Annotated in this window: 52 protein-coding genes and 1 tRNA gene (1 of these 53 only partly in view); 30 read left to right on the top strand and 23 right to left on the bottom strand. The window is 61.9% G+C overall.

The features are described 5' to 3' along the window. Window positions 1–342, bottom strand: the beginning of a protein-coding gene (locus PZ897_RS12340) for an extracellular solute-binding protein (RefSeq protein WP_275752691.1). The gene continues 1,464 nt to the left of window position 1, outside the view; 342 of the gene's 1,806 nt are visible here — the first part of the coding sequence; its start codon is at window positions 340–342; its stop codon lies off the left edge, out of view. Between the two features lie 315 nt (window positions 343–657). Between PZ897_RS12340 and PZ897_RS12345 the strand changes: the two genes are divergently transcribed. Then, entirely contained in the window at window positions 658–1,266 is a 609-nt protein-coding gene (locus PZ897_RS12345) for an invasion associated locus B family protein (RefSeq protein ID WP_275752597.1), read from the top strand. A 205-nt stretch (window positions 1,267–1,471) separates the two neighbouring features. Here PZ897_RS12345 and hspQ read toward each other — a convergent pair whose 3' ends face one another. Further along, on the bottom strand, window positions 1,472–1,801 hold the full coding sequence (gene hspQ / locus PZ897_RS12350; RefSeq protein ID WP_275752598.1) for a heat shock protein HspQ: 330 nt from the start codon (window positions 1,799–1,801) through the stop codon (window positions 1,472–1,474). Window positions 1,802–1,936: 135 nt separating this feature from the next. On the opposite strand from hspQ, the gene PZ897_RS12355 reads away from it, so the two are divergent. Then, window positions 1,937–2,902, top strand: a complete 966-nt coding sequence (locus tag PZ897_RS12355; RefSeq protein WP_275752599.1) for an AEC family transporter — start codon at window positions 1,937–1,939, stop codon at window positions 2,900–2,902. Here PZ897_RS12355 and PZ897_RS12360 read toward each other — a convergent pair. Then, a complete protein-coding gene (locus PZ897_RS12360) occupies window positions 2,876–4,090 on the bottom strand; it encodes a UbiH/UbiF family hydroxylase (protein WP_275752600.1) in 1,215 nt (404 codons plus the stop codon). The genes PZ897_RS12355 and PZ897_RS12360 overlap by 27 nt on opposite strands. Window positions 4,091–4,988: 898 nt before the next feature. Here PZ897_RS12360 and pcsA point away from each other — a divergent pair. From pcsA to PZ897_RS12390, 6 genes are all read left to right on the top strand, one after another. Next, entirely contained in the window at window positions 4,989–5,726 is a 738-nt protein-coding gene (gene pcsA, locus PZ897_RS12365) for a phosphatidylcholine synthase (protein ID WP_275752601.1), read from the top strand. Between the two features lie 51 nt (window positions 5,727–5,777). Further along, window positions 5,778–6,755 (top strand): quinone oxidoreductase, encoded by a 978-nt coding sequence (locus PZ897_RS12370; protein ID WP_275752602.1) that lies wholly within the window; start codon window positions 5,778–5,780, stop codon window positions 6,753–6,755. 348 nt (window positions 6,756–7,103) lie between these two features. Further along, window positions 7,104–8,648, top strand: a complete 1,545-nt coding sequence (locus PZ897_RS12375) for an ABC transporter ATP-binding protein (RefSeq protein ID WP_275752692.1) — start codon at window positions 7,104–7,106, stop codon at window positions 8,646–8,648. After that, window positions 8,638–9,723 (top strand): ABC transporter permease, encoded by a 1,086-nt coding sequence (locus PZ897_RS12380; RefSeq protein WP_275752603.1) that lies wholly within the window; start codon window positions 8,638–8,640, stop codon window positions 9,721–9,723. Before PZ897_RS12375 ends, PZ897_RS12380 begins: the two co-directional genes overlap by 11 nt. Further along, window positions 9,723–10,643 carry an ABC transporter permease gene (locus PZ897_RS12385; protein WP_275752604.1) on the top strand — a complete coding sequence of 307 codons (921 nt, stop codon included), beginning with the start codon at window positions 9,723–9,725 and terminating at the stop codon, window positions 10,641–10,643. Before PZ897_RS12380 ends, PZ897_RS12385 begins: the two co-directional genes overlap by 1 nt. 50 nt (window positions 10,644–10,693) lie before the next feature. Next, window positions 10,694–11,773 carry a BMP family ABC transporter substrate-binding protein gene (locus PZ897_RS12390; protein ID WP_275752605.1) on the top strand — a complete coding sequence of 360 codons (1,080 nt, stop codon included), beginning with the start codon at window positions 10,694–10,696 and terminating at the stop codon, window positions 11,771–11,773. 78 nt (window positions 11,774–11,851) lie between these two features. Here PZ897_RS12390 and PZ897_RS12395 read toward each other — a convergent pair whose 3' ends face one another. Both PZ897_RS12395 and PZ897_RS12400 read right to left on the bottom strand, forming a co-directional pair. Beyond that, a complete protein-coding gene (locus PZ897_RS12395) occupies window positions 11,852–12,967 on the bottom strand; it encodes an acyltransferase (protein WP_275752606.1) in 1,116 nt (371 codons plus the stop codon). A 107-nt stretch (window positions 12,968–13,074) separates the two neighbouring features. Next, window positions 13,075–14,463: an aspartate aminotransferase family protein gene (locus tag PZ897_RS12400; protein WP_275752607.1), complete on the bottom strand. Its 1,389-nt coding sequence runs from the start codon at window positions 14,461–14,463 to the stop codon at window positions 13,075–13,077. Window positions 14,464–14,712: 249 nt separating this feature from the next. On the opposite strand from PZ897_RS12400, the gene PZ897_RS12405 reads away from it, so the two are divergent. Together PZ897_RS12405 and hemA are read left to right on the top strand one after the other, a co-directional pair. Continuing rightward, entirely contained in the window at window positions 14,713–16,089 is a 1,377-nt protein-coding gene (locus PZ897_RS12405; RefSeq protein WP_275752608.1) for a glutamine synthetase family protein, read from the top strand. A 188-nt stretch (window positions 16,090–16,277) separates the two neighbouring features. Continuing rightward, window positions 16,278–17,495, top strand: a complete 1,218-nt coding sequence (gene hemA / locus PZ897_RS12410; protein WP_275752610.1) for a 5-aminolevulinate synthase — start codon at window positions 16,278–16,280, stop codon at window positions 17,493–17,495. Between the two features lie 109 nt (window positions 17,496–17,604). Here hemA and PZ897_RS12415 read toward each other — a convergent pair whose 3' ends face one another. Further along, the gene (locus tag PZ897_RS12415) at window positions 17,605–17,979 is read right to left on the bottom strand and encodes a metalloregulator ArsR/SmtB family transcription factor (RefSeq protein ID WP_275752611.1); all 375 of its coding nucleotides are present in this window, start codon (window positions 17,977–17,979) and stop codon (window positions 17,605–17,607) included. 364 nt (window positions 17,980–18,343) lie between these two features. On the opposite strand from PZ897_RS12415, the gene PZ897_RS12420 reads away from it, so the two are divergent. The 5 genes from PZ897_RS12420 to PZ897_RS12440 all read left to right on the top strand — a co-directional run bounded on the left by PZ897_RS12420 (window position 18,344) and on the right by PZ897_RS12440 (window position 29,503). Then, the gene (locus PZ897_RS12420; RefSeq protein WP_275752612.1) at window positions 18,344–23,797 is read left to right on the top strand and encodes an alpha-2-macroglobulin family protein; all 5,454 of its coding nucleotides are present in this window, start codon (window positions 18,344–18,346) and stop codon (window positions 23,795–23,797) included. Then, complete coding sequence (pbpC, locus tag PZ897_RS12425) at window positions 23,794–25,908, top strand: penicillin-binding protein 1C (RefSeq protein WP_275752613.1); 2,115 nt, start codon at window positions 23,794–23,796, stop codon at window positions 25,906–25,908. Before PZ897_RS12420 ends, pbpC begins: the two co-directional genes overlap by 4 nt. Before the next feature lie 319 nt (window positions 25,909–26,227). After that, on the top strand, window positions 26,228–27,742 hold the full coding sequence (locus tag PZ897_RS12430) for an aldehyde dehydrogenase (NADP(+)) (protein ID WP_275752615.1): 1,515 nt from the start codon (window positions 26,228–26,230) through the stop codon (window positions 27,740–27,742). Window positions 27,743–27,877: 135 nt separating this feature from the next. Beyond that, entirely contained in the window at window positions 27,878–28,495 is a 618-nt protein-coding gene (locus tag PZ897_RS12435; RefSeq protein ID WP_275752616.1) for a glutathione S-transferase, read from the top strand. Between the two features lie 405 nt (window positions 28,496–28,900). Further along, on the top strand, window positions 28,901–29,503 hold the full coding sequence (locus PZ897_RS12440) for a hypothetical protein (protein ID WP_275752617.1): 603 nt from the start codon (window positions 28,901–28,903) through the stop codon (window positions 29,501–29,503). A gap of 109 nt (window positions 29,504–29,612) precedes the next feature. Here the strand turns inward: PZ897_RS12440 and PZ897_RS12445 are convergent, their stop codons facing one another. The 8 genes from PZ897_RS12445 to PZ897_RS12480 all read right to left on the bottom strand — a co-directional run bounded on the left by PZ897_RS12445 (window position 29,613) and on the right by PZ897_RS12480 (window position 34,799). Further along, window positions 29,613–30,278: a helix-turn-helix transcriptional regulator gene (locus PZ897_RS12445; RefSeq protein WP_275752618.1), complete on the bottom strand. Its 666-nt coding sequence runs from the start codon at window positions 30,276–30,278 to the stop codon at window positions 29,613–29,615. A 305-nt stretch (window positions 30,279–30,583) separates the two neighbouring features. Beyond that, the gene (locus PZ897_RS12450; RefSeq protein ID WP_275752619.1) at window positions 30,584–31,471 is read right to left on the bottom strand and encodes a patatin-like phospholipase family protein; all 888 of its coding nucleotides are present in this window, start codon (window positions 31,469–31,471) and stop codon (window positions 30,584–30,586) included. Then, a complete protein-coding gene (locus tag PZ897_RS12455; protein ID WP_275752620.1) occupies window positions 31,468–31,677 on the bottom strand; it encodes a hypothetical protein in 210 nt (69 codons plus the stop codon). Before PZ897_RS12455 ends, PZ897_RS12450 begins: the two co-directional genes overlap by 4 nt. 59 nt (window positions 31,678–31,736) lie before the next feature. Further along, window positions 31,737–32,450: an RNA polymerase sigma factor gene (locus PZ897_RS12460; protein ID WP_275752621.1), complete on the bottom strand. Its 714-nt coding sequence runs from the start codon at window positions 32,448–32,450 to the stop codon at window positions 31,737–31,739. A 133-nt stretch (window positions 32,451–32,583) separates the two neighbouring features. Further along, the gene (locus PZ897_RS12465) at window positions 32,584–33,303 is read right to left on the bottom strand and encodes a GTP cyclohydrolase I (RefSeq protein WP_275752623.1); all 720 of its coding nucleotides are present in this window, start codon (window positions 33,301–33,303) and stop codon (window positions 32,584–32,586) included. A 75-nt stretch (window positions 33,304–33,378) separates the two neighbouring features. Continuing rightward, window positions 33,379–33,798 carry a DUF2231 domain-containing protein gene (locus tag PZ897_RS12470; RefSeq protein WP_275752624.1) on the bottom strand — a complete coding sequence of 140 codons (420 nt, stop codon included), beginning with the start codon at window positions 33,796–33,798 and terminating at the stop codon, window positions 33,379–33,381. A gap of 4 nt (window positions 33,799–33,802) precedes the next feature. Continuing rightward, entirely contained in the window at window positions 33,803–34,141 is a 339-nt protein-coding gene (locus PZ897_RS12475; RefSeq protein WP_275752625.1) for a hypothetical protein, read from the bottom strand. 568 nt (window positions 34,142–34,709) lie between these two features. After that, window positions 34,710–34,799: transfer RNA gene (locus PZ897_RS12480), tRNA-Ser, on the bottom strand. 269 nt (window positions 34,800–35,068) lie between these two features. Between PZ897_RS12480 and PZ897_RS12485 the strand changes: the two genes are divergently transcribed. The 9 genes from PZ897_RS12485 to PZ897_RS12525 all read left to right on the top strand — a co-directional run bounded on the left by PZ897_RS12485 (window position 35,069) and on the right by PZ897_RS12525 (window position 43,568). Beyond that, complete coding sequence (locus tag PZ897_RS12485) at window positions 35,069–35,464, top strand: hypothetical protein (protein WP_275752626.1); 396 nt, start codon at window positions 35,069–35,071, stop codon at window positions 35,462–35,464. A gap of 189 nt (window positions 35,465–35,653) precedes the next feature. Continuing rightward, window positions 35,654–36,664: a septal ring lytic transglycosylase RlpA family protein gene (locus PZ897_RS12490; RefSeq protein ID WP_275752627.1), complete on the top strand. Its 1,011-nt coding sequence runs from the start codon at window positions 35,654–35,656 to the stop codon at window positions 36,662–36,664. A gap of 153 nt (window positions 36,665–36,817) precedes the next feature. Then, complete coding sequence (locus PZ897_RS12495) at window positions 36,818–37,975, top strand: D-alanyl-D-alanine carboxypeptidase family protein (protein WP_275752628.1); 1,158 nt, start codon at window positions 36,818–36,820, stop codon at window positions 37,973–37,975. Window positions 37,976–38,099: 124 nt separating this feature from the next. Next, window positions 38,100–38,780 (top strand): dTMP kinase, encoded by a 681-nt coding sequence (gene tmk / locus PZ897_RS12500; RefSeq protein ID WP_275752629.1) that lies wholly within the window; start codon window positions 38,100–38,102, stop codon window positions 38,778–38,780. Continuing rightward, window positions 38,777–39,796 (top strand): DNA polymerase III subunit delta', encoded by a 1,020-nt coding sequence (locus tag PZ897_RS12505; RefSeq protein ID WP_275752630.1) that lies wholly within the window; start codon window positions 38,777–38,779, stop codon window positions 39,794–39,796. The genes tmk and PZ897_RS12505 overlap by 4 nt, the downstream gene beginning before the upstream one ends. 103 nt (window positions 39,797–39,899) lie before the next feature. Further along, window positions 39,900–41,444 carry a methionine--tRNA ligase gene (metG, locus tag PZ897_RS12510; protein ID WP_275752631.1) on the top strand — a complete coding sequence of 515 codons (1,545 nt, stop codon included), beginning with the start codon at window positions 39,900–39,902 and terminating at the stop codon, window positions 41,442–41,444. 5 nt (window positions 41,445–41,449) lie between these two features. Then, window positions 41,450–42,232, top strand: coding sequence for a TatD family hydrolase (locus PZ897_RS12515; RefSeq protein WP_275752632.1), 783 nt, complete (start codon window positions 41,450–41,452; stop codon window positions 42,230–42,232). Then, a complete protein-coding gene (locus PZ897_RS12520) occupies window positions 42,205–43,047 on the top strand; it encodes an MBL fold metallo-hydrolase (RefSeq protein WP_275752633.1) in 843 nt (280 codons plus the stop codon). Before PZ897_RS12515 ends, PZ897_RS12520 begins: the two co-directional genes overlap by 28 nt. A gap of 2 nt (window positions 43,048–43,049) precedes the next feature. Then, window positions 43,050–43,568, top strand: coding sequence for a YbaK/EbsC family protein (locus PZ897_RS12525; RefSeq protein ID WP_275752634.1), 519 nt, complete (start codon window positions 43,050–43,052; stop codon window positions 43,566–43,568). A gap of 28 nt (window positions 43,569–43,596) precedes the next feature. Here the strand turns inward: PZ897_RS12525 and PZ897_RS12530 are convergent, their stop codons facing one another. Together PZ897_RS12530 and PZ897_RS12535 are read right to left on the bottom strand one after the other, a co-directional pair. Further along, window positions 43,597–44,685: a CaiB/BaiF CoA-transferase family protein gene (locus PZ897_RS12530; protein WP_275752635.1), complete on the bottom strand. Its 1,089-nt coding sequence runs from the start codon at window positions 44,683–44,685 to the stop codon at window positions 43,597–43,599. Window positions 44,686–44,973: 288 nt separating this feature from the next. Further along, on the bottom strand, window positions 44,974–45,909 hold the full coding sequence (locus PZ897_RS12535; protein ID WP_275752636.1) for a hypothetical protein: 936 nt from the start codon (window positions 45,907–45,909) through the stop codon (window positions 44,974–44,976). A 241-nt stretch (window positions 45,910–46,150) separates the two neighbouring features. Between PZ897_RS12535 and PZ897_RS12540 the strand changes: the two genes are divergently transcribed. Beyond that, on the top strand, window positions 46,151–47,638 hold the full coding sequence (locus PZ897_RS12540) for a carboxypeptidase M32 (protein WP_275752637.1): 1,488 nt from the start codon (window positions 46,151–46,153) through the stop codon (window positions 47,636–47,638). A gap of 31 nt (window positions 47,639–47,669) precedes the next feature. Here PZ897_RS12540 and PZ897_RS12545 read toward each other — a convergent pair whose 3' ends face one another. Further along, window positions 47,670–48,584, bottom strand: a complete 915-nt coding sequence (locus tag PZ897_RS12545; protein ID WP_275752638.1) for a DMT family transporter — start codon at window positions 48,582–48,584, stop codon at window positions 47,670–47,672. Between the two features lie 101 nt (window positions 48,585–48,685). After that, window positions 48,686–49,138, bottom strand: a complete 453-nt coding sequence (locus tag PZ897_RS12550) for a MarR family transcriptional regulator (RefSeq protein WP_275752639.1) — start codon at window positions 49,136–49,138, stop codon at window positions 48,686–48,688. A gap of 220 nt (window positions 49,139–49,358) precedes the next feature. Between PZ897_RS12550 and PZ897_RS12555 the strand changes: the two genes are divergently transcribed. The 4 genes from PZ897_RS12555 (at window position 49,359) to tmpT (ending at window position 51,596) form a co-directional block, all read left to right on the top strand. Continuing rightward, a complete protein-coding gene (locus PZ897_RS12555; protein WP_275752640.1) occupies window positions 49,359–49,796 on the top strand; it encodes a YqaA family protein in 438 nt (145 codons plus the stop codon). A gap of 66 nt (window positions 49,797–49,862) precedes the next feature. Further along, on the top strand, window positions 49,863–50,231 hold the full coding sequence (locus PZ897_RS12560; protein ID WP_275752641.1) for a CidA/LrgA family protein: 369 nt from the start codon (window positions 49,863–49,865) through the stop codon (window positions 50,229–50,231). After that, on the top strand, window positions 50,224–50,940 hold the full coding sequence (locus PZ897_RS12565) for an LrgB family protein (RefSeq protein ID WP_275752642.1): 717 nt from the start codon (window positions 50,224–50,226) through the stop codon (window positions 50,938–50,940). Before PZ897_RS12560 ends, PZ897_RS12565 begins: the two co-directional genes overlap by 8 nt. 11 nt (window positions 50,941–50,951) lie before the next feature. Then, window positions 50,952–51,596: a thiopurine S-methyltransferase gene (tmpT, locus tag PZ897_RS12570; protein WP_275752643.1), complete on the top strand. Its 645-nt coding sequence runs from the start codon at window positions 50,952–50,954 to the stop codon at window positions 51,594–51,596. Here the strand turns inward: tmpT and PZ897_RS12575 are convergent. Genes PZ897_RS12575 through cysG form a run of 5 tightly spaced genes read right to left on the bottom strand, consistent with a single transcriptional unit; the run spans window position 51,574 to window position 55,892 of the window. Continuing rightward, window positions 51,574–51,909 (bottom strand): 2Fe-2S iron-sulfur cluster-binding protein, encoded by a 336-nt coding sequence (locus PZ897_RS12575; protein WP_275752644.1) that lies wholly within the window; start codon window positions 51,907–51,909, stop codon window positions 51,574–51,576. The genes tmpT and PZ897_RS12575 overlap by 23 nt on opposite strands. Window positions 51,910–51,925: 16 nt before the next feature. Next, entirely contained in the window at window positions 51,926–52,417 is a 492-nt protein-coding gene (locus PZ897_RS12580) for a DUF934 domain-containing protein (RefSeq protein WP_275752645.1), read from the bottom strand. Window positions 52,418–52,431: 14 nt separating this feature from the next. Next, window positions 52,432–54,102, bottom strand: coding sequence for a nitrite/sulfite reductase (locus tag PZ897_RS12585; protein WP_275752646.1), 1,671 nt, complete (start codon window positions 54,100–54,102; stop codon window positions 52,432–52,434). Window positions 54,103–54,112: 10 nt separating this feature from the next. Further along, on the bottom strand, window positions 54,113–54,436 hold the full coding sequence (locus tag PZ897_RS12590) for a DUF2849 domain-containing protein (protein WP_275752694.1): 324 nt from the start codon (window positions 54,434–54,436) through the stop codon (window positions 54,113–54,115). Between the two features lie 10 nt (window positions 54,437–54,446). Continuing rightward, window positions 54,447–55,892 (bottom strand): siroheme synthase CysG, encoded by a 1,446-nt coding sequence (gene cysG, locus PZ897_RS12595; protein ID WP_275752647.1) that lies wholly within the window; start codon window positions 55,890–55,892, stop codon window positions 54,447–54,449. A gap of 178 nt (window positions 55,893–56,070) precedes the next feature. Between cysG and PZ897_RS12600 the strand changes: the two genes are divergently transcribed. Next, the gene (locus tag PZ897_RS12600; RefSeq protein WP_275752696.1) at window positions 56,071–56,673 is read left to right on the top strand and encodes a nucleoside deaminase; all 603 of its coding nucleotides are present in this window, start codon (window positions 56,071–56,073) and stop codon (window positions 56,671–56,673) included. Window positions 56,674–56,852: the final 179 nt, after the last annotated feature.

The following is a 56,852-nucleotide window of genomic DNA, read 5'->3' on the forward strand; positions in this document are numbered from 1 at the left end:
CTCGTCCCACTCGACTGTTTTTGCGAGCAATCCGTACAGCGTGAACGGTTCATCCTGGGAGCGCTGCATCAGCGTCTCGTAGATCAGATTGCCAAACTGCGGGTCGACAACTCCGCGAGCCGTGGTACGCATGCTTCTGACGATGAACGGCCGGACGCTGTCGAAGGTGCCGACCACGCCATAGGTCACCTTGCCGCCCTTGGGAGCGTCCGGGTTGACATAGGGCAGGTGGCTGAAATCGGCCGGCAGCGCAGGATCGCCGTGCATGGCGATCGCATGGACCGGTTCGGCGGATGCCTGGACCATTGCGCTGCACTGGGCTCCAGCTATCAGGGCAAGCATTGCCAGCAATCGTTTCATTGGTGATCCTTCCGGGCTGATATCCGGTCAACAAGGTTTCCCAGGCCGCCGATTCCCGGCCAGACGATATACGCGCCCCGCCTGTCGGACCACCTTGGAAGCACAAAATGAAGGTTTTTTTGGGCTCACCCCGGCCCTCGGGCTGGATATTGGCGCCTTACCGCGCTAACAGGAAGCCGAGAAAGCCTTGCTGTCGCCGCATTTTCGATTGAGAAGGCGCGATAGAAATATGAGGGCGCGGAATCCGCGCAAACTGCACGCTGCCCCGGGGCCGCATTTCAGGAGTATCGAAAGCAAATGAACGCCACAACAAAGACCGTTATCGCGGCTATCATGTCAGCCGGCGTCGCCACCGCATTTGCGCCTGCAACAGCGCTGGCCCAGGGCGCCAATCAGGGTTGGTACAAGACCTGCACCAAGCAGGAAGACAATGATGTGTGTGTTGTGCAGAACATCGTCACCGCGCCGACAGGCCAGCTTCTGACGGCGGTCGGGTTGATCAAGGTCAGCGGCAAGGTCAACCGGCAGATCCTGCAGGTCACGGTTCCGACAGCCCGCTTGATCCAGCCCGGCGTCGGGCTGCAGGTGGATGGCGGCAAGACCGAGCGGGTGGAGTATGCCATCTGCATGCCCGAAACCTGCGTGGCCGAAATCCTTCTCACAGATGCCATGGTCGCCTCTTACAAAAAGGGCGGCGAACTGGTTCTGACCTCGGTCAATTACCAGCGCACTCCGAACCCGCTGAAGATTTCCCTGGAAGGTTTCACCCAGGCCTGGGATGGCGATCCGATTGCCCAGTCCGAACTTCAGGAGCGTCAGCGCCTGCTGCAGGAAGAAATGTCCAAGAAGGCCGAAGAAGCCCGCAAGAAGCTTGAAGAAGCCCAGGCGGCTGCCAAAAAGAACTGATTGCTGCAAAGCGTCGATCACAAGGCCCGGGTGCATTGCTGCATCCGGGCCTTTTTTGGATTCTGCCGGCTCGTTCATGCCTGTCGCGTTCAAACGGATTCATTTGGACGATAACGGACATGCCTTGATTCAAGGAGAAACAGCGTCCTCTTTGCGCGTCCAACGGGATGCGCGGCGCTGGTGCGAGGCCCGGCTCACTGCGGGGTCAATGACTGATACGGTGCTTGATGCTGTAGACGCCGTCCATCTGCGGGCCGAAGAGTTCGGCGACCTGTGCGTGGCGCATCGGACGATCGCTGTCGTCGGTGAGCAAATTCTGTTCGGACACATAAGCCACGTATTCGGTGTCGTCGTTTTCCGCCAGAAGGTGATAGAACGGCTGATCCTTGAGGGGACGGATATGCTCGGGGATGGCGTTCCACCATTCCTCGGTGTTGGCAAAGACCGGATCGACATCGTAAATCACACCCCGGAACGGAAATATCCGGTGTTTGACGATCTGCCCGATCTGAAATTTTGCGTGTTTGAGCGTCATGTCTTTCTTCCTTTGACCTTCAAGATGGGAAGTTTGACGGGAAGTTCAACTGTTTGGTCTTGACGCCGTAGCGCGGGGAACCTACCCCCTGCACAGGCTGACGCATGATCTTCCCAGCTCTCGCAGGTGTCAAGAATGGCTCAAATAACTGGTCTGGTGCTGCCGTTTTTTGGTCTGATCCTGCTCGGTTACATTGCTGCCCGCATCACAAAACAGCCCCATGAGGCGATGGGATGGCTGAACACCTTCATCATCTATGTTTCTCTGCCGGCACTGTTTTTCAAATTGCTGTCGCGCACACCGATCGAGCAACTGGCGCGCTGGGATTATGTGCTGACCAGCATGGGGGTGACCTATACGGTGTTTGCGCTGGTCTTTGCCGCAAGCATTCTGCTGCGGCGCGCCCTGATCGCCGAGGCCACGGTGCAGGGACTTGCCGGCGCCTATGGCAATATCGGCTATATGGGGCCGGGCATTGCCATTCTGGCATTTGGCGAGCCCGCGGCGGTTCCGGTTGCGCTGATCTTCTGCTTTGAGAACATCATGCATTTCACCATCGCGCCGATGATGATGGCGCTGGCCGGTGACGATCATCGCAGCCCCGCCGACCTGGCGCTCGGGGTGATGCGCAAGATCGCCTTTCACCCGTTCATTCTCGCAACCGCTGTGGGGGTTGCGGCAGCATGGCTACAATTCGTGCCGCCGGTGCCGGTGGCGCGGCTGATCGATTATCTGGCGCAGGCGGCTGCGCCCTGTGCATTGTTTGCGATGGGGGTGACGCTGGCGCTCAGACCGCTCAAGCGGGTGCCGGTGGAGCTGGGCTTCATCGTCCCGATGAAGCTGATTGCCCATCCGGTGCTGATGTATGTCGGGCTGAGCGCAGTCGGAGATTTCGAACCGGTCTGGGTCTATACCGCGGTTTTGCTTGCCTCGCTGCCGACAGCCACCAATGTGTTTGTCATCGCCCAGCAATATTCAACCTGGGTCGAGCGTGCATCGGCCACCGTGCTTGTGACGACCGTCTCCAGCGTGGCCACAGTGTCGACACTGCTGTGGCTGATTACCAGCGGCACGTTACCGCCCGATCTGTTTCCCGGCTGATCCGCATACCTGTCGGTTGACGATCTTGCGCCAGCCGGGCGTCATGCCTTCGCGCATTGCCAGCAGCTTGAGCGGCGGCACCGCCGACAATGCGGCAAGCCCGCCGGCGCGCAGTGCCTGCATGGGAAGCGAAGAACTCAGAAGCGCCCGGTTGAGCAGGTCCACCCCCGCCGTGCGGGTGGTGACATCAAGCCGGCGCTGGCGGTTGAAATCGCGCACGGCCTCTGGCGCCTGCTGCGGCCCTCCCGCATCGCGGATCGATCCGATTGCCTGCATGATATCGCGCAGTCCGAGATTGAGGCCTTGCGCCCCGATGGGGGGGAAGGCGTGGCCGGTTTCGCCCACCAGCAGTGTCCGGCCCCTGCCAAAGCTCTCGGCAATCAGGCTTGACAGCGGCCAGGCTTGCACGGCGCCTTCAACCTCGACAGCGCCGAGAATCGAGTGCATGCGGGTTTCAACCGCGGCGTTAAGCGCCTCGCGGGACAGGGCTAGGATGGCATCGACGTCTTCGGGTTTGACGGACCAGATAAGACTGGAGCGGTTGCCCGGCAGCGGCACCTGCGTGAACGGCCCCTGTTCGGTGTGAAATTCCGTCGAGGTACCGGCATGGCCGAGCCGGTGGCTGAAATTCATCACCAGAGCGGATTGCGGGTAGGACCATGTCTTGATGGTGATGCCGATGGCATCGCGCAATTTCGAGCCGCGGCCATCGGCAGCCAGCGCCGCGAGCGCCGTGACTTGGGGGCCGTCGGCAAGTCTCAGATTGACCCGCTCTGCGGTCTGATCCGCATCCACCAAAGGGCTTCCGAAACGATCAATCCGGGCGGATTGACTGATCTCGGCCTGCAGCACATCGAACAGAGGCTGGTTCGGAATGTTGTAGCCAAAGGCATCAAGGTCGATTTCGCTGGAATGAAACGACACCGGGGGCGCGCGCAGCAGCCGCTTGGTGCCGTCGAGAATACGCATCGTGCGCAACGGCGCCGAAGCTGGCTTGACGGCCTCCCAGACACCCAAATGCGCCAGCAGATCGATGGATTCGGACAGCAATGCCGTGGTCCGGCCATCCTGACGCGGCGGCGGCGGCGCGATGAAGGCCACACTCCAGCCTTCGGAAGCTGCAGAAAGGGCTGCCACCGAACCGGCGAGACCGCCACCCACGACGGCGATGTCATAGTGATCATGCATGTGCTCAGGCTTTCCCCGCTTGGCAGTTGGCTCTTTGCGAAGTCCTCCCATACATCGCCTGACCGGCGAATTCCATGGGATCATTTGGCGCATCGTCGCACTGCGCAAACACCGGCCCGCTCGACGAAGGGGGATCAACTGCACCGCTGGGCGCAGATGAGCACAAAACCTGGTCCCTCGGAACCTTTGTGGCAGGCGCCGGGGATGGGGCGGCTCATCTCGGACGGTGCCGGGTGGTTCTCATCCCGATGACCGGGTCGATGGCCCGGAAAAACGGCCCGCATGGCAAGCCGGGGTGTCGTGGGAGTCTCGGCGTGAGTTCCGGTTCGCGGTCGGGCAGGGGATCGGGAACCTGGACTGCGGCTGGGGAGTAATGTCGATCGGGCTTGCGGTCGACAGCGGTAATGTGGTCTGGATGGCGGCGCTGATCCTGTTAACATTCATGGAGAAAACCGGTGTGGGGCGGGTGACAATGAAGCCCGGCGGGGCAATAGTGAGGCTCTTGATGGGCAGCGCTGCTTCGGTGCACGCAGACACAAGGGGAGGTTCCAGGAGATGACGGTCATGGCAGGTGCGGAGCGGGCATTAAGATGCGAAACGGTGGTGCCCTGCGCCTGCACTGCGGTCTGCTCTTGCCACATCTCGCGCGGCCCGAATCCGTGGGCTGCCGGCAAGTGCCGGCCCTGGGCGGACTTCCCCGTCGACTGCGGCTCTGACGGCGCCATTGCGATGGCCGATCGGCAGCGCCGGATCGCACCGGGCATCATCGTCGCCGGAGCGGCACGGTCGAGGCTGCGCGCCGCAGGCCGGAGCCGGAATTTTGCCAGCCCTGCGGCTGAGACCTGCATCCGCAACCTGGGCGGTCCGAACTGAGCAAGCGCTGGGAGGCGTCGGCAGCATGAAACTTCCTTTTAATTACCGCCGCGTGCCCTACGCGGAGATACGGGCTTTTTCCGTCCATATCCTCACCGCCAGCGGCTCCTTCATGGCGTTTCTGGCACTGGTGGCGGCGGCGGAGAGCCGGTTCGTTGATCTGTGGTGGTGGCTGGCCGTGGCCATGCTGATCGACGGCATTGACGGGCCGATCGCCCGCAAGCTCAAGGTCAAGGAGGTGCTGCCGAACTGGTCCGGCGTGATGCTCGACAATGTGATCGACTATGTCACCTATGTGCTGATTCCGGCCTTTGCGCTGTATCAGAGCGGCATGATCGGCGAGCCCTTGTCATTCGTCGCAGCGGGACTGATCGTGGTGTCGAGCGCGATCTATTATGCCGACATGGGAATGAAGACCGACGAGAACTTCTTCTCCGGTTTTCCCGTGGCCTGGAACATGCTCGTGTTTACGCTGTTCGTGACCGATCCATCCGAGACGGTCGCCTTCCTGATCGTGCTGGCAGCGGTCATCATGACATTCCTGCCGATCAATTTCCTCCACCCGGTCCGTGTCGAGCGGCTTCGGCCACTCAATCTGACGATTTTCAGCATATGGTCTGTGCTGTCTGGCTATGCGCTGCTGCTGCATTTCCAAAGTCCGGACTGGCTGATGTGGTCGGTGATGCTGACCGGCGGCTATCTGTTCGTGATCGGCGGGATCATGCAACTGTTCCCCCGTCTGGGGGCACGAAGGTCCGTCTAGCGATCTGGCCGATACAACCGCTTTTCGAAGCCGTTCTTACTGGAGATTACCATGACGAAAGCAATTCTCGTGTCCAAGCACGGCGGCCCCGAGGTTCTCGAATGGCACGATCATACAGTCGGCTCACCGGGACAGGGAGAAGTGCGCATCCGCCACGAAGCGGTCGGTCTGAATTTCATCGATGTCTATTTCCGCACCGGACTTTATCCCGCGCCCCATGGATTGCCGCTGGTGCCGGGCAATGAAGCCGCCGGCATCGTCACCCAGGTCGGCGAGGGTGTGACGCTGTTTCAAGAAGGTGATCGTGTCGCCTATGCCGGCCCGATCGGCGCCTATGCGCAGGAGCGGCTGATCGCGGCGGAGAAAATCGTCAAGGTGCCCGATGGCATCGCACTTGATACGGCTGCCGGCATGATGCTCAAGGGCATGACCGCCGAATATCTGCTCCGCCGCACCTATGCGGTAAAGCCCGGCGACACAATTCTCTACCATGCGGCGGCAGGTGGGGTGGGGCTGATCATCGGTCAATGGGCCAAGGCCCTTGGGGCCACCCTCATCGGGACGGTCGGGTCGGAAGAAAAGGCCACGCTCGCCAAAGCCCACGGCTATGACCACGTCATCAACTACCGGACAGAGGATTTCGTCGCGCAGGTCAAGGAGATCACCGGCGGCAAAGGAGCCGATGTGGTCTATGATTCCGTCGGCAAGGACACGTTTCCGGGCTCGCTTGATTGCCTCAAGCCACGCGGGATGTGGGCAAGCTTCGGCCAGTCATCGGGACCGATCGAAGCGTTCAACATCGGCTTGCTGGCGCAGAAGGGGTCGTTGTTTGCGACGCGACCGACATTGTTCACCTATATCGCCAGCCGCGCCGATCTGGAGGCGTCGGCCGGAGCCCTGTTCGAGGTGGTCGCCAGCGGCAAGGTGAAAATTGAAATCAACCAGCGCTATCCGCTCGCCGAAGCGGCGCGCGCGCATGCCGATCTGGAGGGCCGCAAGACCACAGGCACGACGGTGTTGCAGCCGTAACGGTCACCGGCATGACCGGCTGGCCCATTTCTGCCCTCGCATTCCGAATGCAGTCTCAAGTTTATTTTGAGAAAGCACCTCGCTCTTCGTCATTCCGCGAGAAATTCATGGCACAGACGCTGAAATTGTTTGTTATTTTCAAACGTGGACCACTTGTGCAGCGCACGCTTATTGCGTTTGGTGTGCGTGGCAACGGCAGATTCGGTTTACCCCGGGCCTCTTGAGTTTCGGAGCCAAATGGTAAAGCTTGTTGGGTGTGCTCTGTATAAGAATGCCTGACAATCAGAAGGCACGAGAGTCATGAGTTCAGGGGGTGACGTGAAAGACCAGGAAACCAAAACACCGCTTTTGGAAACAAGAGGGCTGACGAAGATTTTCGGAAGCCTGCGGGCTTGCGACGGCATCGACCTCGCCATAGCGCCCGGCGAGGTTCATGCGCTGCTTGGCGAAAACGGAGCTGGAAAGTCCACGCTGGTCAAGATGCTGTTCGGGGTGCTCGATCCCAGCGGCGGTCAGATCCTCTGGAAGGGAAAACCGGTCAGCATCGGCAGTCCGGGTCAGGCGCGGGCCACCGGAATTGGCATGGTATTCCAGCACTTTTCGCTGTTTGAGGCGCTGACGGTTGCGGAAAACATCGCGCTGGCGCTGGATGGCAATGTTCCGATCGACCGGATCTCGGAGGAGGCGCGGCGGCTGTCGCTCGAATACGGCCTGCCGCTTGATCCTTCCGCCCATGTTGCGGACCTGTCGGTCGGCGAACGGCAGCGCATCGAGATCGTGCGTGCCTTGCTGCAGAATCCGGAACTGATCATCCTGGACGAGCCCACCTCCGTGCTGACGCCTCAGGAAGCCGACAAGCTGTTCGAGACCCTGGCCAAGTTGAAGGCGGAAGGGCGTTCTGTGCTCTATATCAGCCACCGGCTGGAGGAGGTCCAGCGGATTTGCGACCGGGCCACGGTCCTGCGTCACGGCAAGGTCACCGGCGCCTGCGACCCGCGGCAGGAAACGCCCTCGTCGCTGGCGCGCATGATGGTCGGCGGCGAAGTGGCTCAAATCTCCGGCGCCGGTCTTGGCAAGCCGGGCAAGCTGCTGATTGAGGTCAAGGATCTGAGCGCGCCGGCGCGGTCGCCCTTTGCGGTGACGTTGAGCGGGATCAACCTGTCCGTCCAGGCGGGCGAAGTGGTTGCCATTGCGGGCGTTGCCGGCAACGGCCAGAGCGAATTGTTCGACGTTCTCTCGGGCGAGGACCTGGTCAGTGATGCCGAGGCGATCCGGATCAGCGGCCAGGCGGTCGGGCGCAAGGGCATCACCGAACGGCGGCTGATGGGATGCGGCTTCGTGCCGGAAGAGCGCCACGGCCATGCTGCTGTCACCGAAATGCCGCTGACGGCCAATCTTGTGCTCTCACGCCACACCTCCGATCGCTCGGCCTTTCTGTCGGGCGGCCCTATGGGTCTGATCAACACCGAGGCGGTGGCCATGGCCGCCAAACGCATTTGCGGGGTGATGGATGTCCGCAAGTCCGGCGATGACCCGGCGGCAGGCTCCTTGTCCGGGGGCAATCTGCAAAAATTCATTGTCGGGCGCGAACTGGATCGTCAGCCGATCGTGCTGGTGGTCAATCAACCGACCTGGGGTGTTGACGCCGGCGCTGCAAGCCGCATCCGGCAGGCTCTGATCGATCTGGCAAAAAGCGGCTCGGCGGTGGTTGTGATCAGCCAGGATCTCGATGAAGTCTTTGAAATTGCGAGCCGCATTGCCGTCATCAATGAAGGACGGCTGTCTGCTCCTCAACCTGCGGCGTCGATGACCCGCGAACGGATAGGTCTGCTGATGGGTGGCTTCCACGATGGAACCGGCGAAGCTGATGCGGAGGCTCTCCATGCGCATTGAACTGAAAAAGCGCGACAGCCTGTCCTCGCTGTTTTCGATTCTGTCTCCCTTTATCGCGCTGGGATTGACCCTGATTGCAGGCGTCATCCTGTTTCTGTTTCTGGGCAAGGATCCGGTGAAGGCGCTTTACAGCTTCTTCATCGAGCCTCTGACTGAAGTCTGGTCGCTGCATGAACTGGCGATCAAGGCGGCACCGCTGATCCTGATCGCTGTCGGCCTTTCGGTCTGCTACCGCTCCAACAACTGGAACATCGGCGCCGAAGGCCAATTCATCATCGGCGCCCTGGTTGGTTCTGTTCTGCCGGTGGTATTTCATGGCTGGGAATCGCCGCTGGTGCTGCCGCTGATGCTGATCTTTGCCATGATCGGCGGGGCAGCCTATGCGGCAATCCCCGCTTTTCTCAAGGCGAGACTGAACACAAACGAGATCCTGACCAGCCTGATGCTGGTCTATGTGGCGCAATTGCTGCTCGACTGGACCGTTCGCGGGCCGTGGCGCAATCCGGAAGGCTTCAACTTTCCCGAAACCCGCAATTTCGGCGACTACGCCGTGCTGCCGCGGATCATCGAGACCGGCAAGGCCCATTGGGGGTTTGGTTTTGCGCTGATCGCGGCGCTGGTGCTGTGGTTCGTCATGCGCCGCACACTCAAGGGATTTGAAATAACCGTGCTGGGTCAGTCGGCGCGGGCAGGGCGGTTTGCCGGCTTCTCCGACAAGAAGATGGTGTATTTCGCGTTTCTGCTGTCAGGCGCACTGGCAGGGCTTGCGGGCATCTCGGAAGTGTCCGGGGCCATTGGCCAATTGCGACCGGTGATTTCGCCCGGCTACGGCTTCACTGCCATCATCGTGGCGTTTCTCGGCCGGCTCAATCCGCTCGGCATCGTCGCCGCGGGCCTGATCCTGGCGCTGACCTATCTCGGCGGCGAGGCGGCACAGATCTCGATCGGCATCACCGACAAGGTGACGCGCCTGTTCCAGGGCCTGCTGTTGTTCTTCGTACTGGGCTGCGACACGCTGATCCACTACCGTATCCGGCTGGTGCTCGGAACCGCGCATAAAGGGAGTGCCGCCTGATGGACATGACCCAGGCAATCATCCTGACGATCATGACCGCCGCAACCCCGCTGCTGCTGGCAGCAATCGGGGAACTGGTGGTGGAACGGTCCGGCGTGCTCAATCTCGGGGTCGAAGGCATGATGGTGATGGGCGCCGTCACAGCCTTCGCGGTGGCCCAGTTGACGGGATCAGCGGGACTGGGCGCCATTGCCGGTCTGCTCGCGGGCATGGTGTTTTCCGTCCTGTTCGGATTCCTGACCTTGACACTGGTCGCCAATCAGGTGGCCACCGGGCTCGCACTGACGATCCTCGGGCTCGGATTGTCAGGCATGATCGGTGAATCCTTCATCGGGCTTCCCGGGCTGAAGCTCGCCACGATCGAGATTCCGCTGCTGTCTGACATCCCGTTCTTTGGCCGGCTGCTGTTCGACCAGGATCCGATTTTCTACACCTCGATTGTCGCGGTTGTCGGGGTCAACTGGTTCCTGTTCAAGAGCCGCGCCGGACTTCGCCTGCGCGCCATCGGGGACAGTCATTCCTCGGCGCATGCATTGGGCGTCAAGGTCGTGCGTGCGCGCTATCTCGCAGTCATGTTCGGCGGCGCCTGTGCTGGTCTGGCCGGCGCGCATCTGTCGATCGTCTACACCCCGCAATGGGTTGAGAACATGACCGCCGGCCGCGGCTGGATCGCGCTGGCTCTTGTGGTGTTTGCCTCCTGGCGGCCGAGCAGGGCGCTGGCCGGCGCCTACCTGTTCGGCGCAGTCTCGATCGGACAGTTGCACGCGCAGGCATTGGGGCTTGGAATTTCGTCCCAGTTCCTGTCAGCTCTTCCCTACCTCGCCACCATTGCGGTACTGGTAATCATATCGTTGAATCGCAGGATGACGCTCATCAACACGCCGGCTTCGCTCGGCAAATCCTTTGTGCCGGAAAGGTAGGCAAATTTCCCCGGCATAATGTCAACAACCAACCAGACAGGGTGAACCCAATGAAAAAGACTTTTTTCCTCCTTGCCGCGGCCACAGCGCTCGCTGGCATCGCCGTTCCGGCCAGTGCCCAGGGCATGGACAAGGTCAAGGCCTGCTTTATCTATGTCGGCCCGGTCGGCGATTTCGGCTGGTCCTATCAGCACGATCAGGGCCGCCAGTATGTGGTTGAGCAGCTCGGCGACAAGATCGAGACAGCCTATCTCGAGAGCGTGCCGGAAGGTGCAGACGCCGAACGTGCCATCGAGCGCTTCGCCCGCTCAGGCTGCAACATCATCTTCACCACCTCCTTCGGTTACATGGATCAGACCAACAAGGTCGCCAAGGACTTTCCGGATGTGAAGTTTGAACACGCCACCGGCTACAAGCGTGAGCACCCGAATGTCGCCACCTATGATTCCCGCTTTTACGAAGGCCGTTATGTCCTCGGCCAGATCGCGGCAAAAATGTCCAAGGTCGGCACCGCGGGCTACATCGGCTCCTTCCCGATCCCGGAAGTGATCCAGGGCATCAACTCGTTCATGCTCGGCGCGCAGTCGATCGATCCGGATTTCAAGGTCAAGGTGATCTGGTCCAACACCTGGTTCGATCCAGGCAAGGAAGCCGACGCAGCCAAGGCCCTGCTGGACCAGGGTGCGGATATCCTCACCCAGCACACCGATTCCACAGCGCCGATGCAGGTTGCCGCCGAGCGGGGCGCCCTGGCTTTCGGCCAGGCCTCCAACATGTACAATTTCGGCAAGGAAACCCAGCTGACGGCCATCGTCGATGAATGGGGCCCTTACTATCTCGAGCGGATTTCCGCAGTGCTTGATGGAACCTGGGAGCAGAGCGCGACCTGGGGCGGCATGGCAGATGGTCACGTTGTCATGGCCGACTACACCAACATGCCCGATGACGTCAAAGCGATGGCTGAGGAAACCGAAGCCAGCATCACGTCGGGTGAGTTCCACCCGTTCACGGGTCCGATCACCAAGCAGGACGGCAGCGAATGGCTGGCCGAGGGCGAAGTCGCCGATGATGGCGCGCTTTCCGGCATGAACTTCTACGTCAAGGGCATCGACGACCAGCTTCAGCAATAGGCCGGATCTTTCCGAAGTCCTGAATCAAAGGCGGGGGCGGCTACATGGGCCGCCCCTTCTTGTTGCCCCCCAACCGCCTTATTCGGCCGGCGCGGGATGACGCGACAGGGTTCGCGGCAGAAAGCGCGCGGCCGGCGTCAACAGGATTCCAATCAGCGCGCGCCCGACGGGCTCGACCCTGGTGTAGATCCACCAGGCCACCCCAAGCGACAGGATCACAGCCAGCGCCAAGGCGCTCCATTTTCCGATTGTCGGTGCCGTGGCGTTGATCAGGATGTAGCCGGCGTTCTGATGGACCAGATAGAGCGGGTAGCTGATGCCGCCGAGCGCCAGAATCCAGCTTCCGGCCCTGATATGGCGACCGAACACGGCGGCCAGCAGAAACAGAGCCACGATGGCAGCATTTGCCAACGCCACCATTTCCACGCTGGAGGCTTCGCCAAGCCTGGCTATGACATCAAGCCGCTGCACTTCCGCGGCATGGAAGGTCATGATCAGCGCACATCCGGCGACACACAGCCGTAGTCTGCTCGGCCCCAGTGACGAGATCCGCCAAACCATCGCGCCCAGGGCGAAATAGCTGCCATATTCGGTCAGCAACAGGAGCTCGACCGGCCGCGAGCCGACGACCAGATTATTGACGAAGACGAGCCCCATCCAGATCGCAGCCACAGTATCGGTGTGGCGCGGGAGAACGCCGGAAAACAAACCGATCGCAACCCAGCCATAAAAGATCAATTCAAGCACGATCGACCAATAGGCACCGTCCATGAACGATGCGCCGAACATCGGCGCCAGCATGGTCAGATTTGCAACCCACTGGAACAGGTCGGTGGCAAAAGGCGGCTGGGCCCACCAGGCCATGGTCAGGAACGTGATCGTCATGGCGACGAGATGCGCCGGATAAAGCCGCGCCAGACGGCTGATCGAGAACCCGTACCAGTCGCGCCCGGTTGCCGACCAGATGATCACGAAGCCGGAAATCATGAAAAACAGATTGACCCCGAGATAGCCCATCGAAACGGCATTGCCCGCTGCGCCAAATCCCTGTTCCAGATACCCGCCCTCCCGGGCGCCGCGGTACAGGAAATGATAGATGACCAGCATCAGGGCAGCGGAAAACCGCAGCAAATCAAGCAACCCGTTGCGGTGACGGCTTTGCTGTGACCGGTGTGCCGATAGCGTGTTGCGCATCTTGATCTCCTTTGCAGGTGCAGGGAGGTTAGCGCAAATTGGGAAACCGGGGCTGATAACCCGGTGTTAAGCTTAAGCGTAAAGGTTAAATCCGGTCGGCAACCGGGTCAGGCCAGCCGCTGCCTGCGGATATCCTCCCACGCGTCATCGAGCGTTTTTCTGGCGGTGGCCACGAGGTGATCGACCTCCTCTTCGGTGATGCTCAGCGGCGGCGAAATGATCAGCGAATCGCGCACCGCGCGCATCACCAGTCCGTTGCGCAAGGAATGATCCCGCGTGATGATGCCGGCATTGCCGACATTGTCGAACCGTTTCATCAGCTTGTTTTCGTCAGGAACCAGTTCCAGCGCTCCGAACAGGCCGATCATCCGGGCTTCGCCCACAAGCGGATGATCCTCCAGCGCCTTCCAGCGCTTCTGAAAGTAGGGTCCGATATGGTCGCGGACGCGCGCGATCAGGCCTTCGCGCTTGATGATGGCGAGATTTGTCAGGGCAGCGGCGCAGCAGGCCGGATGGCCGGAATAGGTGTAGCCGTGGAAGAATTCGACGCCCTTGCGGTGCAGGACTTCAGCAATTTCATCAGATACCAGCACGCCGCCCATGGGCAGATAGCCCGACGTCAGGCCCTTGGCGATCGTCATCAGATCGGGCTTCAGGTCGTAGTAACCCGAGCCGAACCATTCGCCTGTGCGGCCGAAACCGCAGATCACTTCGTCGGAAATGAACAGGATGTCGCGGCGTTCGAGGATGCGCTTGACCTCCGGCCAGTAGGTGGAGGGCGGAACAATGACGCCGCCCGCACCCTGGATCGGCTCGGCGATGAAGGCGGCGACATTTTCCTCGCCGATTGTCTCGATGGCGCGGTCGAGCTCGCGGGCTGCCCAAAGCCCGAACTCGTCCTCGCTCATGCCGGTCATCATGCCCTCGCCGAACCAGTAGGGCTGGTCGATGTGATGGATGTCCGGGATCGGCAGTCCGCCCTGGCTGTGCATGGGGCCCATGCCGCCGAGCGAGGCGCCGGCCAGGGTGGAGCCGTGATAGGCATTCTTGCGGCTGATCACCACTTTCTTGGCCGGCTGACCCTGTAGCGCCCAGTAGGTGCGCACGAGGCGCAGGATGGTGTCGTTGGCTTCCGAGCCCGAGCCCGCATACATGACCATGTTGATGTTGTCAGGCGCCAGATCTGCCAGCACGCTCGACAGTTCGATCACCGGCGGATGCGTGGTCTTGAAAAACGTGTTGTAATAGGACAACTCGCTCATCTGGGCACGGACAGCCTCGACAATCTCCTGGCGGCCATGACCGACATTGACACACCAGAGTCCCGCCATGCCATCGAGCATGCGGTTGCCGTCGGTGTCCCACAGCCAGACCCCGTCGGCGCGCGTAATCACCCGTCTTTCGTCAATCTCCAGAGCGCCATGATCGGTGAAGGGGTGAAGATGGTGCTTGTGATCGGAAACCTTGAGATCATGGGAAGACACGTTGGCGCGCATTGCATTGTTCCTGGCTGGTTTTCACGGGGGCCAAGACGAATTCGATTTGACCTTCATCGGAGTGTGTGCACAAATTTTTCCGGCAAACAACCGCCGCAAAGGCCGACTGATGCAGCCCGCGCTCACGGCGACCAGCCCGAGTGACAACGTGCATCTTTCGGCTCAACGGCCTATAACGTCCGTTCTGCATTCGGTGAATGCGGCACTGACTTGTGGCAACTTGAAGTCCTGAAGGGACATGGTGACATCATGCGCGAGAGCGCCAGTTCGGAAACACACGACGAGATCCTTCCCACCAATGACGAAGCAGAGCGGTTCCTGGCCGATAATCCGGACATTGAATCGGTCGATTTTCTCATTCCCGACATCAATGGCGTGATGCGCGGCAAATGGGGCCCGACCGAGGCCCTGGGCAAGGCCGGCTACCCCGGCATCAACATGCCGCTGTCGATCTTCGGACTCGACATCTGGGGCCGGGAAGTGGAAGCCACCGGCATTCATATCGAGACCGGCGACACGGACGGCTATTGCCGTGCCATACCGGGCCGCATCAACCGGGCGCCATGGGCGCCCCGCCCATCCGCCCAGGTTCTGATGTCGATGTACACGGAAACCGGCGAACCGTGCGAATACGATCCGCGCAATGTGCTTCAGCGCCTGCTGGATCGGTTCACCGCCAAGGGCTTGCGCCCGGTGACGGCGTTCGAACTGGAGTTCTACCTCGTCGATCCGGCGGTCTTCCAGCGTTCGGGACGCATGGGCAAGGACCTTGGACCCGGTCCGGATCAACAGCAGATGTACTCGCTGTCGGAATTGCGCGGACAAAGCGATCTGTTCGCCGAGATTCGGGCGGCGGCGGTGGCTCAGGGATTGCCGATCGACACCATCATCAAGGAGGCAGCCCCCGGTCAGTTCGAGGTCAACCTCAAGCATCGTGACGACGCCATGGCCGCAGCCGACGATACGGTGCTGTTGCGCCGGCTGATTTCGGAAACCGCGCACAAGCATGGGCTTCGCGCGACATTCATGGCAAAGCCGTTTCTGGAATGGCCGGGCAACGGCATGCATGTTCACGCCAGCATTCTTGATTCGGAGGGAAACAACATCTTTTCCGGAGAAGAGGGCGATCTGCGGCTTCAGCATGCCGCCGCCGGCATGTTGCAGACACTTAAGGACACCTTGCTGCTCTATATTCCGGGCTTCAACGGCTACCGGCGCCTGCAGCCTGGTTCCTATGCCCCAACCCGCATCGCCTGGGGTCGCAACAACCGCTCGGTCGTGGTCCGGGTGCCGGCATCGGATGACAAGGCGCGCCGGCTGGAGCACCGCATGTCGGGTGCCGACGCCAACCCCTATTTTGTTCTCGCCGGTGTCTTGGGCGGCATGCTCGAGGGACTTGAACACGGCAAGTTGCCGCCGCCGCCGGTTGAGGGCAATGCCTACAAGGTTTCGCTGCCGCAACTGTCGGATGATATGGACGATGCCATCGAGGACTTCGAGAAATCGGACTTTATCGGCCGTCTGTTCGGGGCGGACTTGCAGCGGATTTTCGCGGAAATCAAGCGCGAGGAGCTGATGGCATTCGACAACGAGATTACGCCGTTGGAAAGGTCGACCTATCTGTAAAGCCTGACTTGCGATCATGTGCGTCCGGCCTTTTTCCTTGCGGAATTGCCGGGCGCGCAATTTGACACAGGACAAGGCGCCGCATGGCGCGACTGTGCGACCATTTGACTGCCTCCCGGAGTTCGGTTTCTGGGTTGACGACAGCCTTGATGTTTCGCATGTTGGAAGGGACACATAGGACTAATACCATGGATTTTGAAGCGTTTTTTGAGGAAAAGCTCGGCGGTCTGCACGAGGCGGGAAACTACCGGGTATTTGCCGAAATCGAGCGCCATGCCGGCGGGTTTCCGCGGGCAACACGGCATCGCGCCGATGGCTCGACGCAGGACGTAACTGTTTGGTGTTCCAACGATTATCTTGGCATGGGGCAGAATCCCATCGTCACGGAAGCGATGAACGAAGCAATCGAACGCTGCGGCGCGGGAGCTGGCGGAACGCGCAACATTTCTGGCACAACGCATTATCATGTGCGGCTGGAGAGCGAACTCGCTGACCTGCATGGCAAGGAAGACGCTCTGATCTTCACCTCGGGTTATGTCTCCAACTGGGCATCTCTGGGGACGCTGGCTGGCAAGATTCCGGGCATGATCGTCTATTCCGACGCGCTCAATCACGCCTCGATGATTGAGGGAATTCGCCATGCGCGCTGCGAGAAGCGCATTTTCAAGCACAATGACCCGGAAGATCTGCGCCGCCTGATGGCGCTCGATGATCCGGCTGCGCCGAAGATGGTGGCGTTTGAAAGCGTCTATTCGATGGATGGCGACGTGGCGCCGATCGCTAAGCTTTGCGATGTGGCCGACGAATTCGGCGCGATGACCTATCTTGATGAAGTTCATGCCGTTGGCATGTACGGACCTCGCGGCGGCGGCATTGCCGAGCGCGAGGGCATCATGCACCGGCTAAGCGTGATCGAAGGCACGCTTGGCAAGGCCTTCGGAGTCATGGGTGGCTACATCACCGGAACCCGCGCGCTGTGCGATTTTGTCCGCAGCTTTGCCTCCGGTTTCATTTTCACTACGGCTTTGCCGCCGGCGCTTGCTGCGGGCGCCGCCGCCTCGATCCGCCATCTCAAGGCCAGCCAGCTGGAACGCCGCCGGCATCAGGATGCCGTCGCCAAGGTGCGCCGGGCGCTGGATTCGCATGGGATTCCGCACATGCCCAATCCGAGCCACATTGTTCCGGTGCTGGTCGGCAACGCGTCAAAGTGCAAATGGATTTCTGACGTGCTGATGGACAACCACGGCATCTATGTCCAGCCGATCAACTACCCGACTGTGCCGGTGAAGACCGAACGGCTGCGGATCACGCCGACGCCGATGCACACCGATGCGGACATCGAACATCTTGCGGGCGCTTTGAGCGAGCTGTGGTCACAATGCGCACTGGCGCGGGCCGTCGCATAGGGCGTTCCCTCTGTCACAGCAGACACTATGAGCAATCAGACATCAACCCGATCAGGCCAACCTGGTCGGGTTGATGTCTTTTCGGGATGGAATTGCGCGCAAATCCCGGTCAGTCCGGAACCATTTGATCGGCAGCATCGGCCTGTTCGCGCACCGGCGCGCAAAACAACGAGTAAAGCGTGCCGATCACCGACGAGACTTCCTGATTGAGGATCGAGTAGTAGATCATCCGGCCTTCGCGCCGGGTGTCGACAAGGCCATCGAGACGCAGCCGGGCCAGTTGCTGCGACACGGCAGCCTGGGGCATGGCCAGGATTTCCTCCAGTTCGGACACCGATTTCTCGCCTTCCGAAAGAATGCACAGAATCACCAGCCGCGTTTCATGGCTCAGCGACTTGAGCAAGTCACTTGCCTTGCGCGCCTGAACCAGCAGCAGGTTCATCTCCTCCGGGTTCATGTCAGCTTTGATCTGGGGCAATGTCATTGTAATCGATGCTCGATGCAGTGTTATCAATATAAGAGACGAAACCGTACACAGCGGGCCGGATCTCGACAGCCGGTCCAAAAGTCGCCCGCCCGGACGCAAGCCCTTCTGTCAGAGCGATGCCGCACAACCCGGATGCTTTTCCTACCTGATGAGAGCGGTGTTTTGCAATAATGTCATCGACATTACTGCCGGTGTCACCTCAATTCGCCTTTCTAAGCTGAAAACTCCTTGCTCGCAACCACTGCCCGGCTCTACTCTTGGGTTGAAATTCTGAAGCCCGAGAGCGTGCATGCGCATCCGCCGGCGTTCCCGAGGCATAGATTTTTGTTTTGCCCATTTCGGAAAGGGCGCGGGAGGTTCCATGTCTGCACTCAATCGGGTTGTGTCGTTCATCTGCATTCTGATTCTTGCGGTGCCAGCGTTGGCTCAGGACGGCAGCCGCCGCATCGAAACGACGGACAATGCGGACTACTTCGGCTTCGATCTTCGAACCGTTCAGAACCTCGGGCTTGACGAGTGCAAGGCCGAGTGTCTCGGGGACAGGCAATGCCGTGCCTTCACCTACAATGTCAAAGCCGGATGGTGCTTTCTCAAGTCGGATTACAATGCGATCAACCCTTTTCAGGGCGCTGTGGCGGGCAGGGTGGTCGTCGGCGGAGAACCTGATCTCGGCGCCGCACCAGACCTTGCCTTCGTACCCGCGTCTCTGCTCGATGAAGCCCGTAACTATCGCGAGCGGCTGCTTGGACGCACGTCTGCCGAAAACAGTTTCGGTGTAAACACGCTTGTGCGTCTGGCAGAAGCCTCGATGGCCGTGGGCGACATGGAAGCCGCGATCCGCAATTTTGGCGCCGCTGCCGCGGCCGCGCCGGATCAAAGTTCTGTCTGGGCCGAGCTGTCGCGCGCGGCACGCGCCTTCACGCCGGCCGATACCACTTCGCAGCGAAGCTTTCGCTCGGTCGCGGTTTCCGCCGCCATCATCGCCCATCAGACCTCGCGAACCCAGGTCACGCGCGCGGACGCTCTGGCCGTGCTGGCCGAAGCGCTGCAGGGTGTCCAGAACTGGCGGCCGGCGCTGTCAGCCTACCGGGCAAGCCTTGCCCTGCGCGAGGTTCCGGCGCTGCGCATGGCCTATGACGCTTTGCGCGACACCCATGGCTTTCGCGTGGTGGACAATTCCATCGACGCCGACAGCGAGACGCCGCGGGTGTGCGTCCAGTTTTCAGAGGAACTGGTCAAGGGCCTGGATTATTCCGGCTTTGTCTCCATTGACGGCGCCACTGACATTGCCATCGAAACCGATGACCGCCAGATCTGTGTCAACGGGCTCAACCATGGCCAGCGCTACCGCCTGGTGTTGCGCCAGGGTCTGCCGTCATCGGTCGACGAGGTGCTGGAGGCGCCGGTGCAGTTGTCGCTCTACGTGCGCGACCGGACGCCTGCGGCCCGATTCAGCGGCTCCAGTTTCGTCCTTCCGGCCAAATCCCGCCTCGGTCTTCCGCTGATCACCATCAATACACCCTCGGCTGACCTGAAACTCTACCGTGTCGGTGATCGGGCGTTGTCCCAGATCATCACCCGCTCGGATTTTCTCCGGCAACTCGACAGCTACTCGCTTGATCAACTCTCGCAGGATGTTGGCGAAGCCGTGTGGGAAGGCGCCATCGATGTGGTCAACGAGCCCAACCGCGAAGTGACCACCAGCATTCCCATCGACACCGTGCTGCCGCACCGAGAGCCCGGCGTGTATGTGATGACTGCGCGACCGCTTGGCGACAAGGCCGAGAACTGGGAGGCGCAGGCGACGCAATGGTTCGTCATTTCCGACATCGGGCTGAGCACCTTCGCCGGCGAGGACGGCTTGTCGGTGTTCCTGCGATCGCTCGAGTCCGCCCAGCCGTTGGGTTCGGTCTCGCTGACGCTGCTTGCCCGCAACAATGAGATTCTCGGCCAGTCAGTCACGGATGCCGATGGCCGTGCGACGTTCCAGCCGGGCCTCATTCGCGGGCAGGCGGGGCTTGCGCCCGCCGCCCTTCTGGCCACCGGGCCCGATGGCGATTTTGTCTTCCTCGACCTGACCCGCGGCGGCTTTGACCTGTCGGATCGGGGTGTTGCCGGCAGGCCGTCATCCGGCGGTGTCGATGTCATGGCCTGGACCGAGCGCGGCATCTACCGCGCCGGTGAAACCGTGCACCTGTCGGCGCTGGCCCGTGACGGCAAGGCCGCGGCCCTGACCGATCTGCCGCTGACCCTGATCCTGCAGCGGCCCGATGGGGTCGAGGACCGGCGCATCGTCTCCGATGGCGCGGCGCTGGGCGGGCATGCTTTGGCGCTGGCGCTTCCCGACAATGCCATGCACGGGGCCTGGCGCGCGGCGCTGCACACAGATCCGAAGCGGCCGTCGATCGCGGAAGTGTCCTTCCTGGTCGAGGACTTTCAGCCCGACCGCATGGAAATCGAGCTTGATGCGGGAAATGCGACCGTAAGTCCGGACGCACCGGCCGAGATTGAAGTCACCGGGCGCTATCTCTATGGCGCACCAGCCGGCGGGCTGGTCACCGAAGGGGAAATCCTGCTCAGCCGCACACGGGCGCTGGCAGCGTTTCCCGGCTATGAGTTCGGCCTGGCCGACGAAGAGTTCGAGAATGCGCGCATTGCGCTTGAGGATCTTGAGCCGCTTGATGCCGCCGGCAAGGCAATCGTCACGGTCGATGTGGGCGCCTTGCCCGAAACCACGCAGTTTGTGTCGGCTCATGTGACCATCCGTGCTGCCGAAGGCGGCGGCCGGGCGGTGGAGCGGTCCGTGGATCTCAAGGTGGCGACACAGGGTCCGCGCATCGGCGTCAATCCGCAGTTTGAAGACGGCCAGGTGGCGGAAAGCAGCGAGGCCGGTTTCCGGGTCATCGCCATCGATGCAGAGGGCCAGCGCATCGCCATGCCCGCTGCCTCATGGTCGCTGGTCAAGGTCGAACGCAATTACCAGTGGTACCGCCAGGGAAATTCCTGGAACTATGAAGTGGTTGATTTCACCACCGAAGTTGCAGACGGACGGATCGATATCGGCTCTGATACGCCCGCCAGCATCGCCGCAAATGTCGAGTGGGGGCGCTACCGCCTCGACATCATTGGCGACGATGGCGCCGAAACCAGCGTGCTGTTTGACGCCGGCTGGCATGTCGAAGCCAAGTCGATCGAGACGCCGGACGGTCTGGAGATCGCGTTCGACAAGGACCGCTACAAGGTGGGCGAGATCGCACGGCTGCGGATTTCTCCGCGCTTTGCCGGTCAGGCCCTGATCACGGTCGGCTCGGAACGGCTGATCGAAACCCTAACGGCACCTGTCGGCGAAGCTGGCGCCACGCTGGAGCTGCCGGTGACCGAGGACTGGGGCGCGGGGGCCTATGTGACGGCGACGCTCTACCGGCCCGGCGACGCGCAGTCGCGCATGCCGATGCGGGCGATTGGGGTCAAATGGCTCGCGGTTAATCCGCAGGCCCGGCAGATCTCCGTCTCGCTCGATCTGCCTGATCAGGCCCGGCCGCGCACCGCCTTCACGGTCCCGGTCCGCCTTGCCGGTTTGAGCGCAGGCGATACGGCTTATCTCACCGTGTCGGCGGTCGATGTCGGCATTCTCAACCTGACCCGCCACACCGTGGCAGATCCGGAAGCCTGGTATTTCGGCCAGCGGGCACTGGGTCTTGAAATCCGCGATATCTACGGCCGGCTGATCGACGGATCGGCTGGCGTGAGCGGGCGCATCCGTTCGGGCGGCGATGGCGCCATGATGCGGTCGGAAGGCAGCCCGCCACGCGAACAACTGGTGGCGTTTTTCGAAGGTCCGGTCGAGGTCTCGGCGGACGGCACGGCAAGCGTCACATTCGACATGCCGCAGTTCAACGGCACGGTGCGGGTCAATGTGGTGGCCTGGAGTGGCGGCGCGCTGGGCCATGCCAGCAAGGACGTGATCATTCGCGATCCGGTTGTCATCACCGCCAGTCTGCCGCAGTTTCTGGCTCCGGGGGACCGGTCGCAGATCCTGATTGACCTGGCCAATACCGACGGCCCCGCCGGAGACTATGCGGTTGAGGTGTTCACAGCGTCGGGCCGCGTCAACAGCGGCAACGGCTTGCGCCAGACGGTCAATCTGCAGGCCGGCGCCCGAAGCAGTCTGGTGCTGCCACTTGAAGGGCTCAGAAACGGCGCAGACACCCTCACGGTGGCGCTCACCGGTCCCGATGGCTTGGCACTGGACCGTGAAGAGATCCTCACCGTGCGGCCGGCGGCCATGCCGGTGACGACCAGGCGCATCATCAGCCTGGCCGGCAACGGAGGCACCTTGCGGATCGATGGCGAGTTGCTGGCCGACAGCCTGCTCGACGGCGCCTCGGTCACCGTCGGTGTTACCCGCCATGCAGCCTTCGATGTGGCCTCACTGCTGATGGCGCTCGACCGCTACCCCTATGGATGCGCCGAGCAGACGACGAGCCGGGCGCTGCCGCTTCTGTATCTGAGCGAGCTTGGCGAGTCCGGCAGCGGCGAAGACGCGACCACGGTGCGCAAGCGGATTGACGACGCCATCACCCGTCTTGTGGCCTATCAATCGGCATCGGGCAGTTTCGGACTGTGGGGCCCGGGTTCAGGCGACCTCTGGCTCGACGCCTATGTCACCGATTTTCTGACCCGTGCCGCCGAGAAGGGGTTTTCGGTTCCGCCGGTGGCGAGCCGCCTGGCCCTCGACAATCTGCAGAACACCCTGGCCTACACCACCGATGTGAGCGCCGAGGGCAGCGGCATTGCCTATGCGCTCTACGTGCTGGCACGCAACCGCAAGGCCGCGGCAACAGACCTGCGATACTATTCCGACAGTCAGATCAACGCGTTCGCCCAACCGCTGGCGCGCGCGCAGATCGGCGCGGCGCTTTCGCTCTATGGCGATCCGCAGCGGGCAGCGCAGAGTTTCCGGTCCGCCTATGAACACGCCCTGTCGACGGCAAGCCTGATCGGCGGGCGGGAAGACTACGGCTCGGCGCTGCGCGATGGCGCGGCGATGCTGGCGCTTGCGGCTGAATCAACACCGACGCCAGGCATCGTGCCGGAGTTGATCCGGTTCGTCAGTTCGGCCAAGACCGCACGGCAATCCACCAGCACCCAGGAAGACGCATGGATGGTGCTCGCCGCTCGGGCCATCACGGCCGGCAATCGCTCGATATCGGTCAATGTCAACGGCCGGAGCTTCGCCGGCGCCTATGATGCACGTCTGAGCGGCGAGGAGATTGCCGCCAATCCGCTGACCATCGTCAATCAGGGGGATGATCCCGTGGACGCGGTGGTGACAACGATTGCCGCGCCGGTACAGCCGCTCAGTGCCGGCGGGGCAGGGTTCTCTATCACCCGCAGCTACTACACGCTTGAGGGGGAACCGGCGTCGATCTCTACGGTCCGGCAGAACGAACGCTATCTCGTGGTGTTGCAGATGCGCGAGGCCAATGCCTGGACGTCGCGGGTGGTTGTCACAGATCTGTTGCCGGCAGGTTTCGTCATCGACAATCCACAGCTTGTCGGCAGCGCCGAACTCGGCAATTTCGCCTGGCTGGGCGAGGTTTCGGCCAGCCATGCCGAATTCCGCTCCGACCGGTTCATGGCAGCGTTCGAGCGTGGCGGCACATCGAACCGGGATTTCGTGGCCGCCTATGTGGTGCGCGCCGTCACGCCGGGGGTCTACGCCCACCCGGCAGCGGTGGTTGAAGACATGTACCGCCCTGAACTGGCGGCTCGCACGGCGACGGGTGTTCTGGAGGTTCTGGGCGCCCCATGAGCGCGCCGCGCCGCATCCGCGCCTTGTCTCTGGCGGCTGGCGGTCTGGTTGCCCTTGTGGGCTTGGCCGGACTGGCACTGTTTGCGCTGGATCGCGCCGACCGTGCTTTTCCACCGCCGCTGGCGGCGGCTTCGGAGCTGTCGCGCGAGGTGGTGGACCGCAATGGGGAGCTGTTGCGCGCCTACACCACACACACCGGTGTCTGGCGGTTGCCGGTCAGGCTGGAAGCGGTTGATCCGGATTACATCCGCATGCTGGTTGCCTATGAGGACCGCCGGTTCCGCTCCCACTGGGGGGTGGATCCCTGGGCGCTGGCGCGGGCTGCCGTGCAATTGCTGCGCAATGGCGGACGCATTGTCTCCGGCGGCTCGACCATCACCATGCAGGTCGCGCGGCTGATCGAGCCGCGGAGCCAACGCTCTGTCACAGCCAAGTTGCGGCAAATGGCGCGGGCGCTGCAAATCGAGCGACGGCTGGGCAAGGACGAGATCCTGACGCTCTACCTGACATTGGCGCCTTATGGCGGAAACCTCGAAGGGGTGCGGGCGGCAAGCCTTGCCTGGTTCGGCAAGGAGCCGAAAAAGCTCACGCTTTCGCAATCAGCCTTGCTGGTGGCGCTGCCGCAATCGCCCGAAAGCCGGCGCCCGGACCGGCAGCATGCGCAGGCGCGCGCAGCCCGCAACCGGGTGCTTGCCCGCATGGGCGAGGCCGAGCTGATCCCGGCAAGCGAGATCGATCGCGCCTCGGCGGCACCGGTTCCCCATCATCGGCTGGCCTTGCCCGATCTGGCAGCGCACACGGCAGATGCCGCGGTTTCGGACGATTCCGGTCCGCAAATGATTGCGCTGACACTGGACGGCGGCATCCAGCAGCGGCTGGAATCGTTGGCCACGGAAACTGCGGCGCGGCTTGGCCCGCGGCAGTCCTTGGCCATGGTGCTGGCGGATGGCAGAACCGGTGATATTCTCGCCAGTGTCGGCTCGACCGGTCACCTCGATGCCGCGCGCGCCGGCGCCATCGACATGACCCGTGCGGTGCGCTCGCCCGGCTCGGCTCTCAAGCCGTTCATCTATGGCCTGGCCTTCGAAGACGCCATCATCGCGCCCGAAACCCTGATCGATGACACGCCTGCGGATTTTGCCGGCTACCGGCCACGCAATTTCGACCGCGGCTACATGGGTGAGGTAAGTGTCCGCCTGGCGCTGCAGTATTCGCTCAACGTCCCGGCAGTGCGGCTGCTCGAGGCGGTCGGGCCGCAGCGGCTGCTGGCGCGTCTGCGGCGGGGCGGGGCTGAACTGCAACTGCCGCCCGGTGGCGCACCCGGCCTGGCCATTGGTCTCGGCGGGGCCGGGTTAAGCCTGCGTGACCTGGTTCAGCTCTACACGGCCTTTGCCGGCCGCGGCACCGCACAGCGGTTGCGCGACGGGTCGGACCGGAGCGAAGCAAGACCGCTGGAGCACCCGGTGATGACAGCAGAGGCCGGCTGGCGCGTGACCGACATCCTGTCCGGCGTGGCAGCCCCGCAGGGCGCGCCGCGCATGGCCATCGCCTACAAGACCGGCACGTCCTACGGCTACCGCGATGCCTGGGCGATTGGCTTTGACGGCCGTCATGTGCTCGGCGTCTGGGTCGGGCGTCCCGATGCAGCCCCGGTTCCGGGCCTGTCGGGACTCGAGACCGCCGCGCCGCTGCTGTTTGAGGCCTTTGCCCGCTCGGGGCTGGACCGGGTCGAATTTGCCCCGCCGCCAGCAGGTCTGATGCAGCGGCCGCAGGGTGGATTGCCCTATGCCTTGCGCAAATACAGAAGCCGCGATGAGGCCCCCAGCATGGTTGCAGCCGATGGATCGATGCCGCCGCAAATTGTCTACCCGCCGCAAGGGGCGCGTGTGGCGCTCGGCGCGCGCGGCGCAGGCCCGCTGATGCCGCTGGTGATCAAGCTTCAGGGCGGGTCGGCCCCCTACCGGCTGATCGCCAATGGCCAAGCCCTGCCCAAGCCGGTCCGCAGGCGGGTCTTGAACTGGATTCCGGACAGCGCCGGTGCATCAACCCTGACGGTCATGGATTCGGCCGGACGGGCAGCGAGCGTCAGCGTGTTCATCGACGGCAATTGAACCCGTGCCGATCATTTTTGCAGGCCATTGAACTGGCAATTTTTGACCGATTGCGCCCGTCGCCAACGCCCGGCTGACGGGAGAATGCATCAGCGTCAAACCGATTATCTCGTCAGCAGTGTGGACTTCGCGCGGCAAAAATGGTTTTTCAAAGAGGGCGGAGGTACCCTCAGCGGTTTCATTCGTCATTCATTCAAGCCGATGTCAAAGCGCGCCTGACGTCGCCATAGGCGGCTCGCCAGTGACCTCGATGCCATCGCCTGGAATGGGTCAAACAGACAGGCTCCTGGCTTGTTGGAACTTCAGATAGCAAAATGGGATGCCAGACATGATGACCGGAAAGCACCTGATCGCAGGCGAGTGGATTGCTGGAGCCAGCACATTTACATCCGAACCAGCGCATGGCCCTGCAAGCGATTATGCGCAAGGCAGCAGAACCCACGTAGATGCCGCCGCGGAAAAGGCAGAGCAGGCATTCTGGAGCTATGGCTATTCCAGTGCCGAAACACGGGCTGGTTTTCTCACCGCAATCGCCGACGAGATCGAAGCGCGAGGCGCGGCGTTGACCGACATTGGCTGCCGCGAAACCGGCCTGCCCGAAGCACGCCTGAATGGCGAGCGCGGGCGCACGACCGGTCAGCTTCGCCTGTTTGCCAGCCACATTCTCGATGGCGCCTATCTCGACCGTCGTCATGATGTTGCCCTTCCCGATCGTTCCCCGATGCCGCGTCCCGACATCAAGATGGTGGCACGTCCGGTCGGTCCGGTTGCCGTTTTCGGCGCATCCAACTTTCCCCTGGCATTCTCGACCGCCGGTGGCGATACCGCGTCAGCATTGGCGGCAGGGTGCCCGGTGGTGGTCAAGGGCCATCCGGCTCACCCCGGCACCGCCGAGATCGTGGCCCAGGCAATTGAGGCGGCAATCAAGAGCTGCGGTGTCCACCCGGGTGTGTTTTCGCTGATCCAGTCCAACAGCCGCGATGCCGGTGAGGCGCTGGTGACCCATCCGCTGATCCAGGCCGTCGGTTTTACCGGCTCGCTGGGCGCGGGCAGGGCGCTGTTCAACCTGTGCGCCGCCCGCCCCACACCGATCCCGTTTTACGGCGAGCTTGGCTCCATCAACCCGGTGTTTCTGCTGCCACATGCGCTGAGCGCGCGCGGCTCGCAGATCGCCCAGGGCTGGGCGGCGTCGCTGACCATGGGGGCTGGCCAGTTCTGCACCAATCCCGGTGTTGTCGTGGCCTTGAAGGGCGATGATGCCGAAGGCTTTGCAAAGGTTGCCAGCGAAGCCTTGGCGGGTGTCGCTGCACAGACCATGCTGACAGACGGCATTGCGGCCTCCTACCGGTCGGGCAGGGAAGCCGTCGCCGCATCCGCCGGGGTAGACGAACTCCTGGCCGCATCGTGTGAAGGCCGCAATGCCGCGCCCTATCTCTACAGGGTTTCTGCCAAGGACTGGCTCGACAGCCGGGTGCTTGCCGAAGAGGTGTTCGGCCCGCTGGGCATCATCGTCGAGGCTCAGGATTTTGACGAGATGAAAGCCGTGGCGCTCAATCTCCATGGTCAGTTGACCTGCACCCTGCAGATGGAAGACGCCGATCTCGCGCAGGCCACGCAACTGATGCCGATCCTTGAGCGAAAGGCCGGCCGAATCCTCGCCAACGGCTTCCCCACCGGAGTCGAAGTCAGCGAAGCGATGGTGCATGGCGGACCCTATCCGGCTTCGACCAATTTCGGCGCAACCTCGGTCGGCACCTTGGCGATTCGCAGGTTCCTCCGCCCGGTGTCTTACCAGAACATGCCCGACGCGCTGCTGCCGCTCGAACTGCGCTAGGCAAGGCGCATAAAGCATCGCGCGCTGCTGGACCAGCGCGCGATGCCGGGCTTGCCGGGGCCGGGGGCCTGGGCCTGGGGCATGACTCTTCAAGCCATTTGAAAACCGGTCCCGGTTTGATACAAGCTACGGCTGATGACACCTGTTCTTTATTCCTTCCGCCGCTGCCCCTACGCCATGCGCGCCCGTCTGGCGATCCTGTCTGCCGGTCTGACGGTGGAGCTGCGCGAGGTGGTGCTGCGCGACAAGCCTGCGGCCTTCCTGCAGGCCTCTCCCAGTGCAACGGTTCCATGTCTGGTCACCTCCGACGCGGTGATCGACGAAAGCCTCGATGTGATGATCTGGGCCTTGCGGCAGCGCGATCGCGAAGGCTGGCTGACAATGCCTGATGCAGGCTTTGACTGGATTGCCCAGGCCGACGGGCCGTTCAAGCATGCGCTCGACCGCACCAAATATGCCAACCGCTATCCAGACTCCGAGGCAAGCGGGCAGCGCCAGATCGCGGCCGATTTCCTTGCCGCACTCGACGGCCAGATCGAGACCTGGATTTTCGACCGGCCGAGCCTGGCGGATTTCGCCATTTTGCCATTCGTGCGCCAGTTCGCCTTCATCGACAAGGACTGGTTTGACGCCCAACCCTGGCCGAAGCTGCAGGCCTGGCTGTGCCGATTTCTGGAATCGGAGCGGTTTGCCGATATCATGGCGAAATACCCGCAATGGCATGACGGTGATGCACCAACGCTGTTTCCCTGAGCGTTGACATTGACTGAGCGGCCTCCTTCCCTGGCGAACCGAAGCATCGTCGTGTGTTCACCGGCGACATGATCAAGACCGCAAGAGCCGCCAATTCAGGGTAAGAATGGCGGGCCGCAGTCCTTTCACATCTATAGGCTTGTTCCGACAGCGCCGGCATGATGGACGCGGGCTGCACCGGCAGGGGCAACAAGGCATGGTAAAACTACCCTGACCAACTGGCGCCTTTGTTAGAACACCTCATTCATATTCGAGTTGTTGAATTCAGTATTTCATCTTCACACCGCTAATCTCATCTCCAACAGGGAGATGAGCCGGAGATGAACCAAGCGAAGAAGTGAGGCACCGTTCATGATGGTACACGCGCCCGTACAGGCCACAGCCCGGTACATTGATAACTTTCAGATGCAACGCGATATTGAGGCGCAGAGACAAGCCGAACTCGGATCGAACCAGGGCCCGAGCTTTTTTCTTGCACACGGTCTGGAACGGCCTCGCAGCAGGCCGGATGGCGCGGCAAACAGGACGCCGCTGGTTGTGCCGAAGCTGGAGGTTGCGCGCCGGTCGGAGCAAAAGCTGTCGGCGGCGGCGGGCAGGGCGGCGGAGACCATTGCCAAGGTGTTGATACCGCACGGTCTCCAGGTCTACCGCGGCGACAGGGCCGTTACCCGAGCAATTGCACAGAACAATCTTGTCCATTTGTGCGAAACGACGGTCTGCTACATCCCCTATATCACCTCGACGGGCAATGGACGCCTCGTGGTCAAGATGACCAACTTCGCAAGCGGCATTGCCGTGGCAACCAGGGATGGCATTCATTATCGCGACGTGATGCCGATGCTGAACACGGCCATGGAGCGCAACATGTTTCGGATTCTCGGTGTTCACACCGACAGCGACGGTAGAGTTGTCGGCATCGATCCAAAATTTACCGCCAATGGCATCGCCTGGAGCGTCGAAAATCTGAAAGCCTTAACCGACGCCTGCAAGCGGAAGGTCGCATGTTAGAAACCGGCCCGAACGAAAGGCCGCTCGGATCTGCTTTCGGCCAATAGGGGAGGGAGCCAGCGGCCCTTGCAACACTCCCGGGTGCTTCCGGCACATCGTGAGGGGTGGATCATTGGGTTTCCCGCCGGTCAACCTGTGTCCCAACCAGCTTTGCGACCAGGTGGACGAGATTTCTCGCCCCAAAACGGGTTTTCATCCTGTCGATACGATGTTCGATCGTCCTCGGAGACAGATCGAGCATGTCTGCGATTTCTTTCGCCGTCTGGCCTTCGATCAAGAGCTGAATGATACTCTCATCCGTCAGATCAGATGCCATCTCCTGATGGGAAGGAATCGCAAAGCGGCCCTCCGCGAGGCTGACACACCACTGTGGCGTGCCTTCAGTCTTCTGCGGGAGAATTAGGCGTTCATAGCCGACGCGAACACCGACGAAGCGGATTTTCACCATGTCAATGGTGGGGCGCTTGGAGTGGAGAGCGCGCTGCATGCCGGGAATAATCGCCTGATCGACAAACGCGCGGTCCAGGTCGCGCAGAACCGCGTTCGGCAATTCGGCAAGCATCGTCTCCAGGATCTTGCTCTTGTAGCCGAAATTCTTGATGCGCAAAAAATACCAGTCATACGGGTCGTTTTTGTTGGTCTCCACAACCGACAATGCCATTTTGACGCTAAGGCTTCCGATAATCTGGTCGTACAACTCATCCGGCGTTGCCAAGGCGTCGGCCTTTACCCAATGATCGATGAGCTGGTGACAGAGTGAATTGAACAAAGCCATGGCTGACTCACAAAATAATAATGATAACAGCACATCAGTAGCGAGCAGCAAGTTAACTATTGATGCATTTTCCAGGCGACTGTTCAGAAAATATACATTTTGCAACACTATCAGGTGGCATCCGGCACCCGTCCCAGCGTTCGATCCGGTGGTGCATCGGTCAGGCGATAGTCTTGTATGACGCAGCTTATGCGGGTATTTCTGAGCAGGTCTGCAGATGAACCTTATGGTGCCAAAGCTGTACGCTGCGATCCTGCCGTTTGTTCTGCCGGTGAGAGGTGAGTGCAGGGTCTCATCCTGCCGTGCTAGGCGCGCTCCTGGTCCTGACCCCCATGATGGTGATGAACCGCGAGTTCACACGCGCGCGCGGGACGGTTCAGACCACCTTTTCTGACCCACGCAATGGTGCCGCGATAGGCCCGCTCGATCAGCGCGCGCGACGCGGTGAAATCATAGGGGGAGACTGCAAGCGGGCAGAGTGTCGGCGCCAGGTAGACGCTCACGTCGGGTGGCATCGTCTCGATCTCGTGCATCAGTTGCCGGGCCACCAGCAGCGTCACCGCATGCAACATGCTGGCAATGGCGCCTTGCGGCGGTTTTTGCAGCGCACAGGCATAGCCGGTGGGCAGAACGACGATCCGGCGCGCGCCCAGCCCGGCCGCCACTCGCAAAGGCGTATTCGCCGCAATGGCGCCATCGATGAGCGGACGCCCGGCAATGACAACAGGAGGAAAGATACCGGGCACCGCCGAACTTGCGAGGATCGCCTCGACGACCGGTCCCTGCGAAAGCCTGACGCCAAAACCCTGGTGATCGGTTGACATGATATGCAGGGGCAGGCGGGCCTGTTCGATCCGATCAAAGGCAAGGTGAGCCTCGATCAGATGCCGAAGATTGGAAGGATCGACGATGCCGTTCGATCGCCCCAGCCCACCAATCAGCGTCGACAGCGAGAAGGGAAAAATGTCCGCCCGGCGCAGGCCGCACCAGATGTCAGCCAGTCGCCGCACGCCGGCGATATCGGGATCCCCGGCAAAATAGGCGGCATTGAGCGCCCCGACCGACGAGCCGATGACGAAGCTCGTGTCCAATCCGGCCTCGACCAGGGCCAGCAGCATCCCGACCTGGACGGCGCCGAGGCTGCCGCCACCGGCCAGCACCAGGGCGGTAGGTGCTTGAGGCGCCGCCCTCATGCCGGCCCGGCGCGTCTCTGCGCCTCCTTCTGCGCCGCAAGTCCGGGTTCAATGGCGGCGACCCCGGGATCTTCGCCGGCGATCAGCGCGCGAAGCACGGTGGACCGGCTTCTCTGCCCGCGCAGCATCCGCCCACACCCGGAGCCAGGGAGCGCACTCACCCTGTCGGGATCGGCCGCCTTGTCGCGGGCGAGCGGTATGGCCATGGCCTTTCTCCTCATGCCCTGTTCCGTGAGGGAGTGGACATGTTCACTCTCATGCGCCGTTATGCCTGCGTGCACAGACCTTCCGCCCGGGCGCGCGCCATGACCCCCTCGACAATGCGATCGCAGCGCTCGCCCGCAAAGCTGAAGGCCTCGCCGAGGGCAAAATCCACCTCCTGCGCCAGGCCTTCGCGCAAGAGGGCCCGGGCCCGAAAATACCGCGTCCGCACGGTGGCTGCGGGAATGTCCAGGATGTCCGCCACTTCATCGACGCTCAACTCCTCGACCGCGCGCAGGATGAAGACACTGCGGAATATATCGGGCAGCCGGTCGATGCGCGCCTCGATGAGGGCGCGAACCTGCAACCGTTCGACGGATTGCTCCGGACCGCGATCCGACGGTTCGGTGAGCGCCGTCAGCGTGTGGTCATCGGATGACATCATGGCGGCCTCCAGGGGAATGATCTGGGCTTTCTTTCGACGCAGCCGACCCAGCGCCACGTTCACGGCGATCCGGACCAGCCAGGTCGACAGCTTGCTCTGGGCGCGAAAACTCGAGAGCGCGCGCCAGGCCTGCATCCAGGCTTCTTGAGCCACGTCTTCGGCTTCCTCGTCGCTGCGGACGATGCCTCGCGCCGTGCGAAACAGCAGCTGGTTGTGCCGGCGCATGATCGTCTCGAAAGCAACCCCGTCGCCTTGCGCAGCACGCTGCGCCAATTCCGCACCCGGGACATCTGCCGCGTAGAGTTCCGGAGCCTTGTAGTTGACATTCTGCATTTATACCTCCTGTCGTTCGAGCCGTGCGATCGGCGCCGGCGCCGGCGCTGGCGTCTTGCCTCCAACAGCCGGATCCTCGGCTGTGAAATGCGCAAGCGGGCTGTCAAGGCCGCTGCTTGATCCCTCTGCCGCATCATGGATGCCCTCGAGTGCGCAATTCAAGAAATTCACGTCGCAAGGAAGCGGTCTCCTGGAAGGCCCCGCGCATGATCGAGCTGGTCATCACCGGCTGGTCGTCCTTGATGCCGCGCCAATGCATGCAGGAATGATCCGCCTCCATCACCACCGCCAGCCCATCGGGCCGGATTCGGCGTTCCAGCTCATCAGCCAACATGATCACCGCCTCCTCCTGGATTTGCGGTCGACTCATGATCCAGTCGCACAGACGGGCAAATTTTGACAGGCCGATCAGCTCCGCCTCGGCGTTCGGCAGGACGCCGATCCACACCCGGCCCATGATCGGGCAGAGATGATGCGAACAGGCGCTGCGCACCGTGACCGGCCCAACGATCATCAATTCATTGAGCCGCGAGACGTTGGGGAAACTCGTGATCGATGGTGCTGGACGATAGCGCCCGGCAAACACCTCGTCGATGAACATCTTTGCCACGCGGCTGGCTGTCCCGGCGGTGTTGTGATCATTGTTTGTGTCGATCACCAGCGCATCGAGCACCGCGCGCATCCGGCTCTCGACTTCCAGACGCAGTTCATCCAGCTCGCTTTCCTCGATGAAGCCGGCAATGTTGTCATTGGCCCGGAACGCCTGGCCGGCTTGCCGCAGCCGTGCCCGGATCCGGTTCGATGCCGACGGTTGATCACAACCGCAAGCGGTTTCAGGTATGGTATTGAGCACTTCAGAATTCCTGGTTGGTGAGTGTCAGGCGGGGGTGGCCGTTTGCTGTTTGCAGCCGGTGGTGGCAGGCCCGCCTCATTCAGCTCGGTCCGAACCGACGCCATAGCCATAAACCAGCCGTCCGCCGAACCATCCACCGACGCCCAGGGCGATGATTCCGACCCCATCGAGCAGGAGCGAGACCGTATCGGGCGCGAGCGGCTGCAGATGGTCCAGCCGCAAGAGCAGCCGCACCGCAAAGGCCATGAATGCAGTCAGCATCGCGCCCATGTGCAGCCAGGCAACCGTCATCGGGGCGCCCTCGGGCACGCGCGGCAATTCGACCATGCCGGCCAGCATGGCAGGGACTGCCATCGCGCAACCGGTGGCGAGCAGTCCGCCTGACCAGCTCCAGGCCGCCTCTCCGAACCAGAGGCCAGTGAAATCGGCGACCACGGCAAGCGACCAGCAGGCCACCGGAAAATGCACGACTGCAGGATGCAACGGGTGCCGCATGGCCTCAGACCACTTGGAACAGCAGGGTCACGAACCCGATCACAGCCGCGCCCGCATGGATCACGACGGCAGCTTTGGGCGGCAGGCGTTTGCGCAGGTGAAACGAAGCAAGGAAAAACCCGCCCAGGGCGGCCACAAGCAGGATCACAAAGCCGACCAGGACAGTCTGCGACGCGGCGCCTTGCACCAATGCCGCGATCAGCAGGATCAGGCCGAGCGCGCCAAGCCCGGCGTGCAGGAGTGAAACGGCCCAGGGCGCCAGCTTGTCGCGCAGCACATGTGCGGCGAGATAAAGCCCTCCGAGTGCTGCAAATGCGAAGACAACAACAGCGTAGATGATCATATCGGTTTCCTTCCGGTTTGTGGCTGGTATCCGCGAGCCCGGGCACGCGTATGTGCCCCTGATCGCTTTGCTTCACCCGCCAATCTGACCATTCGATGCCGTGAGGGTGCATTGCGTTCCCACGAGCGGACAAAACCTTTTGAATTAGACCTGGAACAGGATCCCGCCTCAGTCGCCGGCGCGGACCGCGCAGACCGCGCAGATCCCTGTCGACCGGTCATGCCAAGAATCTGGCGCGGCAAAGCGGCGGCGCCGGCTTGCCCCTTGCCGGGGCCGGCGCTCTTTGCAAGCTTCCGGAGGGAGGGAGCCCGGGACCGGTAGGGGTGGGGCTGGGCGCCGGGTCGGGCCTGCACCACCACACCGCGGGCACAGAGACCATCTGGTCAGGAGAGCGCCATGCGAACACCTGCCCGGCGCAGCCGAACACCGTGCGACCCCGACGCAACACCTGCCGCGCCTGCGGGATTGCCAGAAAGGTGTGCGGTCGGAAATGTCTCTATCCCGGTTTAATGCCCGGGATCAGGCCAGCGACAAACTTCGCTGCTAAAATATTGAAAATATTGCCGTTTGGCGGAGGGGGTGGGATTCGAACCCACGGTACGGTCTCCCGCACGCCGGTTTTCAAGACCGGTGCCTTAAACCGCTCGGCCACCCCTCCGGGCAATCTGGATCATCCTCGCTTGCACCCGGGCGCCCCATTCGGGGCAGGTGCGGATCGTGATCATTGCGGCTGGCGCGCTTTTAGCGCTGCCGCGCGCCTGCCGTCAACTGGTTTCGAGAACGTCGTACGGGGGCAGCTTTGCCTGTGTCAGCGGGATGGCCCTGACCCGGCGCATCGCCGCTGCACACTCAATCCGGATTGCCAATGAACCATTTGCCAGCCGCAACCGTAGAAGCAAGCATATGTCACACAGAGGGAGGCCGACAATGGTCATCAAACACTCACCCCTTGGCCCTGTCGCAGCGTTGGCCCTGCTGGCGGCTTCCTTTCCGGCCGCGGCAGAACAATTGTCCGGCTCAGCGCTCATACATTTCGTATCCGGCAAGCGGGTCTATCTCGCGACACCGTTCGGCGGCGAGTTCCCGCTCAATTACAAAGCATCGGGCGTGGTGACAGGCGATGGATCGGCGCTGGGTCTCGGCAGGTTTCTCGCCCCCAGGGAAACCGGCAAGTGGTGGGTGCAGGACGAAAACCTGTGTCAGCAATGGCCGACCTGGTATGACGGGCAGCCAAGCTGCTTCCAGATCACCAGGACCGGGGACCGGTCGCTCGACTGGGTGCGGGACGATGGCCGCACAGGCAAGGCGCGCATCGAAGGCTGACATTTTACGAAAATTTTACCATGATGGCGACATTGCTCCTCGCGATCAGGGCAGCATCGCAATTTTGCCATCTTGCGCGGCGAATTAAACCTTAGATAAAGACATCAGACGCATTGATCGAAGGGGACGGCTTTGCAGGGGACTGACTGCCAGGCCATATTGGCGACCGCCAGAGTATCGGATAGCGGTGTGGGACACAGAATTTCCTATCGAAACGGGGCAGGGCTGCGAACCGCCGTCTGCCTGGCATTGCTTGCCGTCCTGTCAGTGGGACTCGGCGGCTGTTCCTCGACGTCGAAATCGAAGGGCAAGTCGGCCGGTTCGCACATCAACACCAAAACCAAATTTTCGGTGGCGGAATATGGTGTGGCGGCAAGTCCGCGTTTGACCACGGCCAAACGCCCCAAGAAGGGTGGCGGCCGGTCGTTTGTCGGCAAGCCCTATCGGGTTCGGGGCAAGTGGTACACACCCAAGGAAGACCCCGACTATGACCGCGCCGGCCTTGCGTCCTGGTATGGTCCGAATTTTCATGGTCGGCTGACCGCCAATGGCGAGATCTACGATCAGTTTCATCTTTCAGCCGCGCACCCGACCTTTCCCTTGCCCAGCTATGCCAAGGTCACCAACAAGAAGAACGGCAACTCGGTGATTGTCCGGGTCAACGACCGTGGCCCCTTTGCCCATGGCCGCATCATCGATGTTTCAAGCAAGGCAGCCGAGCTTCTGGCCATGAAGAATGACGGCGTGGCGGCCGTGCGCGTCGAATATGTCGGCCGCGCGCCGGTCGAGGGCGATGACACGCGCTATCTTGTCGCCAGTTACCGGCCCGGCGGCTCGAGCGCGCCTGCGGAAGGCGTGATCGCTTCGGGCGTGATGATGGCGATGAACGCGGTTGACTCCGCACTGCCTGGCGTCGGCTCGAGCACCATGGCGCCGCCGGCAGCGCTCGGTCATGTTGCTCCGCCGGCGTTGCAGGCGGGGGCGACCACCTTGGCGGCGTTGCCGACCGAGGTTCCGGCCGGGTTTGTCCTGCCGTCGATCGGCCCGGTGCTGCCGGAGCGGCCTTCCTTCGGCGTCCCCGTGGCCGCAAATGCCGGCTCCGGGATGCGTGATCTCGGAATGGCGTTCTGGGGCGGTCGGGTCATCAGCAGCGCGGCTCCGTTTGAAGCCATCCTTGCCGGGAGCAGCGACCAGCGGTAAACGCCGCGCGCCGTGCAGACGGGCGGGTGTCGCTCCACCGGGCGGACGCTTCGCCATTGGTTGCAGGCGCACTTGTCTCAAACCATTGATTCGACACGGCAGGATTGCTAGGCTGGATTGTATTCCGGTTTTCTTTGTTGATGGATGGCTCCAATGTCCCGGTCGGTCCTCGCCCGCCTGCTTTCCCTGTTGGTTCTGTTGATCAGCGTCTCGGCTTCGCCGTCCAGTGCGCAATTGTTCGAAACCCGGGCAAAACAGGCCTATCTTGTCGATGCGGACACCGGCACGGTGCTGTTCGCCAAGGATGAAAACGAGCTGGTGCCGCCGGCGTCGCTGGCCAAATTGATGACCATGGAAGTGGTGTTCAACGCCATCCGCTCCGGTCGGCTGACCCTTGACGATACATTCCAGGTGTCGGAAAACGCCTGGCGCACAGGCGGTGCGATTTCGCGCACGTCAACCATGTTTGCCGAGCTCAAATCCTCGATCCGTCTCGAGGACCTGATCAAGGGCGTCATCGTGCAGTCGGCCAATGACGGCTGTATCATCATTGCCGAGGGCATGGCGGGCTCGGAAGAGAACTTCGCCCGGCTGATGACCGAGCGCGCCCGCGAAATCGGCTTGACCCAATCTGTCTTCGGCAATTCCAGCGGGTTGCCGCATCCCGATTCCAGGGTGTCGATGAAGGATCTGGTGGTTCTGGCGCGGCACATCGAATCGACCTATCCGGAATTTTACCGCTATTACGCGATGAAGGAATTTTCCTGGAACGACATCAACCAGCGCAACCGCAACCCGTTGTTGAACATGGACATCGGCGTCGATGGGCTGAAAACCGGCTTCACCGAGGAATCGGGGTACGGCATCGTGTCCTCGATCAAGCGCGACGGCAGGCGGCTGTTCCTGGCCATGAGCGGCATGACAAGCGAGCGCGAGCGCGCCGAGGAAGCGCGCAAGATGCTGGAATGGGGCATCCGCGCTTTCGAAAAGAAGGCCCTGTTCGGCAAGGATGAAACCATCGGCGAGGTCAGCGTCTACGGCGGCAAGGCTGACGCCATCGTCAAGGCCAAGTCCCAGGTCGATATCTTGCTGCCGATCACCAATCCGGACCGGCTGTCAGCGCGAATCAGCTATCGCTGGCCGCTGCGCGCGCCGATCGAGGCCGGGGTTCAGGTCGGCGTTCTCAAGGTCTATATCGGCCAGACATTGTCGCAGGAGACGCCGCTTTTCGTCATGGAAGCCGTGGACAAAGGCCCATTGCACATCCAGGCGCTCGATGCGCTGCTTGAACTGGCGCAATTTTGGCTTTAACCGCACCTCCCGGCGTTCAATTTCTGCCCGAATTGCTCTACACAGATATATCCCGGGTCCCCCGGAGACATTCACCAACAGCTCCAAGCCTATCTTGCGCTTGCTGGGACCGGGAAAACAGGACGTGACGATCAAAAAAGGGCGTTTCATCACATTCGAAGGCGGCGAGGGAGCCGGCAAGTCAACGCAGATCCATCGGCTGGCCAATGTCTTGCGGCGGCGCGGTCATGATGTGCTGGTAACGCGCGAGCCGGGTGGTTCGCTCGGCGCCGAAGCCGTCCGGCATGTGCTGCTTTCGGGTGCGGCAGAGGAGTTCGGTGTGCGGATGGAGGCGATGCTGTTTGCTGCCGCTCGAAGCGACCATATCGAGGAGGTGATCCGTCCTGCGATTGCTGAAGGCACCATCGTGCTGTGCGACCGGTTCATGGATTCAAGTCGGGTTTATCAGGGCATGACCGGCAATCTGGAGCCGCATTTCATGCGCAATCTCGAACGGATCGCGATCAATGGCATGATGCCAGACCTCACGCTGGTCCTTGATCTTCCTGCGGAAATCGGGATGCAGCGGGCCAGGGCGCGCCAGCAAAAGGACGCGGTTCCCGACCGCTTCGAAAAGGAGGAGCTGTCCACCCATGAGAAGCGGCGCGAAGCCTTCCTGGATCTGACGCGGGACGAGCCCGACCGGTGCAAGCGGATCGACGCCACGCAAAGCGAGGACACGGTGGCGCTGGCCATTCTGGTCGCGGTCGAACCGCTGCTGGACGACAGCGACGCCGCGGAGCCGGCCCAGAGCCGAAACCCATGACGGGGGAACAGCCAGGCCTGCTGGAAGGGGCAATTCCACCCGAACGCAACAGCGTGCTGTATGGTCATGATCACGCACAGGCGTTTCTGGCCAAAGCCTACAGCTCGGGGCGGATGCATCATGCCATCCTGATTGAAGGCCCGGAGGGAATTGGCAAGGCCACGCTGGCCTACCGCTTCGCCCACCATGTGTTGAGCCACCCCGAGCCGTCGTCTGCGCCCGACCAGATCGCCGATCCGGATTGGGACGGCCTCGTCGGACGCCAGATGTCGGGCGGTGCCTCGCACAATGTGCTGCATCTGACCCGTCCGGTGGACGCCAAGACCGGCAAGGCCAAATCCGTCATCACGGTTGACGAAGTGCGCCGGGCCGGAAAGTTTTTCAGCCAGACATCGGGCACCGGAAACTGGCGGATTGCAATCATCGACCCGGCCGATGATCTCAACCGCAATGCCGCCAATGCGATTCTCAAGATTCTCGAGGAGCCGCCGAAGCGGTCGCTGTTTCTGGTGCTGTCGCACACTCCGGGACGGCTGTTGCCGACAATCCGGTCGCGCTGCCTGTCGCTCAGGCTGCAGCCGCTCGCGGCTTCCGATCTCGACCGGGCGCTGACGCATCTGGGGGCAGCGCCGGGTGAAGCCGATGCCATCATCCGGCTCAGCGAAGGCAGCGTCGCGCGCGCCTTGCTGCTGCGCAATTATGGCGGAGCGGATATTGCCGAGGCTTTTGTCGATATACTCCAGCGCGGCAGTCTCACCAATCGCGAGCCGATCTACAAACTCGCCGAAACGCTTGCCGCACGCGACCGCGATGTGGCATACGCGTTTTTTGTTGAATTCGCCGTCGACCGCGTGCAGCAGATGGCGCGGGAGGCCGGCGCAGCCGGTGATCTCGTGGAGGCCGACAGGCTGGCGCAGTTGTCGACCGCGCTGACGGCGCATTTCGCCGCTGCGGCATCTTTCAATCTGGATCGCAAGCAGACCGTGTTGCATACCTTCAGTCTGATCTTCGGGTAGACCGGGCTTCGGGCATGGCATCGCGCGCAATTATCGCTTATGACGGCGGCGGAGAGGGATACCGGGCTGGACCCGGGTCAAGACAGGGCAAGCAAAGGCTATCATGAGCACCGAGCGTTATTTCATCACCACCCCGATCTTCTATCCCAACGGCGTGCCGCATATCGGTCACGCCTACACGGCGATTGCCACCGATGTGATGGCACGGTTCCAGCGGCTGGACGGCAAGGATGTGTTTTTCCTGTCGGGCACCGACGAGCACGGCCAGAAGATGCAGCAGACCGCCGAAGGGGAGGGCATCAAGCCGATAGAGCTTGCGGACAAGAACTCGGCTGTCTTCCGCGACATGCTGGTGCAGCTCAATTGTTCCAATGATGATTTCATCCGCACCACCGAGGAGCGGCACAAGACCTCGGTGCAGGAATTGTGGAAGCGGATGGAAGCCAATGGCGATATTTATCTGGGCAATTACGGCGGCTGGTACTCGGTTCGCCAGGAAGCCTATTTTGACGAGGCTGAAACCACGGTCGGTGAGGATGGCGTGCGCCGCGAACCGCTGGGCTCGCCGGTCGAATGGGTCGAGGAAGAAAGCTATTATTTCCGCCTGTCGGCCTATGCCGACAAGCTGCTGCAGCTTTACGAGACAACCCCCGATTTCGTCGCTCCGGCCGAGCGGCGCAACGAAGTGGCGAGCTTCGTCAAGTCCGGTCTGAGGGACCTGTCGATTTCGCGCACGACATTTGACTGGGGGGTGCCGGTCCCCGGCAATGAAAAGCATGTGATGTATGTCTGGGTCGACGCGCTGACCAACTACATCACCGCTTGCGGCTTTCCCGACGAGTCGACTGACAAATGGAACTATTGGCCTGCCGTCCACATGATCGGCAAGGACATTGTGCGCTTTCACGCCGTCTACTGGCCGGCCTTCCTGATGTCGGCTGGCCTTGAACTGCCTGCCAAAGTGTTCGCCCACGGCTTCCTTCTGGTCAAGGGCGAGAAAATGTCGAAGTCCATCGGCAATGTGGTCGACCCCTTCGCCTTGATCGATGCCTACGGGCTTGATCAGGTGCGCTATTTCTTCATGCGCGAAGTGCCGTTCGGTCAGGATGGCAGCTATAGTCCTGAAACAATCGCCACCCGGATCAACTCCGACCTGGCAAACGGCATTGGCAATCTCGCCAGCCGCTCCTTGTCGATGATCAACAAGAATTGCGATGGCAAGATGCCTGCCTGCGGGCCCTTGAGCGATGAAGACAGGGCGCTTTTGACCACCATCGACACGGTGATCCAGAGCGTTCGCGCCGATATGGCGGAGTTTCAGATCCACAAGGCGCTGGCCTCTGTCATCGATGTTGTGGCCGACAGCGACCGGTATTTCGCCAGCCAGGAGCCCTGGGCGCTGAAAAAGACGGATCCGGCGCGAATGGAAACCGTGCTGTATGTGACGGCGGAAACCGTGCGCCAGATTTCGATCCTGCTGCTGCCGTTCATGCCCGAATCGGCAAATCGATTGCTCGATCTGGTCTGTGCGCCGGCCGACAGGCGCAATTTTGCAGCCCTGGGCGAGGCCGGACGCTTGCAGGCCGGCACACCCATCGACAAGCCGGCGCCGATCTTCCCGCGCTATGTCGCGCCCGAGGAGGACTGAGCTGAATGCTGATCGACACCCATTGCCATCTCGACTTTGCCGATTTCGACGCTGACCGCGACGAACTGGTCGAGCGTGCCCACACATCGGGCGTCCGGCAGATGGTGACGATTTCAACGCGTGTGCGCAAGCTTGACCGGTTGCTGGCTTTGACTGACCGCTATCCGGGCGTGTTCTGTTCTGTGGGAACCCATCCCAACAATGCCGCTGAAGAGCTCGATGTGAGTGCGGATGATCTGGTGGCTCTGGCCGAAGCCAACGCCAAGGTGGTGGCCATCGGCGAAGCCGGACTGGATTATTTTTACGACACGCAAAAGCCCGCTGACCAGAAGACCGGATTTGTCCGCCATATCGAGGCTGCGCGGCGAACGCAACTGCCGCTGATCATTCACAGCCGCAGCGCTGACGCGGACATGGCCTCTATCCTGACCGAGGAAACAGGGAAGGGGGCCTTCCCTTTCATTTTGCATTGCTTTTCATCGGGCCAGGCACTGGCTGATACAGGTGTTGAACTCGGCGGCTATGTCTCCTTCACCGGCATTCTGACGTTCCCGAAATCGACCGAACTGCGCGACATCGCCAGGACTGTGCCGATGGACCGCTTGCTGGTCGAGACCGACGCACCCTATCTGGCGCCCAAGCGCTGGCGCGGCAAGCGCAATGAACCCTCTTATGTCGTCAACACCGCGGAGGTTCTGGCGGAGGTCAAGGGCGTCTCCTTTGCGGAGATGTCGCGGATCACCACCGAGAATGCCTTTCGATGCTTCAAAAAGATGCCGCGGCTGTGACGGGTTCGGTCCACCGTCAGTTTACGATGCTCGGCTGCGCTTCCTCGCCTGGCGTACCGCGGGTCAATGGCGACTGGGGGGCGTGCGACCCGGACAATCCGAAGAACCGGCGAACCCGCGCTGCATTCCTGATCCGGCAATATGGTGCTGATGGCGGTGAAACGACAATCGTCATCGACACCGGACCGGATTTCCGTGAGCAGATGCTGGCCAGCCGGGTGCGCACCATCGACGCCGTCCTTTACACCCATGCCCATGCCGACCACGTGCACGGCATAGACGATCTGCGCGGCTTTGCCTTGTCGCAACGCAAGCGGATTCCGATCCATGCCGATCCGGAAACCATGGCGCGGATTCGCGCCGGCTTCGGCTATTGTCTGGAAACGCCGTCGGGCAGCGAGTATCCGCCGATCACCGAACCGATCCTGATCAATTCGTTCGATCAGATGATCAGGATTACCGGCGCGGGCGGACCGGTCGACATCCAGCCACTCGACCAGATGCATGGCTCGATCCGCTCGCTTGGCTTCCGGATCGGCAATCTGGCCTATTGCTGCGATGTCAGCGATTTTCCGCGCGCCACCGTGTCCAGGCTTCAGGATCTCGATGTGCTGATCATCGACTCGCTCCAGTACAAGCCGCACCCGAGCCACCTGTCTGTAGATCAGGCTTTGTGGTGGATCGAAAAGCTGAACCCGAAACGCGCCATTCTGACCCACATGCATGTGCCGCTTGATTACGATACCGTGCTGGCGGAAACTCCCGACCGGGTTGAGCCCGGTTATGATGGTTTGACAATCAACTTTGAGCTTTAGCAATGACAGACACTGCAACGGAAATGACGGCGGATCAGATCGCGCCGGGATCGAGTATGGCCCGCGTGGCGCAGGCGGCAACTGACGCCGGTCTCAAGATCCGCATTCTCAAAATGGCACAATCGACCCGCACGGCGGAGGAAGCCGCCGAGGCGGCCGGCTGCGATGTCAGCCAGATCGTCAAGTCACTGGTGTTCGAAAACAGCCAAACCCAGAAGCTCACTCTGTTGTTGGTTTCTGGGGCTCACAATGCCGATATGGAATATCTCTCAGAGCGTTACGGGCTTTCCTTTGCCCGCTGCGAGGCCCGCCGGGTGCGTGAGGAGACCGGTTTTGCCATCGGTGGCGTGGCCCCGATCGGACACCTCGCGCCGATTGCGGTCTATATGGACCGGACGTTGCTGGAACACGGCCAGGTTTGGGCCGCTGCCGGGCGGCCTGACAGCGTGTTCAGCGTCAATCCGCAGGCTTTGGCGCCAGCAATTCAGGCCGAAATTATTGATGTCCGGGCATCCGCCTGAACTCGTTCAAGCCGTTGTTCGATAAGGTTTATTCGGACTTCAGCCAATCCAGAATTGCGTCTGTGTGCTGGCCGCGCACTGGGATCGCACGCGGAGCGGCCTCTGGCTGCGTCGAAAACCGTGGCGCGGGCGCGGCCTGAAGCACACCGTCAATCGTCTGCCAGACTCCGCGTGCGGCCATGTGCGGCTCGGCTGCGGATTGCCGCGGGTCAAGGGTAGGGGCCACACAGGCGTCTGAACCCGCGAACACGGCTTCCCAATGCGATCTGGGATGTCTGGCGAAAATTCCGGCCATCAATGCGGTCTGGCGCGGCCAACTTTCCGGTTCAAACTGGGAAGCAAAATCCGGATCATCGCCAAGCCCGAGACAGGAGAGGAATTCAGCATAGAATTTCGGCTCCAGGCATTGCACCGACATGTAGCCGCCATCCGCACAGGCATAGCAGCGGCTCCAGTGCGGACCGTCCAGCAGGCTCTTGCTGCGCGCCATCGACAGACCGCCGGTCTGGGCCAGCGCCATCAGCAGGTTCATCATGTGGGCCGAGCCGTCAACGATGGCCGCATCGACCACCGTACCGCCACGCCCGGCGCGCGCCGCCAGCACGCCAGCCAGAATGCCGGCCACTAGATACAGCGCACCGCCACCGATATCGCCGACAAGCGTTGGCGGCGTAAATGGTGGCTCGCCCGCATTGCTGGCGTACCAGGCAGCGCCCGAAACGGAAATATAATTGAGATCATGACCGGCAGTCTGCGCCCGTGGTCCGGTCTGGCCCCAGCCGGTCATGCGGCCATAGACAAGATCGGGATTGACTGACTGCAGATCCACCGGCCCGAGGCCAAGCCGTTCCATCACGCCAGGCCTGAATCCTTCGATCAGGGCTTCGGAACGGCGTGCCAGCGCCTTGAGCGCCATCACGTCCTCGGTTGCTTTCAGATCAAGTTCGATCGAGCGTTTGCCCCGGTCGAGCACCGACCGGTCCGGCATGCCTGGCGCCGGTCGCGCAGTCTTGCGATGAACCACGATCACATCGGCGCCAAGATCGGCCAGCAGCATGCCCGCGAACGGTGCCGGACCCAGAGCTTCGATCTCGATGATCCGCAGACCTTGCAGCATTCCATTCCTCATGCGTTGAACCTCGATACCTTGACGGCACGAGCCACTGAAACGACAAACATCAGCTTTGTCCAGCCGTCAGCCTGATGGTAGAAGCAAACCGCGTCCTGGTCCGGCAACTCTCTTGATGTACATGCGAAATGTGCGGCAATGTTCTGAATATCATGATCTTTCATGGCTGCCGCGTGTGCGGGTTCACACTGCCTCTAGTTCCATAATCCATCTTATGCGATCTTTGCATGCAGCAACCAGAAAGGCGAAGATCCGGTGTCGGCTTGTCTGCGACGCTCAGAAAAACAGCGTCATTGACGTCGACTGTTCCTGCGGCACCTGGTCGACGAACATCTGCCACGCATGCTGGTAGGATGGCAGATAATTCAGCTCGTGCCCCTCGCCGAGTTTTTCAAGCTCGCTGTAGGCCTGTACCATCCTGTCGACGAAGCCAAATCCCGACGACAGCTTCTCCGGTTGCTTGCCGGTTTGCGCAGCAGTGCTCTCATAGAGGTATTGCGCCGCAGCGCGCTGCTCCATCCATTCAGGCGACGTCCTTTTTTCCTCAAGGCTGACCTGATCGAGCCAGAGTGCGCCCGCCCTCCCCACGGCCATGTGATCCGAAGGATCGCGTCCGTCCTTGTCAGCAAAAGCACCAGCCAACCGCGACGGCCCCTGGTAGAGACCCATGGCGAGCGATTGCTGCTGTGTCATGATCGACTGCGCAATTTCCATTTCGACTGCGGAGAACAGTCCGGACTCGTCGGTTCGTATGGCATTGAGGGCGCGCCGGTCCAGATCGCCGAATGCGGTGTACCAGTCGACCGCCTCATTGCTCTTTGGCCGGAACGGCTGACCGCTGTCTGCCATTTGCTGGTACCGCGCATCAATGGCTCTGCGAGCCAGTTCGGAAACCTCGGATTTTGCATTGCCCGACGAGAACGGTTCGGCAGATGGATCGGTGACAGCAATTGCAAGATTGGTGCTGGAATGGCCTGCCCGTACCGGCAGGAAGATTTCATAGCCATTGGGTTGGGATGAAGCAAAGCGCAACACAGGCTGCGTCACCTGGCCGATGCTGTCATAGGTGCCGTGATCGTCGACGTCGGAAATCGGACCGAGATCCTGGTAGGATTCGATCGCATAAGAAAGAAGGGTTGAGGCGGGTTCCCGGGTCAGTCCCGTTTGTCTTGCGGTTTGAATACTCGAAAGACCGACGCCTTCGATATTCATCGACTGGCTCCTTACACTGTGATTCTCAGCATTGTGCAACGGCCTTGTCCGAAGCTGTTCAGAACCTCAGGCCGACGCCAATCTGCCTTGTCGCCTGGGCTTTCACCGGTCCTGGCGCTCACCAGACTTGATCTGTCAGGCCTTTCGGCTCGCCCACATCACGGTTCTGCTGGCCCTGCCCTTGCGAGCGGTTCCCGGTTGGCTTATCCGGTAAGGCGTTTTCACCCCCCGGAGTCTTTTCATGTCCTTTGCCAAGCTAGATGCCCACTGCCGCGCCCTTGGCGCCCTGGACCACGCTCTGGCCATTCTCGGCACCGATGAAGCCACCCACATGGCGCCGGGCGGCGGCGAGAGCCGCGCCGAGGCGATGGCGTCGCTGTCGGGCATGTATCACCGTCAGGCGACCGACAAGAATGTGGCGGACTGGATTGCTGCGGCGAAGGCCGAAACGCTGTCCTCCGAACAGCAGATCGCAGTCGGCGAGTTCGAACGCAGCTACATCAACATGACCTGCCTGCCCACTGATTTTATCGAACGCAAGATGCGCACCAGCATGCGCTCCGAGCAATTGTGGCGCAAGGCGCGGCCCAAGGGCGACTGGGCGGCGTTCCAGCCGGCGCTGGAAGCCGTTGTTGCGATGATGCGCGAGGAAGCCGCGATGCGCGCCGAGGTGCTGGAGCTCGCGCCGTATGACGCGTTGATGGAGCAGTTTGATCCGGGCAACCGCACCGCTGCCATTGATCCGGTTTTCGCCGAGCTCAAGGCATTCCTGGTGGAGTTCGTGCCCGAGGCGCTCGCGGTCCAGCAGGAGCGACTGCAAACGCGTCCGCTCAAGCCGCTCTCGGGCGATTATCCTGTCGAGCGGCAGAAGGCGCTCGGCCTGGCGATGATGCAGGCCATCGGCTTTGACATGAACCATGGCAGCCTCTCGGTCTCCGACCACCCGTTCTGTGGCGGTGTGCCCAGCGATGTGCGGATGACCACGCGCTACCGCACCGACGAGTTTCTGCCCGCCTTGATGGGCATCCTGCACGAGACCGGCCACGGCCTTTACGAGCAGAATCTGCCCAAGGATTGGACTCACTGGCCGTCAGGCAAGGCGCGCGGCATGTCGATCCATGAAAGCCAGAGCCTGTTCGTCGAAAAGCAGATCGGCCGCAATCCGGCGTTCTGGCACTTTGCCCTGCCCCAGGTCGACGCGCACCTGAAGGAAAGCTGGACCATCGAGGATCTGCTGCCGCATGTGCATCAGGTCAGGCGCGGCAAGATTCGGGTCGATGCCGACGAGGTCACCTACCCGCTGCACGTGATTCTGCGCTATGAACTGGAGCAGGATCTGCTGTCCGGCCGCGTCGAGGTGAAGGATGTGCCCGATGCCTGGGACGCCAAGATGCAGGAATCGCTCGGCATTTCCACCATCGATGATCCGCAGAACGGACCGATGCAGGATGTGCACTGGCCGTCCGGATCTTTCGGCTATTTCCCCTCCTACACGCTGGGTGCGCTGATGGCGGCGCAGCAATGGGCGGCAATCCAGAAGACCAATCCGGATGTCGACGCACAGATCGCGGCGGGCGATTTTGAACTGCTCAACGCCTGGCGGCGCGACAACATCTGGGCAAAGGCATCCACCGCCTCAACGCCCGAAATTCTCAAGCAGGCGACCGGGGAAGAGCTCAACCCCGCCTATTTCATCGCCCATCTCAGAGCGCGTTACGGGAAACAGTGAGGCCCGCCCGCCAATCTCCACGCCCTGCCCCTTACAGCATGGCTTCGCCCGGAGCTGCGGCGGAAACTCTGGCCTCGGCTGCGGCCTGGCGGCGGCGGGTGCGTTCGCGCATGATCGTGTAGATGCCGGTGGCAATGATGATGCAGGCGCCTGCCAGCGTGTAAAAATCCGGGAATTCCGCAAACACCAGGATGCCGATCACGGTGGAAAACACCAGCCGCACATAACGGAACGGTGTCACAACGCCGATTTCTCCAATGCGAGTCGCCTCGGTCAGCGCCCAGTAAGCCCCCACGCCGACCACCAGTGCACCGGTCAGATAGCTGCTTTCCCGCAGTGTCGGCATTTCCGCACCGCCGGTGAAGACCAAAAGGACCGCGCCCGACAGGCCGACTGCAAAAAACCCCCAGGCCGCCAATTGCAGCGAGGAAATGGCTTTCGGCACCCGGCGGCTGGAAAGATCACGGATCGCCAGACCAACCACGCCCGCCACCGCCCACAGAACTTCGGGCTCGAACCCGTCAAGCCCGGGCCGGATGACCAGCAATACGCCGCCAAAGCCAACCAGAATCGCAGTCCAGCGGCGCCAGCCCACCGCCTCGCCCAGCACCAGCGCCGCGCCCATGGTCACCAGCAGCGGCGTCGCCTGCAAAATCGTGGTGAGTGTGGCCAGCGGGATCAACGACAATGCGGTGACAAAACACAGGCCGCCTAGCATTTCGCTGAGATTTCGCAGCACCACCGCCGGGTGAAAAAATCCTTTTGAAAACACGCTGGTGCCAGCCAGCCGGGCGTAAATCGCAAAAGCCATTGCGCCAAAGAACCCCAGCACCACCAATATCTGCCCCACCGGCAGGCCTGACGCGGCCAGCTTGATGAACATGTCCTCGGCGGCAAACCCCACCATGCCAAGAACCATCAGAATGATGCCGCGCATATTGTCCATAAAAGCTGATCCGATCAAACTTGCATGACGACTGCGCCAGAGCGGACGCAATCAATTAATTGCTCGTGCCTAGCCGGTTTCAGGCAGAGAAGGAAATCTTTTCAGCTCTCCGGGCGCTCCGCACTGACGCCGCGCAAGGCTGCGGCGACCCGGCCCATCATGCTCACGAACAACGCCCGCTCCGCTTCCGGAAGGCCCTTGAGCACCAGATCGTTGGCTGTCACCGCGGCCAAAGTGGCCGGTGCCTGCAACGTCTGTGCGTGATGGCTCAGCCAGACCTGTTGCGAACGCCGGTCCTCGGGGTGAGGTCTGCGCTCGATCAACCCGTCACGCTGCATCCGCGACAGCGTGTTGGCCATCGTCGCCTGTTCGACACCGAGACGCAGCGTCAGATCACTCTGGGTCAACCCGTCGTCCATCCACAGTTCGTTGAGGGCAAGAAACTGGGCCGGCGACAGCTTCAGAGGTTGAAGCCGGTTTTGCAAGGCTGCGGTGTACAGCCGGGCAATGTCGCTTGCCAGAACACCGGCGGAGCGGGATTTGTCAAAGGTCATGACCCTGCATAACACAAGATAGCGCGCTATTCAATTTAATATAGCCAGCTATTCAAGACCTGGAAACTGGTGCGGAATTTTGGGTTAATCCGTTGAAATCATTTACCCAGCAAGCCCATCCGAATTCATCGAGCCGGGGTGTACTAGGCGGTCTCCACCGGATCCTGTAGACAGACCCGAAGAAGGTCCCCGCACTCCGTTCCTGAGCCCCTGCCCTGCCATGATTGATCTTGCCGCCTATGGCAGCCTGTTTCTTGCCGCGTTTCTCGCGGCAACGCTGATCCCGGCGCAGTCGGAAAGCCTGCTGACCGGCTTGATCCTGGCTGGCGGACAACCGGTGGCGGCACTTGTCGCGGTGGCAAGCCTTGGCAATGTTCTGGGATCGGTTGTCAACTGGATGATCGGGCGCGGGATCGAGCGGTACCGCGGCCGGCGCTGGTTTCCGGCCTCGGCGGCGCAATTGCAGCGGGCCCGGCACCACTATGCGCGGTTTGGCTACTGGTCGCTGCTGCTGGCGTGGGTGCCGGTCATCGGTGACCCGTTGACCCTTGCAGCGGGCATTATGCGCGAACCCTTGTGGCGGTTTGTGACCCTGGTCTCGATCGGCAAGATTGGACGTTATCTCGCTCTGGCAGCCGGCGTTGGCGCCTTGTCATAAAAGCCTTGGGCCGCGACAGGGGAATCTGACACTATCGCCCTGCCCGCTTCCAGACAGGTCCTGCCCATGCTGTCCGCCCTCACCCTCATCCTCACCTGCCAGTTGATCGGTGAACTTGTCACCCGGTTCCTCGGCCTGCCGGTCCCGGGCCCGGTGGCAGGCATGGTGATCCTGTTCGTCCTGCTCGCACTCAAGGGGTCGGTTCCCCAGCATGTCGGGACTGTCGCCGACAGCTTGCTCAGGAACCTCGCACTTCTGTTCGTCCCGGCCGGTGTCGGGGTGATGGCGCATCTGGGCCTGCTTGGTCAGGATTGGCTGCCGATTTCAGTGGCGCTGGTCGGCTCAACACTGGCGACCATCGCCGTCACCGGCCTGGTGATGAGCCGGCTTGCCCGAAACAGCGGGTCTGACAGGACAGAGGCGCACCATGACTGACATCGCCGACGTCTGGGTTTACCTCAGCGCCAGCCCGCTATTGTTTCTCACCCTGACGCTTGCCGCGTTTCAGGCCGGAACATGGCTCTATGACAAATCCGGCCACAAGGCCTTCCTCAATCCGGTGCTCACCGCAGTGATCCTGATCGTCGCTCTGCTGAGTTTGAGCCGCACCAGCTACGAGACCTATTTCGAGGGCGCCCAGTTCGTCCACTTCCTGCTTGGCCCGGCAACCGTGGCTCTGGCGATCCCGCTTTACCGGCAATTCGACCGGGTCCGGCGCTCGGCGCTGGCGCTGATGACCAGCCTGCTGTGCGGATCGCTCACAGCCATCGGAACCGCCATCGCTCTCGGCTGGCTGCTCGGCGCCAGCCGCGAGACCTTGCTGTCACTGGCGCCAAAATCCGTCACCGCGCCGGTGGCGATGGGCATCACCGAGCAATTGGACGGGTTGCCGTCGCTGACCGCGGTGCTGGTGATCCTGACCGGCATTCTTGGCGCCGTTCTCGGCCCACCGTTGCTCAGCCTGATCGGCGTCACCGACTGGCGCGCCCGCGGCCTGGCGCTCGGCACCGCCAGCCACGGCATCGGCACCGCACGGGCGTTGCAGTCCAATGAACTGGCCGGCGCCTTCTCCGGCCTCGCCATGGGCTTGAACGCGCTGGCCACCGCGATCTTGCTGCCGGTCCTGTGGCGTGTGTTTTTTTGAAAGGACCAAAGATGGACCATGATTTCTGGCATGGCCGCTGGGAAAGCGGACGCATTGGCTTTCACGAGAGCGAACCCAACCCGCTGCTGCTGACGCATTTTCCGGCTCTTTGCGTGCCAGAGAACGGGCGGGTTTTCATCCCCTTGTGCGGCAAGACACTCGACATCGGCTGGCTGCTTTCGAAAGGCTACCGTGTTGCCGGTGTTGAACTGAGTGAACTGGCAATCCGGCAATTGTTTGAACAGCTTGGGGTTGAACCGGAGATATCGGATCTGGGCAATTTGAAGCGCTACAGCGCAGACCGAATCGACATCTTTGTCGGCGACGTCTTCGACCTCGGCCAAGCCGCGCTCGGTCCCGTCGACGCCGTTTTTGATCGGGCTGCCTTTGTCGCCCTGCCTCAAAGCATGCGCGCTGACTATGCCCCGCACATCGCCGATATCAGCGCAAACGCACCGCAGCTTCTGGTGACGTTCGAGTACGATCAATCACGCCTCGACGGTCCGCCTTTTGCCATTCCCGGAGACGAAGTCACCATGCGCTACAAGGACCGGTACACCATCTCCAGATTGGCCACCGGCGAGGTGGCGGGCGGTTTCAAAGGCATCGCCGCCACCGAAACCGTCTGGCTGCTCACGCCGCGGCGCGGCCCTTGATCTGCGTCCCCGGCGCCAGGGTCACTTCGAGACCGTCGAGCTCTGCGCTCATCAGCAACTGGCAGGACAACCGCGAATTGTCGCGCACGTCAAAAGCCTGGTCGAGCATGTCCTCTTCCTCGGCTTCGATCGGATAGAGCTTGCCGGTCCAGTCCTCAGCGACATGAACATGGCAGGTGGCGCAGGCACAGGCGCCACCGCATTCGGCCTTGATATCGAGACCCCAGTCGCGAATGATCTCCATCACCCGAAACCCCTCCAGCGCTTCCAGCGTGTGCCGGGTTCCGGCCTGGTCAGTGACGTGAATGTGCATGCTGAATACTCCCCGTTCAGCCGTTGAGAAGCGCCGTGCGGCGCCAGCTGTAGCCCGGTGTTTGTGCGGCGGCATCGGCCGCGGGTTGATAATGCAGGTCGATGCCCGGAAGACGCTTGTCGATCAGCCGCTGGATGGTTGGAGCATGCTCCACTGCAAAACTGTCAAACCCGGTGCGCAGCATCAGCGGAATCTGATCCAGCAGCACGGTGCCGACGGCGCGCAATTCAGCCTTGTAGCCCAGACGCTCCCTGAGCAGCATCGCCTGCGAAAACGCCCGGCCATCGCTGAACGCCGGAAAGGTCAGCGCAACCAGGATCAGCCGGTCGAGAACCGGAGCCAAAGCGCGCACGTCGTCGGCCGGCTGCAGCACCACGCCAAACGGAGCATTGTCCTGCGCGTGCTCCAGCGCCTCGGCCAGCGGCAACAGCTTGGGCCCGTCCTCAGCTGACGGCTGGGTCCAGGGATCGTTCTCGACAATCCCGGTTTGTGTCCAGATGACAGTCATAAAAGTCTCCGGTCTCAAGCTGCCTGGGCTTCGCTGCCATACAGCGCGGCCTTGAAGGGGTCAGCGCCGATGCGACGATAACAATCGATGAAGGGTTCGTCGGCGCCCGTCCGGTTGGCAAGATAGGTGGCGACGATGGTCTCGATGGCGTCGGTGATCTGGTCCGGTCCAAAGCCCCGGCCCGTGATCTGTCCGATCGAGGCGTTTTCGTCCCCCGAGCCGCCGAGCGAGATCTGGTAGAGCTCTTCCCCCTTCTTCTCGACCCCCAGGATGCCGATATGGCCGACATGGTGGTGACCGCAGGCATTGATGCAGCCGGAAATCTTGATCTTCAGATCGCCGATGTCGGCCTGCCGCGCCGGATCGGCAAAGCGGTTCGAGATTTCCTGCGCCACCGGAATCGAGCGGGCATTGGCGAGCGCGCAGTAATCCAGTCCCGGGCAGGCGATGATGTCGGTGATCAGGCCCGCATTGGCCGTGGCCAGCCCGTCGGTCAGCAGCGCCCGGTACAAGGGCTCGAGATCGGCCAGCGCCACATGCGGCAGCACCAGGTTCTGCTCGTGGGTCACGCGGATCTGGTCATGGCCGAACTCTTGCGCCAGTCGCGCCACCGCATCCATCTGATCGGCCGAGGCGTCGCCGGGAATGCCGCCGATCGGCTTGAGCGAGATGGTCACCATGGCGTAGTCGGGATGCCGGTGCGGCGCGACATTACGGCCGACCCAACTGGCAAATCCGGAATCGGACTTCTGCCAGGCGGCGAGTTCGCCCCAGCCTTCGGCGCGAGGCGCCAGTTCCGGAGGCGCGAAATAGGCATTGATCGCGGCAACATCGGCCTCAGGCAATTTCAGCGCACCATCTTTGAGCTGCGCCCATTCCGCATCAATTTCCTGTGTCAGCTTCTCGACACCGGTTTCATGCACCAGGATCTTGATCCGCGCCTTGAACTTGTTGTCGCGGCGGCCGTGCAGATTGTAGACCCGCATGATCGCGGTGACGTAGGAGAGAAGATCAGCCTCCGGCAGGAAGTCCTTGATCTTCTTGGCCAGGAGCGGGGTCCGCCCCTGCCCGCCGCCGATCCAGACGGCAAAGCCAAGCCGGCCCTGGGCGTCCTTCTTCAACTGCAAGCCGATGTCATGCACCTGGATGGCGGCGCGGTCGCGCTCGGCGGCCGTCACGGCAATCTTGAACTTGCGCGGCAGGTAGGAAAATTCAGGATGGACGGAAGACCATTGCCGCAAGATTTCGGCATAGGGCCGCGGATCGGCAACCTCGTCGGCAGCGGCGCCGGCAAAATGATCGGCGGTGACATTGCGGATGCAATTGCCCGAGGTCTGGATCGCGTGCATCTCGACCTCGGCAAGTTCCTCGAGAATGGCCGGAATGTCGGACAAGGCGGGCCAGTTGAACTGGATGTTCTGCCGCGTGGTGAAATGGCCATAGCCGCGGTCATAGATGCGGGCAATATGGCCGAGCTTGCGCATCTGGCGGCTGTTGAGCGTGCCATAGGGAACGGCGACGCGCAGCATATAGGCGTGCAGTTGCAAATAGACACCGTTCATCAGCCTGAGCGGCTTGAACGCCTCCTCGGAGATGTCGCCGCTCAGCCGCCGCTCCACCTGGTCGCGGAACTGGCTGACACGCGCGGCGACAAACGCGTGGTCGAATTCATCATAACGATACATCTGGGAACCCTTATGCGGCTTCTGAGGCGCGCGCGGCGGCAGCCGGCGCATAGGCGATTGTCGGGCCGTCGGCACGGATGCGCTCGCGCAACCGGTACGGCCGCGGCCCGCATGGCGTTTCCTCAATCTCGATGACGCTGACATCGACGACCCGGTTGTCGGCTTGCGCCTGGTCGCCGGCCGCCGTGAGTGCGGCAACGGCCTCGTCATGGCGAGCCAGAAAAGCGTCCTTGAGCGAAAAGACCCATTCCCCATTGGCGCCGAGCCAGACGGAAATGCCATCGGTCAGCCGGTTTGCGGTGAGAACCTTGGTCTTGAACGAAGCGGTCGTCATCATGGCCTCCTCAGGCAGCTTGGGTTCGGCTGGCGGGCGCAGCGTGGTGCTGGCCTGCGGCAAGGGCGGTGGAGTGGTCGAAATTCGCACCGGCGACGGCATCCCCGATGACCACCATCACCGGACCGGCAAGTTCGCTGCGGTGCTCAAGCGCCGGCAGATCGGCGAGCGTGCCGTGAAACAGACGGCGATCGCCGCGCGAGGCGTTTTCCACGATGGCCACGGTCATGTCGGCCGACAGTCCCGCCTCAATCAGCCTTGCAGCAATGCTGGCAGCGACCGAGCGGCCCATGTAGACGCACAATGTGGCACCGGAGACGGCCAGACGAGCCCAGTCCGGCAATGCAGCCCCGGTCAGATCATGCCCGGTGGTAAACACCAGTGACGAAGCCACGCCGCGCAGGGTCAGCGGCAGTTCGAAATCCGCCGCAGCGGCGAGCGCCGAGGTGATGCCCGGCACGATCTCGAAGGAGACGCCGGCATCGCGCAATGCGGCCATTTCCTCACCGGCACGGCCGAACACCAGTGGATCGCCGGATTTGAGCCGCACCACACGCTTGCCTTCGCGGCCCAGACGCACCAGCATCTCATTGATCTCGCTCTGGCTTTTGGAGTGGCAGCCCTTGCGCTTGCCGACTGAATGCCGTTCGGCGTCCCGACGGCCAAGCGCCACCACGGCTTCCGGCACCAGCGCGTCATAGACAATCGCATCGGCTTCCATCATGGCGCGCTGGGCCCGCAGTGTCAGCAGGTCTTCGGCGCCGGGGCCCGCGCCGACCAGCCAGATGTGACCGGGGACCGGTTCGCGGACGCGCAGCATGCGGGTGGCAGCACGGCGCGCCAGCGACACCTCGCCCTTTTCGACATGGGTGGCGACCTCGGCTTCGAAAAACCGCCGCCAGAATACCCGGCGGGCGACGCCGCGCGGCAGCAGGCGGTCGGCTGCGATCCGGTAGTCAGACGCCAGCCGGGCCAGCGTACCCAGCGACGGAGACAATATCCGGTCAATGCGGGCGCGGACCATCTGCGCCAGAACCGGGCCTGCACCTTCGGTGCCGATGGCGATGGCCACGGGCGCACGGTTGACCAGCGCCGGCGTGAGGAAATCGCAATAGTCAGGCTGATCGACGGCATTGGCGGGAATGCGGCGCTCGCGTGCCGCGCGGACAATGGCCCGGTCCTGTGCGGCATCACCGGTGGCGGCAAACACCAGCGTCGCCTCCTCCATCTGTGAGGCGGAATAGGCTTGCCGAATTGCCACGATGCCCAATCGGTCGAGACTGTCTGTGAGCTCGGCTTCGGGCGCGTCGGCATAGACGCTGATAGAAGCCGACGTGTTGGCGACAAGCCGTGCCTTGGCCGCAGCTTCCGCGCCATTGCCGAAGATCGCCACCTTGCGGGCGTCGACCCGCATGAAGGCGGGGAATGTGGTTAAAAGCGCTGCTTGCGTGGCCATGGTGGTCAAACTCCTGAGTTGGATGCATTTTCAGGGGAATGACGAAACGAATGAAGAAACAAACATGTCCCATTCGGGCCGAAGTGATATTCTTTTACCTTAGATATCGGGTTATGGAGAACGGGTGACCGCGACGCTTGAGGCGCATGCGGTCGGGCAGCAACGACGGGGCCGTCAGATGGAGATCATTCAAAACGCCGACCTGGTTCGCAGACTGCTGGATGTGATGCAGCACGACATCGTTCCGCTCACCGAGACGGGCGTGGCAGCCGGCAACAAGATTTTTGGCGGCGCGCTGGTGCGCAAGGCGGATTTGTCTTTGGTGATGGCGCAGACCAACAACGAGACCGACAATCCGCTCTGGCACGGTGAAGTGCATCTTCTCAAGTGCTTTTATGAGAGCCCGATCGCAACGAGTGAATCCACCAAAGACATGATTTTTCTGTCGACGCATGAGCCCTGCACCATGTGCATGTCGGCGATTGCCTGGGCCGGCTTTGACAATTTCTTCTATTTCTTCAGCCATCAGGACTCGCGCGACAGCTTTGCCATCCCGCATGATCTCAAGATGCTGAAAGAAGTCTTCGGACTGGAGCCGGGCGGCTACAATCACGACAACGCCTTCTGGCACGGCCGCGGGATATTCGACATCATCGCCACCCTGCCCGACGCCGAGGCACAGCCGTTGCTCGATCAGGCGCAGCAAATTCGCAACCGCTATGCCGATTTGTCCGCGGCCTATCAATCCGGCAAGGACAGCAACGCCATCCCGCTCAACTGAGGGCCGGCAGCTCCGCGGCCCGATTGAGTTGTGGACAACATCGGCGCCCTTGGCTGAATGGTCGCGAGCTTCACCCGGCTCGGCTAGGCTCCCATGAGCACGCCGCGTTGTTTCGAGTTCATGGAGGACAGCGAACGCGTTGTGCAAGCAAACCCTGCCTCGCTGCCCCCAATGAACCC

It is taken from the genome of Hoeflea sp. YIM 152468, assembly GCF_029210485.1.
GTDB lineage: Bacteria > Pseudomonadota > Alphaproteobacteria > Rhizobiales > Rhizobiaceae > Hoeflea.

Excerpts from the sequence above, each read along its gene's own strand:
- PZ897_RS12545 (WP_275752638.1), bottom strand. The coding sequence starts at position 48,584 with ATGGACAATATGCGCGGCATCATTCTGATGGTTCTTGGCATGGTGGGG.
- PZ897_RS12485 (WP_275752626.1), top strand. The coding sequence starts at position 35,069 with ATGGTCATCAAACACTCACCCCTTGGCCCTGTCGCAGCGTTGGCCCTG.
- PZ897_RS12515 (WP_275752632.1), top strand. The coding sequence starts at position 41,450 with ATGCTGATCGACACCCATTGCCATCTCGACTTTGCCGATTTCGACGCT.
- PZ897_RS12560 (WP_275752641.1), top strand. The coding sequence starts at position 49,863 with ATGCTGTCCGCCCTCACCCTCATCCTCACCTGCCAGTTGATCGGTGAA.
- tmpT (WP_275752643.1), top strand. The coding sequence starts at position 50,952 with ATGGACCATGATTTCTGGCATGGCCGCTGGGAAAGCGGACGCATTGGC.
- PZ897_RS12395 (WP_275752606.1), bottom strand. The coding sequence starts at position 12,967 with ATGCGCAACACGCTATCGGCACACCGGTCACAGCAAAGCCGTCACCGC.
- PZ897_RS12550 (WP_275752639.1), bottom strand. The coding sequence starts at position 49,138 with ATGACCTTTGACAAATCCCGCTCCGCCGGTGTTCTGGCAAGCGACATT.
- pcsA (WP_275752601.1), top strand. The coding sequence starts at position 4,989 with ATGAAACTTCCTTTTAATTACCGCCGCGTGCCCTACGCGGAGATACGG.
- PZ897_RS12370 (WP_275752602.1), top strand. The coding sequence starts at position 5,778 with ATGACGAAAGCAATTCTCGTGTCCAAGCACGGCGGCCCCGAGGTTCTC.
- PZ897_RS12535 (WP_275752636.1), bottom strand. The coding sequence starts at position 45,909 with ATGAATATCGAAGGCGTCGGTCTTTCGAGTATTCAAACCGCAAGACAA.
- PZ897_RS12470 (WP_275752624.1), bottom strand. The coding sequence starts at position 33,798 with ATGCGGCACCCGTTGCATCCTGCAGTCGTGCATTTTCCGGTGGCCTGC.
- PZ897_RS12440 (WP_275752617.1), top strand. The coding sequence starts at position 28,901 with ATGCAACGCGATATTGAGGCGCAGAGACAAGCCGAACTCGGATCGAAC.
- PZ897_RS12355 (WP_275752599.1), top strand. The coding sequence starts at position 1,937 with ATGGCTCAAATAACTGGTCTGGTGCTGCCGTTTTTTGGTCTGATCCTG.
- PZ897_RS12450 (WP_275752619.1), bottom strand. The coding sequence starts at position 31,471 with ATGAGGGCGGCGCCTCAAGCACCTACCGCCCTGGTGCTGGCCGGTGGC.
- hspQ (WP_275752598.1), bottom strand. The coding sequence starts at position 1,801 with ATGACGCTCAAACACGCAAAATTTCAGATCGGGCAGATCGTCAAACAC.
- PZ897_RS12430 (WP_275752615.1), top strand. The coding sequence starts at position 26,228 with ATGCCAGACATGATGACCGGAAAGCACCTGATCGCAGGCGAGTGGATT.
- PZ897_RS12420 (WP_275752612.1), top strand. The coding sequence starts at position 18,344 with ATGTCTGCACTCAATCGGGTTGTGTCGTTCATCTGCATTCTGATTCTT.
- PZ897_RS12580 (WP_275752645.1), bottom strand. The coding sequence starts at position 52,417 with ATGACTGTCATCTGGACACAAACCGGGATTGTCGAGAACGATCCCTGG.
- PZ897_RS12455 (WP_275752620.1), bottom strand. The coding sequence starts at position 31,677 with ATGGCCATACCGCTCGCCCGCGACAAGGCGGCCGATCCCGACAGGGTG.
- metG (WP_275752631.1), top strand. The coding sequence starts at position 39,900 with ATGAGCACCGAGCGTTATTTCATCACCACCCCGATCTTCTATCCCAAC.
- PZ897_RS12475 (WP_275752625.1), bottom strand. The coding sequence starts at position 34,141 with ATGATCATCTACGCTGTTGTTGTCTTCGCATTTGCAGCACTCGGAGGG.
- PZ897_RS12505 (WP_275752630.1), top strand. The coding sequence starts at position 38,777 with ATGACGGGGGAACAGCCAGGCCTGCTGGAAGGGGCAATTCCACCCGAA.
- PZ897_RS12520 (WP_275752633.1), top strand. The coding sequence starts at position 42,205 with ATGCTTCAAAAAGATGCCGCGGCTGTGACGGGTTCGGTCCACCGTCAG.
- PZ897_RS12530 (WP_275752635.1), bottom strand. The coding sequence starts at position 44,685 with ATGCTGCAAGGTCTGCGGATCATCGAGATCGAAGCTCTGGGTCCGGCA.
- PZ897_RS12575 (WP_275752644.1), bottom strand. The coding sequence starts at position 51,909 with ATGCACATTCACGTCACTGACCAGGCCGGAACCCGGCACACGCTGGAA.
- PZ897_RS12360 (WP_275752600.1), bottom strand. The coding sequence starts at position 4,090 with ATGCATGATCACTATGACATCGCCGTCGTGGGTGGCGGTCTCGCCGGT.
- PZ897_RS12460 (WP_275752621.1), bottom strand. The coding sequence starts at position 32,450 with ATGCAGAATGTCAACTACAAGGCTCCGGAACTCTACGCGGCAGATGTC.
- PZ897_RS12405 (WP_275752608.1), top strand. The coding sequence starts at position 14,713 with ATGCGCGAGAGCGCCAGTTCGGAAACACACGACGAGATCCTTCCCACC.
- PZ897_RS12495 (WP_275752628.1), top strand. The coding sequence starts at position 36,818 with ATGTCCCGGTCGGTCCTCGCCCGCCTGCTTTCCCTGTTGGTTCTGTTG.
- cysG (WP_275752647.1), bottom strand. The coding sequence starts at position 55,892 with ATGGCCACGCAAGCAGCGCTTTTAACCACATTCCCCGCCTTCATGCGG.
- hemA (WP_275752610.1), top strand. The coding sequence starts at position 16,278 with ATGGATTTTGAAGCGTTTTTTGAGGAAAAGCTCGGCGGTCTGCACGAG.
- PZ897_RS12445 (WP_275752618.1), bottom strand. The coding sequence starts at position 30,278 with ATGGCTTTGTTCAATTCACTCTGTCACCAGCTCATCGATCATTGGGTA.
- PZ897_RS12345 (WP_275752597.1), top strand. The coding sequence starts at position 658 with ATGAACGCCACAACAAAGACCGTTATCGCGGCTATCATGTCAGCCGGC.
- PZ897_RS12385 (WP_275752604.1), top strand. The coding sequence starts at position 9,723 with ATGGACATGACCCAGGCAATCATCCTGACGATCATGACCGCCGCAACC.
- PZ897_RS12400 (WP_275752607.1), bottom strand. The coding sequence starts at position 14,463 with ATGCGCGCCAACGTGTCTTCCCATGATCTCAAGGTTTCCGATCACAAG.
- PZ897_RS12600 (WP_275752696.1), top strand. The coding sequence starts at position 56,071 with ATGGAGATCATTCAAAACGCCGACCTGGTTCGCAGACTGCTGGATGTG.
- PZ897_RS12380 (WP_275752603.1), top strand. The coding sequence starts at position 8,638 with ATGCGCATTGAACTGAAAAAGCGCGACAGCCTGTCCTCGCTGTTTTCG.
- PZ897_RS12415 (WP_275752611.1), bottom strand. The coding sequence starts at position 17,979 with ATGACATTGCCCCAGATCAAAGCTGACATGAACCCGGAGGAGATGAAC.
- PZ897_RS12435 (WP_275752616.1), top strand. The coding sequence starts at position 27,878 with ATGACACCTGTTCTTTATTCCTTCCGCCGCTGCCCCTACGCCATGCGC.
- PZ897_RS12590 (WP_275752694.1), bottom strand. The coding sequence starts at position 54,436 with ATGACGACCGCTTCGTTCAAGACCAAGGTTCTCACCGCAAACCGGCTG.
- PZ897_RS12585 (WP_275752646.1), bottom strand. The coding sequence starts at position 54,102 with ATGTATCGTTATGATGAATTCGACCACGCGTTTGTCGCCGCGCGTGTC.
- PZ897_RS12555 (WP_275752640.1), top strand. The coding sequence starts at position 49,359 with ATGATTGATCTTGCCGCCTATGGCAGCCTGTTTCTTGCCGCGTTTCTC.
- PZ897_RS12565 (WP_275752642.1), top strand. The coding sequence starts at position 50,224 with ATGACTGACATCGCCGACGTCTGGGTTTACCTCAGCGCCAGCCCGCTA.
- PZ897_RS12525 (WP_275752634.1), top strand. The coding sequence starts at position 43,050 with ATGACAGACACTGCAACGGAAATGACGGCGGATCAGATCGCGCCGGGA.
- PZ897_RS12390 (WP_275752605.1), top strand. The coding sequence starts at position 10,694 with ATGAAAAAGACTTTTTTCCTCCTTGCCGCGGCCACAGCGCTCGCTGGC.
- pbpC (WP_275752613.1), top strand. The coding sequence starts at position 23,794 with ATGAGCGCGCCGCGCCGCATCCGCGCCTTGTCTCTGGCGGCTGGCGGT.
- PZ897_RS12540 (WP_275752637.1), top strand. The coding sequence starts at position 46,151 with ATGTCCTTTGCCAAGCTAGATGCCCACTGCCGCGCCCTTGGCGCCCTG.